Annotated in this window: 56 protein-coding genes (1 of these 56 running past the window's edge); 33 read left to right on the top strand and 23 right to left on the bottom strand. The window is 48.4% G+C overall.

Annotated features, from left to right (window positions below; translation table 11 throughout):
- Positions 1–1,182, top strand: the 3' portion of a protein-coding gene (locus tag BFP76_RS02385; RefSeq protein ID WP_099591586.1) for a SulP family inorganic anion transporter. It extends 582 nt beyond the left edge of the window; 1,182 of the gene's 1,764 nt are visible here — the last part of the coding sequence; its start codon lies off the left edge, out of view; the stop codon is at positions 1,180–1,182.
- On the opposite strand, the gene truA is transcribed toward BFP76_RS02385, so the two are convergent.
- Positions 1,179–1,946, bottom strand: a complete 768-nt coding sequence (gene truA / locus BFP76_RS02380) for a tRNA pseudouridine(38-40) synthase TruA (protein WP_099591585.1) — start codon at positions 1,944–1,946, stop codon at positions 1,179–1,181. The genes BFP76_RS02385 and truA overlap by 4 nt on opposite strands.
- Before the next feature lie 98 nt (positions 1,947–2,044).
- Here truA and BFP76_RS02375 point away from each other — a divergent pair, with 98 nt between their 5' ends.
- From BFP76_RS02375 to BFP76_RS02345, 7 genes are all read left to right on the top strand, one after another.
- A complete protein-coding gene (locus BFP76_RS02375; protein WP_240513965.1) occupies positions 2,045–3,466 on the top strand; it encodes a YcjX family GTP-binding protein in 1,422 nt (473 codons plus the stop codon).
- Complete coding sequence (locus BFP76_RS02370; RefSeq protein WP_099591584.1) at positions 3,463–4,503, top strand: YcjF family protein; 1,041 nt, start codon at positions 3,463–3,465, stop codon at positions 4,501–4,503. The genes BFP76_RS02375 and BFP76_RS02370 overlap by 4 nt, the downstream gene beginning before the upstream one ends.
- A complete protein-coding gene (locus BFP76_RS02365; protein ID WP_099591583.1) occupies positions 4,500–5,789 on the top strand; it encodes an SDR family oxidoreductase in 1,290 nt (429 codons plus the stop codon). The genes BFP76_RS02370 and BFP76_RS02365 overlap by 4 nt, the downstream gene beginning before the upstream one ends.
- A complete protein-coding gene (locus tag BFP76_RS02360) occupies positions 5,789–6,268 on the top strand; it encodes a DUF2269 family protein (RefSeq protein ID WP_099591582.1) in 480 nt (159 codons plus the stop codon). The genes BFP76_RS02365 and BFP76_RS02360 overlap by 1 nt, the downstream gene beginning before the upstream one ends.
- A gap of 202 nt (positions 6,269–6,470) precedes the next feature.
- Positions 6,471–9,374 carry an isoleucine--tRNA ligase gene (ileS, locus tag BFP76_RS02355; protein ID WP_099591581.1) on the top strand — a complete coding sequence of 968 codons (2,904 nt, stop codon included), beginning with the start codon at positions 6,471–6,473 and terminating at the stop codon, positions 9,372–9,374.
- A gap of 100 nt (positions 9,375–9,474) precedes the next feature.
- Positions 9,475–9,930: a methylated-DNA--[protein]-cysteine S-methyltransferase gene (locus BFP76_RS02350; protein WP_099591580.1), complete on the top strand. Its 456-nt coding sequence runs from the start codon at positions 9,475–9,477 to the stop codon at positions 9,928–9,930.
- 90 nt (positions 9,931–10,020) lie between these two features.
- A complete protein-coding gene (locus BFP76_RS02345) occupies positions 10,021–10,857 on the top strand; it encodes a DMT family transporter (protein WP_099591579.1) in 837 nt (278 codons plus the stop codon).
- Here the strand turns inward: BFP76_RS02345 and BFP76_RS02340 are convergent.
- The 4 genes from BFP76_RS02340 to fsa are packed head-to-tail and all read right to left on the bottom strand — an operon-like array spanning position 10,844 to position 13,875.
- Complete coding sequence (locus BFP76_RS02340) at positions 10,844–11,539, bottom strand: CDP-alcohol phosphatidyltransferase family protein (RefSeq protein ID WP_099591578.1); 696 nt, start codon at positions 11,537–11,539, stop codon at positions 10,844–10,846. The genes BFP76_RS02345 and BFP76_RS02340 overlap by 14 nt on opposite strands.
- A 38-nt stretch (positions 11,540–11,577) precedes the next feature.
- On the bottom strand, positions 11,578–12,498 hold the full coding sequence (locus BFP76_RS02335; RefSeq protein ID WP_099591577.1) for a tyrosine recombinase XerC: 921 nt from the start codon (positions 12,496–12,498) through the stop codon (positions 11,578–11,580).
- Positions 12,491–13,210 (bottom strand): DUF484 family protein, encoded by a 720-nt coding sequence (locus BFP76_RS02330; protein ID WP_099591576.1) that lies wholly within the window; start codon positions 13,208–13,210, stop codon positions 12,491–12,493. The genes BFP76_RS02335 and BFP76_RS02330 overlap by 8 nt, the downstream gene beginning before the upstream one ends.
- Positions 13,211–13,221: 11 nt before the next feature.
- The gene (gene fsa, locus BFP76_RS02325) at positions 13,222–13,875 is read right to left on the bottom strand and encodes a fructose-6-phosphate aldolase (protein ID WP_099591575.1); all 654 of its coding nucleotides are present in this window, start codon (positions 13,873–13,875) and stop codon (positions 13,222–13,224) included.
- 44 nt (positions 13,876–13,919) lie between these two features.
- Here fsa and BFP76_RS02320 point away from each other — a divergent pair, with 44 nt between their 5' ends.
- From BFP76_RS02320 to BFP76_RS02305, 4 genes are read left to right on the top strand one after another with little or no spacing between them, the layout of a single operon-like run.
- Positions 13,920–16,163 (top strand): primosomal protein N', encoded by a 2,244-nt coding sequence (locus BFP76_RS02320; RefSeq protein WP_099591574.1) that lies wholly within the window; start codon positions 13,920–13,922, stop codon positions 16,161–16,163.
- 55 nt (positions 16,164–16,218) lie between these two features.
- A complete protein-coding gene (gene hisC / locus BFP76_RS02315) occupies positions 16,219–17,310 on the top strand; it encodes a histidinol-phosphate transaminase (protein ID WP_099591573.1) in 1,092 nt (363 codons plus the stop codon).
- A complete protein-coding gene (locus BFP76_RS02310) occupies positions 17,307–18,230 on the top strand; it encodes a prephenate/arogenate dehydrogenase family protein (RefSeq protein ID WP_099591572.1) in 924 nt (307 codons plus the stop codon). Before hisC ends, BFP76_RS02310 begins: the two co-directional genes overlap by 4 nt.
- Positions 18,220–18,807: an extensin-like domain-containing protein gene (locus tag BFP76_RS02305; protein WP_240513963.1), complete on the top strand. Its 588-nt coding sequence runs from the start codon at positions 18,220–18,222 to the stop codon at positions 18,805–18,807. The genes BFP76_RS02310 and BFP76_RS02305 overlap by 11 nt, the downstream gene beginning before the upstream one ends.
- Here the strand turns inward: BFP76_RS02305 and BFP76_RS02300 are convergent.
- Positions 18,804–19,817, bottom strand: a complete 1,014-nt coding sequence (locus tag BFP76_RS02300) for a DUF2125 domain-containing protein (protein WP_099591570.1) — start codon at positions 19,815–19,817, stop codon at positions 18,804–18,806. The two genes, BFP76_RS02305 and BFP76_RS02300, sit on opposite strands and share 4 nt — an antisense overlap.
- A gap of 63 nt (positions 19,818–19,880) precedes the next feature.
- Here BFP76_RS02300 and BFP76_RS02295 point away from each other — a divergent pair, with 63 nt between their 5' ends.
- On the top strand, positions 19,881–20,417 hold the full coding sequence (locus BFP76_RS02295; protein WP_099591569.1) for a gamma-glutamylcyclotransferase: 537 nt from the start codon (positions 19,881–19,883) through the stop codon (positions 20,415–20,417).
- Here the strand turns inward: BFP76_RS02295 and BFP76_RS02290 are convergent.
- Together BFP76_RS02290 and BFP76_RS02285 are read right to left on the bottom strand one after the other, a co-directional pair.
- Positions 20,414–20,893 (bottom strand): NfeD family protein, encoded by a 480-nt coding sequence (locus BFP76_RS02290; RefSeq protein ID WP_099591568.1) that lies wholly within the window; start codon positions 20,891–20,893, stop codon positions 20,414–20,416. The genes BFP76_RS02295 and BFP76_RS02290 overlap by 4 nt on opposite strands.
- A 17-nt stretch (positions 20,894–20,910) precedes the next feature.
- The gene (locus BFP76_RS02285) at positions 20,911–21,849 is read right to left on the bottom strand and encodes an SPFH domain-containing protein (protein WP_099591567.1); all 939 of its coding nucleotides are present in this window, start codon (positions 21,847–21,849) and stop codon (positions 20,911–20,913) included.
- Positions 21,850–22,039: 190 nt separating this feature from the next.
- On the opposite strand from BFP76_RS02285, the gene BFP76_RS02280 reads away from it, so the two are divergent.
- Together BFP76_RS02280 and BFP76_RS02275 are read left to right on the top strand one after the other, a co-directional pair.
- Complete coding sequence (locus tag BFP76_RS02280; protein WP_338064489.1) at positions 22,040–23,149, top strand: biopolymer transporter ExbB; 1,110 nt, start codon at positions 22,040–22,042, stop codon at positions 23,147–23,149.
- Positions 23,150–23,154: 5 nt separating this feature from the next.
- A complete protein-coding gene (locus tag BFP76_RS02275) occupies positions 23,155–24,693 on the top strand; it encodes a peptidoglycan -binding protein (RefSeq protein WP_099591565.1) in 1,539 nt (512 codons plus the stop codon).
- Between the two features lie 3 nt (positions 24,694–24,696).
- Here the strand turns inward: BFP76_RS02275 and BFP76_RS02270 are convergent, their stop codons facing one another.
- The 5 genes from BFP76_RS02270 to gloB form a co-directional block, all read right to left on the bottom strand.
- The gene (locus tag BFP76_RS02270) at positions 24,697–25,929 is read right to left on the bottom strand and encodes an adenylate/guanylate cyclase domain-containing protein (protein WP_165775641.1); all 1,233 of its coding nucleotides are present in this window, start codon (positions 25,927–25,929) and stop codon (positions 24,697–24,699) included.
- Between the two features lie 111 nt (positions 25,930–26,040).
- The gene (locus BFP76_RS02265) at positions 26,041–27,276 is read right to left on the bottom strand and encodes an adenylate/guanylate cyclase domain-containing protein (protein ID WP_099591563.1); all 1,236 of its coding nucleotides are present in this window, start codon (positions 27,274–27,276) and stop codon (positions 26,041–26,043) included.
- 183 nt (positions 27,277–27,459) lie between these two features.
- A complete protein-coding gene (clpA, locus tag BFP76_RS02260) occupies positions 27,460–29,781 on the bottom strand; it encodes an ATP-dependent Clp protease ATP-binding subunit ClpA (RefSeq protein WP_099591562.1) in 2,322 nt (773 codons plus the stop codon).
- A 168-nt stretch (positions 29,782–29,949) separates the two neighbouring features.
- Positions 29,950–30,723 carry a hypothetical protein gene (locus tag BFP76_RS02255; protein WP_099591561.1) on the bottom strand — a complete coding sequence of 258 codons (774 nt, stop codon included), beginning with the start codon at positions 30,721–30,723 and terminating at the stop codon, positions 29,950–29,952.
- Positions 30,723–31,490 (bottom strand): hydroxyacylglutathione hydrolase, encoded by a 768-nt coding sequence (gloB, locus tag BFP76_RS02250; RefSeq protein ID WP_099591560.1) that lies wholly within the window; start codon positions 31,488–31,490, stop codon positions 30,723–30,725. The genes BFP76_RS02255 and gloB overlap by 1 nt, the downstream gene beginning before the upstream one ends.
- A 63-nt stretch (positions 31,491–31,553) precedes the next feature.
- Between gloB and BFP76_RS02245 the strand changes: the two genes are divergently transcribed.
- The 8 genes from BFP76_RS02245 to BFP76_RS02210 all read left to right on the top strand — a co-directional run bounded on the left by BFP76_RS02245 (position 31,554) and on the right by BFP76_RS02210 (position 40,058).
- Positions 31,554–32,327: a methyltransferase domain-containing protein gene (locus BFP76_RS02245; RefSeq protein ID WP_099591559.1), complete on the top strand. Its 774-nt coding sequence runs from the start codon at positions 31,554–31,556 to the stop codon at positions 32,325–32,327.
- A gap of 72 nt (positions 32,328–32,399) precedes the next feature.
- Positions 32,400–34,427 (top strand): acyltransferase family protein, encoded by a 2,028-nt coding sequence (locus BFP76_RS02240; protein WP_099591558.1) that lies wholly within the window; start codon positions 32,400–32,402, stop codon positions 34,425–34,427.
- 259 nt (positions 34,428–34,686) lie between these two features.
- Complete coding sequence (locus BFP76_RS02235) at positions 34,687–35,247, top strand: F0F1 ATP synthase subunit delta (RefSeq protein WP_099591557.1); 561 nt, start codon at positions 34,687–34,689, stop codon at positions 35,245–35,247.
- A complete protein-coding gene (gene atpA / locus BFP76_RS02230; RefSeq protein ID WP_099591556.1) occupies positions 35,247–36,785 on the top strand; it encodes a F0F1 ATP synthase subunit alpha in 1,539 nt (512 codons plus the stop codon). The genes BFP76_RS02235 and atpA overlap by 1 nt, the downstream gene beginning before the upstream one ends.
- 31 nt (positions 36,786–36,816) lie before the next feature.
- The gene (locus BFP76_RS02225; RefSeq protein WP_099591555.1) at positions 36,817–37,689 is read left to right on the top strand and encodes a F0F1 ATP synthase subunit gamma; all 873 of its coding nucleotides are present in this window, start codon (positions 36,817–36,819) and stop codon (positions 37,687–37,689) included.
- A gap of 18 nt (positions 37,690–37,707) precedes the next feature.
- Entirely contained in the window at positions 37,708–39,147 is a 1,440-nt protein-coding gene (gene atpD / locus BFP76_RS02220) for a F0F1 ATP synthase subunit beta (RefSeq protein WP_099591554.1), read from the top strand.
- A 103-nt stretch (positions 39,148–39,250) separates the two neighbouring features.
- Entirely contained in the window at positions 39,251–39,640 is a 390-nt protein-coding gene (locus BFP76_RS02215; RefSeq protein WP_099591553.1) for a F0F1 ATP synthase subunit epsilon, read from the top strand.
- A gap of 70 nt (positions 39,641–39,710) precedes the next feature.
- Entirely contained in the window at positions 39,711–40,058 is a 348-nt protein-coding gene (locus tag BFP76_RS02210; RefSeq protein WP_099591552.1) for an H-type lectin domain-containing protein, read from the top strand.
- Here the strand turns inward: BFP76_RS02210 and BFP76_RS02205 are convergent.
- Positions 40,055–41,071, bottom strand: coding sequence for a ribose-phosphate pyrophosphokinase (locus tag BFP76_RS02205; RefSeq protein ID WP_099591551.1), 1,017 nt, complete (start codon positions 41,069–41,071; stop codon positions 40,055–40,057). The two genes, BFP76_RS02210 and BFP76_RS02205, sit on opposite strands and share 4 nt — an antisense overlap.
- Positions 41,072–41,206: 135 nt before the next feature.
- Between BFP76_RS02205 and BFP76_RS02200 the strand changes: the two genes are divergently transcribed.
- On the top strand, positions 41,207–41,800 hold the full coding sequence (locus BFP76_RS02200; RefSeq protein ID WP_099591550.1) for a 2-hydroxychromene-2-carboxylate isomerase: 594 nt from the start codon (positions 41,207–41,209) through the stop codon (positions 41,798–41,800).
- A 6-nt stretch (positions 41,801–41,806) separates the two neighbouring features.
- Here the strand turns inward: BFP76_RS02200 and BFP76_RS02195 are convergent, their stop codons facing one another.
- Positions 41,807–42,859 carry a threonine aldolase family protein gene (locus BFP76_RS02195; protein ID WP_099591549.1) on the bottom strand — a complete coding sequence of 351 codons (1,053 nt, stop codon included), beginning with the start codon at positions 42,857–42,859 and terminating at the stop codon, positions 41,807–41,809.
- Positions 42,859–43,329 (bottom strand): YcgN family cysteine cluster protein, encoded by a 471-nt coding sequence (locus BFP76_RS02190; protein WP_099591548.1) that lies wholly within the window; start codon positions 43,327–43,329, stop codon positions 42,859–42,861. The genes BFP76_RS02195 and BFP76_RS02190 overlap by 1 nt, the downstream gene beginning before the upstream one ends.
- Positions 43,330–43,371: 42 nt before the next feature.
- Between BFP76_RS02190 and BFP76_RS02185 the strand changes: the two genes are divergently transcribed.
- Complete coding sequence (locus BFP76_RS02185) at positions 43,372–44,058, top strand: DUF2161 domain-containing phosphodiesterase (RefSeq protein WP_099591547.1); 687 nt, start codon at positions 43,372–43,374, stop codon at positions 44,056–44,058.
- Here BFP76_RS02185 and BFP76_RS02180 read toward each other — a convergent pair.
- Positions 44,052–45,002, bottom strand: a complete 951-nt coding sequence (locus tag BFP76_RS02180; RefSeq protein ID WP_099591546.1) for a bifunctional riboflavin kinase/FAD synthetase — start codon at positions 45,000–45,002, stop codon at positions 44,052–44,054. The genes BFP76_RS02185 and BFP76_RS02180 overlap by 7 nt on opposite strands.
- A gap of 42 nt (positions 45,003–45,044) precedes the next feature.
- Positions 45,045–45,929, bottom strand: coding sequence for a TIGR01459 family HAD-type hydrolase (locus BFP76_RS02175; protein WP_099591545.1), 885 nt, complete (start codon positions 45,927–45,929; stop codon positions 45,045–45,047).
- Positions 45,930–46,104: 175 nt separating this feature from the next.
- On the opposite strand from BFP76_RS02175, the gene BFP76_RS02170 reads away from it, so the two are divergent.
- The 6 genes from BFP76_RS02170 (at position 46,105) to BFP76_RS14610 (ending at position 50,135) form a co-directional block, all read left to right on the top strand.
- Positions 46,105–46,389: a co-chaperone GroES gene (locus tag BFP76_RS02170; RefSeq protein WP_099591544.1), complete on the top strand. Its 285-nt coding sequence runs from the start codon at positions 46,105–46,107 to the stop codon at positions 46,387–46,389.
- Between the two features lie 39 nt (positions 46,390–46,428).
- On the top strand, positions 46,429–48,075 hold the full coding sequence (groL, locus tag BFP76_RS02165) for a chaperonin GroEL (protein WP_099591543.1): 1,647 nt from the start codon (positions 46,429–46,431) through the stop codon (positions 48,073–48,075).
- Positions 48,076–48,215: 140 nt separating this feature from the next.
- A complete protein-coding gene (locus BFP76_RS14760; RefSeq protein WP_276307898.1) occupies positions 48,216–48,341 on the top strand; it encodes a hypothetical protein in 126 nt (41 codons plus the stop codon).
- 24 nt (positions 48,342–48,365) lie between these two features.
- Positions 48,366–49,196 (top strand): DMT family transporter, encoded by an 831-nt coding sequence (locus tag BFP76_RS02160; protein WP_114365318.1) that lies wholly within the window; start codon positions 48,366–48,368, stop codon positions 49,194–49,196.
- Between the two features lie 32 nt (positions 49,197–49,228).
- A complete protein-coding gene (locus tag BFP76_RS02155) occupies positions 49,229–49,936 on the top strand; it encodes an esterase/lipase family protein (RefSeq protein WP_099591542.1) in 708 nt (235 codons plus the stop codon).
- Positions 49,937–49,979: 43 nt separating this feature from the next.
- Complete coding sequence (locus tag BFP76_RS14610; protein ID WP_165775639.1) at positions 49,980–50,135, top strand: hypothetical protein; 156 nt, start codon at positions 49,980–49,982, stop codon at positions 50,133–50,135.
- Positions 50,136–50,149: 14 nt separating this feature from the next.
- Here BFP76_RS14610 and BFP76_RS02150 read toward each other — a convergent pair whose 3' ends face one another.
- The 3 genes from BFP76_RS02150 to BFP76_RS02140 are packed head-to-tail and all read right to left on the bottom strand — an operon-like array spanning position 50,150 to position 51,958.
- Positions 50,150–51,223 (bottom strand): 5-(carboxyamino)imidazole ribonucleotide synthase, encoded by a 1,074-nt coding sequence (locus BFP76_RS02150; protein ID WP_099591903.1) that lies wholly within the window; start codon positions 51,221–51,223, stop codon positions 50,150–50,152.
- Entirely contained in the window at positions 51,216–51,704 is a 489-nt protein-coding gene (gene purE, locus BFP76_RS02145) for a 5-(carboxyamino)imidazole ribonucleotide mutase (protein ID WP_099591541.1), read from the bottom strand. The genes BFP76_RS02150 and purE overlap by 8 nt, the downstream gene beginning before the upstream one ends.
- Positions 51,705–51,757: 53 nt before the next feature.
- Positions 51,758–51,958: a YdcH family protein gene (locus BFP76_RS02140; RefSeq protein ID WP_189640221.1), complete on the bottom strand. Its 201-nt coding sequence runs from the start codon at positions 51,956–51,958 to the stop codon at positions 51,758–51,760.
- A gap of 185 nt (positions 51,959–52,143) precedes the next feature.
- Here BFP76_RS02140 and BFP76_RS02135 point away from each other — a divergent pair, with 185 nt between their 5' ends.
- Positions 52,144–52,560, top strand: a complete 417-nt coding sequence (locus BFP76_RS02135) for an Hsp20 family protein (RefSeq protein WP_099591539.1) — start codon at positions 52,144–52,146, stop codon at positions 52,558–52,560.
- Positions 52,561–52,570: 10 nt separating this feature from the next.
- Positions 52,571–52,795: a DUF1150 family protein gene (locus tag BFP76_RS02130; RefSeq protein ID WP_165775638.1), complete on the top strand. Its 225-nt coding sequence runs from the start codon at positions 52,571–52,573 to the stop codon at positions 52,793–52,795.
- A gap of 13 nt (positions 52,796–52,808) precedes the next feature.
- On the opposite strand, the gene BFP76_RS02125 is transcribed toward BFP76_RS02130, so the two are convergent.
- Positions 52,809–53,273, bottom strand: coding sequence for a hypothetical protein (locus BFP76_RS02125; RefSeq protein ID WP_099591537.1), 465 nt, complete (start codon positions 53,271–53,273; stop codon positions 52,809–52,811).
- Positions 53,274–53,376: 103 nt separating this feature from the next.
- Positions 53,377–57,654, bottom strand: coding sequence for a Hint domain-containing protein (locus tag BFP76_RS02120; RefSeq protein WP_205661354.1), 4,278 nt, complete (start codon positions 57,652–57,654; stop codon positions 53,377–53,379).
- Positions 57,655–57,671 lie beyond the last annotated feature (17 nt).

Below are 57,671 nucleotides of genomic sequence, written 5' to 3'. Positions count from 1 at the left end.
ATCTTGTCCCAAAAAATCGCGCCTAAACTACCGGGTTTTTTGATTGCATTATTGGCGGGATCATTTGCAGCCTATGCACTGGATGCAGCGGCGCATGGCGTTCATATGATTGGGGCGCTGCCTGCGATTGTACCAAGCCTGAACCCACCCACCAGCGTCATTGGAGAAATTGGTGTTTTGGCACCAGGTGCGGCCGCGATTGCATTGGTTGGCTTGCTTGAAGCGATTTCAATTGGTCGCGCATTTGCGGTGCGGCGCAAAGAAAATTTTGATGCCAACCAAGAAATGATTGGTCAGGGCATGTCCAATTTTATTGGCGGATTTTTTCAATGTTACGCGGGATCGGGTTCATTCACCCGAAGTGGGGTTAATGCAACTGCTGGCGCGATGACGCCGTTGTCGGGCGTGTTTGCCAGCGTGTTTTTGTTACTTATCTTATTGTTCACCGCCCAATTGGTTGCGTTTATTCCAACCCCAGCGATGGCGGGTTTGATCCTGTTTGTGGCGTGGAAATTGATTGACGTGCATGAAATCAAACACATTATCGAAACCAAAAGCGCGGAAACAGTGATCTTGTTACTCACACTTGGTGCGGGATTGTTGATTGAACTGGATTTTGCGATCTACGTTGGTGTGATCGCGTCATTGGCAGTATTTGTCTATGAATCAGCGCGTCCCGATTTAACAATCACGGCACCGATGGTTGCGGCAAATGGTGATCGCAAATTTCGCGATGCCGTGAAAAATGATTTGGAACAATGCCCACAATTGGTCAGCCTAAGCATTGATGGCCCGCTTTATTTTGGTTCTGTGGAACATGTTGAAAAACGTTTGAAACGTATTCGCCGTCGCAATCCGCGCCAGATCAATATGGTGCTGTACCTCAAGGGGGGTGCCAAGGTGGATTTGGCCGGTGCAGATTTGTTGATCAGCATCATTCGTGAAATCAAATCTGTGGGTGGATCATTTCGCATCGTTGCCAATGTGCAAACCTTGATTGACAGTTTGGAACGCTTGCATGTGATTGATGAATTGGGTGCAAAAAATCTGTTCCATTCCAAGGGCGAGGCCGTAGCTGACGCTATGCGTGATTTTAATTTGCGGGTTTGCAAGGCTTGTATTCGCGATGTGTTTCGCGAATGCGATCGTCTGCGCGATACGGAATTGGAAACAGATCGTTAACCAAAGGGTGGCGTGGGGTATCCTACTTCTGCCAGATACAATCCCTGTGGTGGGCTAACAGGGCCACAGGCCGCGCGATCCGCGGCATTAAGAGCGGATTTCACATCGTCAGGGTGCCACGATCCAGCGCCCACGCGTTCCAATGTTCCGACAAAGCTGCGCACTTGATTATGCAAAAAGCTGCGCGCACGAACATGAAAGCGATATTCAATTGCACCATCAAGCTGGATTTCTTGGATATCCAATTGATCTAACGTTTTAACGGGGCTTTGCGCTTGGCACATCACCGATCGAAACGTTGTAAAATCATGTTGCCCGATCAAATGATTTGCACCCTTTTGCATCGCATCCGCATCAAGTGGGTTATTCACTTGCCATACCAATCCAGCATCAAACACCGTGGGTGCGCGACGTGCAACGATGCGAAACAGATAGCGCCGTTCAATCGCGCTAAACCGTGCGTGAAATTCGTCGTCAACCGCTGCACAATTTGTAATCGCAATTGGATTTGGTTTTAGGTGGTAATTCAATGCCTCTGACAAACGAAACGCATCCCACTTTTTTGTCAGGTCAACATGTGCCACCTGACCAGATGCATGAACACCCGCATCGGTGCGCCCCGCGCCATAAATTGGGCCGCAATCGGGTTCCAATTTTTGCAAGGCTTCCTCAATAACTTGTTGCACACCTAAATGTTGTTTCTGGCGTTGCCAGCCAACAAACGGTGCACCGTGGTATTCAATTTTCAAGGCATATCTGGGCATGCCCCCGCGATACAATGCAATTGCGCGAATGCCAATACCCCTATGAAAAAGCGATCATGAACACTAGATATAAATCAAGATACAAAGGAACCTGAATTTTGGTCATTGGAAATATCGTTGATAATATTACGCGCATGGCGGAAACGGCGGCGGATGGGGTGAATGAAACGCTTTTCGAACCGGTTATTCGTCTTGGCGTAACCGGTTTGTCGCGATCAGGGAAAACAGTGTTTATCACATCACTGGTTGCCAATTTGTTGGATCGCGGGCGGATGCCACAATTTGGTGCCGCTGCGCAGGGAAAAATTATCGCCGCATTTTTGCAACCTCAACCTGATGATACGATCCCACGTTTTGATTATGAAACGCATTTGGCGGCGATGACGGGTAAAAACCCACACTGGCCCAAATCCACACGTTCGATTAGTCAATTGCGTCTGTCTTTGCGCGTGCAACCATCGGGAATAATTTCAGGTCTTCGCAGCCCACGCACAGTGCATATCGATATTGTTGATTACCCCGGTGAATGGCTGCTTGATTTGCCGCTTCTTGATCAAGATTTTGCGCAATGGTCGGCACAGGCCATCGCACTGGCCAACATGGGAAAACGCGCTGAACTTGCCGCGAATTGGTTTGCGCAAATGAAAGATGTTGATGTGGATGCGCGGCTTGACGAAACCGTGGCGCAAAAACTGGCCAAGAGTTTTACAAGCTATTTGATAACAAGTCGCGAAGCAGGATTTTCAGCATGTGCACCAGGACGTTTTTTGATGCCAGGTGATTTGCAGGGATCACCGGTTTTAACATTCGCTCCATTGCCAATTGGAACGGGAAAACGCGGGTCACTTTATCGCGAATTTGCGCGTCGTTTTGAGGCATATAAAACCAAAATCATACGCCCCTTTTTCAAAGATCACTTTGCCCGCATCGATCGCCAAGTTGTGTTGGTGGATGCATTGGGCGCAATCCATTCAGGGCCGCAGGCGGTGAATGATTTGCGCAATGCAATGGTGGATATCCTGTCATGTTATCGTCTAGGGCAAAATGGATTGTTTGCGCCATTGTTTGGCAAAAAGGTCGAGAAAATTCTGTTTGCCGCGACCAAGGCCGATCACTTGCATCACAAACAACATAACGCGCTGAGCAATATCATGCAGGCATTGTTGCGCGATGCCAAAGATCGCGCAGAGATTAAATCGGTGAACACCGCTGCAATGGCAATTGCCAGTTTGCGCACAACGGTTGAAGAAACCATTCAACATGATGGCGAAACACTGGATTGTGTGCGTGGCACATTATTAGACACCGGAAAACAAGCGGTGATGTATCCCGGTGAATTGCCCGAAGATCCAATGGACATTGTTTCTATTGCAAAACAAGGTGCCACCGATTGGCTGGATAATGACTATGCAATTATGCGATTTGCACCTGCGGATATAACGTTAAAAGCGGGCGATGGACCACCCCATATTCGTCTGGATAAGGCAGCGGAATTTTTAGTCGGGGATCGTTTGATATGAGTAAGAAACAACCGATTGTCATCGAATTGGATGATGCCCCTAAGAAATCAAAGCGTGCCACGCCTAAAACAAAAGCGGTGACACGCGATGCCCCAATGTCCCCCGCCGACGCCCCCGCCATCATTGATGCACCGATAAGCGGGGATGCGATGCAAGCAGTTACGCAAATCGCGACAAGTCGACCATCACGATTGTTGCGTTTTTTCGGCTGGGCGGCGTTTACTTTGCTTGGTTTGGTTATATCGATTGCATTTTGGGATTTCACATCCAATTTAATGGCGCGCAATATTTGGCTTGGACGTATTGCGTTAGGGTTGATCGCGGCCATGATTTTGGCCTGTGTTTTGGTTGTTTTGCGTGAATTAGGCGCAATGGCACGTTTACGTAAAATCGATGATTTGCGGGAGAAAAGCGAACAAATATATGCACAAGGCGATCTTGCGGCCGCGAAAAAACACAGTGAAAAAATCGTGACGCTTTTGAAAGGGCGCGATGAAATTCGCTGGGCGCTGGTGGAATATCGCGAACATTCAGATGATCAATTCGACACCGCATCACAAATGCATTTTGCTGAAAATACATTGTTGCTTCCGTTGGATCAACTTGCACAAAAAGAAATCGAATCCGCCGCTCGTCAAGTGGCAACAGCAACCGCAATGATACCTCTTGCACTGGCGGATGTTGTTATCGCGCTCACTGCAAATGTGCGTATGATCCGACGTATCGCGCAAGTTTATGGGGGCCGAACCGGTACATTTGGCGCATGGCGTTTGATGAAGGCGGTTGCCACACATTTGGTTGCAACAGGTGCTGTTGCGATTGGGGATGATATGATAGGCTCTATCGCAGGTGGTGGTGTTTTGTCCAAGCTGTCACGCCGATTTGGCGAGGGTGTTGTGAATGGTGCGCTGACCGCCCGCGTTGGCATCGCCGCGATGGAAGTTTGCCGCCCAATGCCATTTGTTGCGCTCAAACGTCCAACTGTTACGGCATTGATGAAAAATGCGCTGACAGGGTTTTTTGGTGCCACACGATGACAAAGGTACTGGTTCTTGGAGCGTATGGATTGATTGGTGCAGAAGTGTTTCGTGCGATTGTTAGTGCAGGGTATCAGGCTATCGGTTTTGGAAGGAATGAATTCAGTGCAAATCGTGTTTTGCCATATGCTCAATGGCGTTTTGGTGATTTGCAAGAATTGTTGACAGCGGATGATTGGCAAACATATCTCCAAGATATAACGCATGTAGTGAATTGCGCGGGTGCATTGCAGGACGGAGCGAGCACCGATTTAGATTTAATTCATGCGAAATCAATCACGGCTTTGGCCGATGTCTGTGCAAAAATGGACATTGGATTAATACAAATTTCAGCTGTTGGAGCAAATTTGGATGCAACAACGGAATTTATGCGTAGCAAGGCGCGCGGCGACATAGCTATTCAACAATCAGCGACACGATACTGGATTATACGCCCTGGGTTGGTAATCGCTAAGTCGGCTTTTGGTGGCACGCAACTGATCCGTATGTTAGCGAGCGTTCCTTGGGTTCAGCCAATGGCATTGGCTGATAGCCGAATTCAAATAACAAATGTACGCGATATATCGCAATTTGTTATTCACGTGTTGGAAGAAAAAGTTCAAGCCAATCAGGTAGTCGATCTGGTAGCGCATGAAAAGCTTACTTTGGCAGATATTGTAGTGCAACATCGTGCTTGGCTTGGATTGAAGCCAGCAATTTTAACGATGAACCTTCCTAGCCGCGCCATATCTTGGGTTGCGAAAGGTGCAGATACATTAAGCCGATTGGGGTGGCGATCACCGCTGCGTAGCACTGCAATTCAAGTTTTATCACAAGGGATCATTGCAACGCCGCACAATATTCAAGGGGTTCAATCAAGATCACTTCGCGAAACTTTGGGTGAAATCCCTGCATATAGCGAAGATAGGCTTGCTGCACGAATGGCAATATTAATGCCAGTCGCAGTTGCGATCTTGAGCATTTTTTGGCTTATTTCTGGTGTCATAGGAATGCTGCGCTTAGAGCAAGCAGCGATCGTTTTAACGGATATTGGTTGGACAGGTTGGTTCGCGCGTGCGAGCGTTATCTTTTGGGCGATATTTGATATTGCGCTTGGGGCGGGAATATTGATTCGACGGTTTGCAAAATTAGCATGTGTTGGAATGGTTTGCTTGTCTTTGTTTTACCTCGTGGCAACAACGATTTTCGTACCTCATTTGTGGTTAGATCCCCTTGGCCCAATGATCAAAGTTCTCCCAAGTATTGTTTTGGCGATGATTGTTCGCGTTATGTTGGAGGAACGCTAATGGACTATGCGATGATCCTGCGCTTCATCCATGTATTGGGTGCGATAACTTTGATGGGAACTGGTGCAGGAATTGCCTTCTTCATGTTGATGGCACACCGCACGCATGATGCAAAACTTATAGCACATACAGCGGCAATCGTTGTGATTGCAGATACAATTTTCACAGCAACGGCTGCAATTGTACAACCCATAAGCGGTTACTTACTTGCCAAAGAAACCGGATGGTTTCTCAACGAAGGTTGGCTGTTGTTGTCGATTTTTTTATATATATTCGTGGGGATTTTTTGGCTTCCGGTGGTTTGGATTCAAATTCAATTGCGAAATTTCGCAAGAGAATCTGTTTATAAAAATATTGGATTAACGCATGAATATTATCGGCTGTTTCGGTTGTGGTTTATTGCTGGATTCCCTGCATTTGGTGCGATGTTGGTTATCATTTGGTTGATGCTTGTACGCCCGGACCTACAGCTTTTTTGATGAATAACAGTCATCTCAATTCGATGATGTGACGGCTTTACCTCTGGTTGGTTGCATTCTATAAGCCAAGGCATGGAACGATTATTCGCGATTATTATACGAATTATTTGCCCGGCGCTCTGAACTCAGAACCGCCGGGATAAGGCGTATGGAATACCGCGCCGCACTTTCCCTTACAGAATTCTCCAAGACTGGAAATGATATGTGCGCTGACACACCTGAATACAAAGATACATTAAACCTGCCGGTAACCGATTTTCCGATGCGTGCGGGGTTGCCAAAACGCGAACCAGAATGGTTGCAACGTTGGGAAGATATCGGAATCTATGATCGCTTGCGTGAAAAAACGGGTCGCGAAAGTTTTGTTTTGCACGATGGTCCGCCTTACGCGAACGGGCATCTGCATATCGGTCACGCGCTGAATAAAATCCTCAAAGACTTTATCGTGCGCAGCCAGCAAATGCTGGGCAAAGATAGCCGTTATGTCCCAGGTTGGGATTGTCATGGTTTGCCGATTGAATGGAAAATCGAGGAACAATACCGCAAAAAAGGCAAAAACAAAGATGACGTGCCCGTTGTGGAATTGCGCCAAGAATGCCGCAAATTTGCCGAAGGTTGGATCGATATTCAACGTGATGAATTCAAACGCTTGGGCATCACGGGCAAATGGGACAACCCATACCTGACAATGAATTATCATGCAGAGGCCGTGATCGCGGATGAATTCATGAAATTTGTGATGAACGGTGCATTGTATCAAGGTTCAAAACCTGTGATGTGGTCGCCTGTGGAAAAAACCGCACTGGCCGAGGCCGAGATTGAATATCACGATCACAAATCGCACACGATCTGGGTGCCGTTTAAAATCACATCGCCCGTTGCCGATGATTTGTCAGCGGCGCGTGTGGTGATCTGGACAACCACACCGTGGACGATCCCGTCAAACAAAGCGATCTGTTTCAATGAAGGTTTGAAATATGCGCTTTATGAAGTGAGCGAAGCTCATGACGGTAATTGGGCCGCAATCGGCGAGCGTTACATCATGGAACACACGCTTGCGCTTGCAGCGTTTGGTGCGGCCAATGTCGAAGAAAGCGGGTTTAAATATATCCGCGATGTGAGTTCGGATGAACTGGCATCAATGACCTGTGCGCATCCGTTGGCGGGTGCTGATGGGGGTGACGGGTATTGGGATTACGAGGTGCCAATGTTGCACGGTGATCACGTCACCAACGAGGCGGGTACAGGTTTCGTACACACCGCGCCCAGCCACGGTGCAGACGATTACGAAGTATTCATGAAACGCAACTGGTTGGATCGCATGACCCACAATGTTGGCGAAGCATCCGAATTCTTGCCACATGTGCCATTCTTTGCTGGACTCGAAGTGTTTGATCGCAAGGGCAAAGAGGGTAAGGCCAATAACGCCGTAATCGCAAAGCTGGTCGAGGTTGGCGGCATCATCGCACGTGGGCGTGTCACACACAGCTACCCCCATTCGTGGCGTTCCAAAGCGCCGATCATTTTTCGAAACACGCCCCAATGGTTCACTGCAATCGACAAAGAAATTGGTGGCAATGACACGTTTGGAAAAACGATCCGCGAACGCGCATTGACCGAAATTGACAACGTGAAATGGACACCACAAACGGGGCGCAACCGTTTGTATTCCATGATCGAGGCACGCCCCGATTGGGTGATGTCGCGCCAACGCGCATGGGGTGTTCCGCTGACCTGTTTCACCAAGAAAGACGCATTGCCAACTGATCCTGATTTCGTTTTGCGCGATGATGCGGTGAACGCACGTATCGTTGCTGCGTTTGAGGATGAAAGTGCGGATTGCTGGTTTGCGGATGGTGCAAAGGAACGTTTCCTTGGCAATGATTACAATCCAGATGATTGGGATCAGGTATTCGATGTTTTGGATGTATGGTTTGACAGTGGCTCGACCCATGCGTTCGTTATGCGTGATCGCGATGATGGGCCAGAGGATGGCATTGCGGATCTCTATCTTGAAGGTACAGATCAACACCGCGGTTGGTTCCATTCGTCCATGTTGCAATCATGTGGTACCAATGGTCGTGCACCTTATAAGGCCGTGTTAACGCATGGATTCACGCTGGATGAAAAGGGCATGAAAATGTCTAAATCCGTTGGCAATACCATCGCACCAGAACAAGTAATCAAACAATATGGTGCGGATATTTTGCGTCTGTGGGTGGCACAGGCCGATTACACCGCCGATTTGCGCATCGGGCCAGAAATCCTCAAAGGTGTTGCAGACAGCTATCGCCGTTTACGCAACTCAATGCGCTTTATCTTGGGGAACCTGAACGGTTTCACTGATGCGGAAAAGGTTGAACCATCCGATATGCCAGAGCTGGAACAATGGGTTCTGCATCGCCTTGCTGAATTGGATGATGTGGTGCGCGATGGTTATGCCGCCTATGATTTCCAAGGCGTGTTCCAACAGTTATTTCAGTTCTGCACCGTTGATTTGTCATCTGTATATTTCGATGTACGCAAGGATGTTTTGTATTGCGATGGTGATGACAGTATCGCACGCCGATCGGCGCGTACGGTTCTGGATATCCTGTTCCACCGTTTGACAAAATGGTTAGCACCAATGTTGTGTTTCACAATGGAAGATGTCTGGCTGGAACGTATGGATGGCGATGGCGCATCTGTGCATCTAGAAGATTTCGTTGATACGCCAAAGTCATGGTTGAATCCTGATCTGGATGCAAAATGGTCAGCAATTCGTCGTGTGCGCCGTGTTGTCACCGGTGCAATCGAAGTTGAGCGCACAGCCAAAAATATTGGCGCCAGCCTTGAGGCGGCACCAACCGTTTATGTGGCCGATGCCACAGTGCGCGGATATTTGGAAAACATCGATTTTGCTGATGTGTGCATTACATCCGGTATCACGATCAGCGGCGATACCCCACCAAATGGTGCGTTCACATTGGACGAAGTCGAAGGCGTTGCCGTTGTTTTTGCAAAAGCATCGGGTGATAAATGTGGGCGGTGTTGGAAAACACTACCAGATGTTGGCACGCACAAACATGCGAGCACCTGTGCACGTTGTAACGATGCTTTAGGCTGATAATAATATCTTTGGGCGCAACACCAGCGCCCAAAGAATATCATAGACAACATAAGGCGCATTCGCGCAGTATCATTTCAGTGATTTAAAGAGGCTGTGAATGAATTGTGGTGTCACAAAAACCCCTGTTGGTTTTGTATCAGTCGTTGAACAAGACGGTGCAATTACCCAACTGAATTGGGGTGGCGAAAACAGCGGGGTTCGCACCACATTGATCAAATCCGCATTGTTTCAATTGGAACAGTTTTTCAACAATGAACGCGATGATTTTGATCTGCCATTAAACCCAGAAGGAAGCATGTTTCAACAATTGGTCTTTCGCCAAATGTTAAAGATCCCCAAGGGTGGAACCGTGACATATGGCGATATCGCAACCGCACTTGATGCACCCGCACAGGCAATCGGACAGGCATGTGGCGCGAACCCGATCCCAATAATCATCCCGTGCCATCGTGTGTTAGGCGCCAATAGCCTGGGTGGGTATTCGGGAAATGGGGGCGTGGAAACAAAGGTGAAATTGCTCCACTTTGAAGGTGCAGCAGGATTATTGATTTAGTTTTCAATTGATTTCACCAACTCTTGCGAAACAACTTTCATTCCTAAAATTCCAAACTATTGTCATGCGACGAACTGTAAAGGGAATGTTGTGAGCATTAGTGTATTTTTGGCCGTGATTTTTGCCGCATTCCTGCATGCTGCATGGAACGGTGCCGTCAAATTCGGCGCGGATAAATTACAAGGCATGGTGTTGCTGTCGATTGCGCATGGACTGATTGGGCTTGCTATGATTTGGCAATTTTCACCACCGGCAAAGGCAGCTTGGGGATTGCTGGCAATATCGGTGCTGTTTCATCTGATTTACAAATTCTGCCTTACCGCGGCGTATGAGCGCGGGGATCTATCGCGGGTTTATCCCATTGCGCGTGGGCTTGCACCAATGATCGTTTTGGTCATCGGCTTTTTCATTTTACCAGATGACATTCAACCAATTCAGTTCGTAGGCGTATTGTTGGTGGGCTGCGGTATTTTGTTGTTGGCACGCGGTGTGTTCACCATGGGTGAATCACGTGCATTGCTACCGTTCGCGCTGGGTTCCGCAATTGGTACAGCGGGGTATTCGTTGTCTGATGGAATGGGTGCGCGATTGTCGGGGGATGTGTCTGGTTACGTTGGTTGGCTGTTCTTTTTTGATGCGATTATATTCACGGTTTGGGGTATTTGGCGGCGTGGTTTGGGGGTGATCCCAAGTAATCCAAAAACGCTGGGTTTGGGGCTTGCGGCGGGTGCGATGTCTGTTGGGGCGTATTGGATTGCGGTTTGGGCGATGACGGTTGCACCCATCGCATTGGTCACTGGATTGCGCGAAACTTCCGTGATGTTTGCAATACTGATAGGTTTCTTGGTGATGGGCGAAAAGATCGACAAGGGCAAGATGATTGCGGCCCTTGTCATTATGTTGGGTGTGATCGTTACGCGGATTTAGCAGGGATTATTTGTTGAACAATCCCAACCAACAACAAATATATGCTGGTGATAACCAATACCCCGGTCACAATCGGGCCGGCATGGAAATTTTCCCATGCGGCGATGCCTGCCATCACTGTCCACAATCCGGCAATTGGCAAACTGAGCTTGCGCCAACGTTCGGTGCGCACAGGGTGGATAAATTTTAATGGTGTGAATTGGCTCGCTGCCAAAATGACCGTTAGAACCAAAATGATTTGCCATGGTGGTTCTGTCGCAAACATCACCAACACGAACATGTTCCAGCATCCTGGAAAACCGGCAAAGCTATTGTCTTTTGTCTTCATGCGTGTATCGGCAAAATAAAGTGCGGAAGTAAAGGCAATGACAATGATGCAAACCCAACCTGACCAGCCGTTTAACAAACCTTTTTCGAACAATGCGAATGCTGGGATAAATACATATGTGAGATAATCAATAATCAGATCCAACAAAACGCCGTCATATTCGGATGCGTTCTTTTTCACATCGTATTTACGCGCAAGTGGGCCGTCGATACCGTCAACGATAAATGCCACCACGAGCCAAAGGAACATCAAATCCCATTTTAGATTGACGGCGGCCAATATCGCAAGCATTGCGAACACGGCACCAGATGCGGTTAAATAATGTACGCAGAGCGCTTTGATACGTAATGTCATATATCTGTCTTATCTGATTGGTTTGGATTTACAACCAATTAGGCGCCTTTTGGGTGGCTCTTGCGATAAACTTCCATAAGGCGCGCTTGATCAACGGATGTATATGCTTGCGTGGTTGAAAGCGATGCATGACCCAGCAATTCCTGAATGGCGCGCAGATCTCCACCTGCCTCTAACAGATGTGTAGCGAATGAATGGCGAAGCGCGTGTGGTGTGGCACTTGCAGGCAATCCAAGCTGCATTCGAGCCTGTTCCACAACCTTTTGGATCAGGCGTGGGTTTAATGGCCCACCGCGTTTACCAAGGAATAGCGCATCGTTTGGGTTTTGGGCATGAGGGCACATGTTAACATATGTTTGCACGGCGTTACGTGCGACAGGTAACACAGGCACAACACGTTCCTTGCCACCCTTACCGCGGATTTTAAGAACATCAGGCAATGGCGCATCTTTGAATTGTAAACTCAATGCCTCTGATATGCGCAAGCCACAGCCGTATAACAACGTAACAACGGCCACATCACGTGCGCCAATCCATCCGTCCATCGATTGAATTTCAACGGTGTCGATCAGTTGTTTTGCAGCAGTACGTTCCACAGGGCGGGGGAGTGGTTTTTTAAATTTTGGTGCACGCGTGGCAAGTACGGCGGTAACATTCATACCAGTGGTTTCGCTCAACCAGCCATAAAAACTTTTAACCGCGGACAGGGCACGCGCCATGGAACGGGGCGATAAATCACGCTGGCGTTCGAATGATAACCATGCACGCATATCGCGTGTGTTCACATCCGCTAACATCGCTTGTGATGTTTGCGCGCCTTTGTAATTCGTCAGAAATCCCAAAAAGGAAGAAACGTCATTGCGATAGGCGTGTATGGTTTTTTCGGCTGTTCCGCGCAATGCGGTCATGCTGGTTAACCAGCGTTCCATCAAATCATACGCGCCAGATCGTTCATTCATGCGCAAGCCAGCGTTGAATGATCCGCTCAAACACTCCGCCAAAAAACACCAATAAATCAGTGCCCATCGCAGGTGAAAATTGATCGGTATCACGGGATGATAATGCCAACAGGCCAACACGATTTCCCGTGCCCAAATCCAATTTTAACAATGCTTCGGATCGAATGTGATCGGCATGTTCATCATGAATTTTGGTAATACCACGTTTGATTTGGCGCAATGTGATCAGACGTGGTTCAACCTCGCGCCCCAGCGTGATGTAATGATCTACCTCGCCTTCGCGCAGGAAAACAACACCTTTGCCAAATTCTTCGCGAAGCGCTGGAATATCGCGTTCGGTGACATGCGCAGTTTCCATGCAAAGCTTGGCCATGGTCACATTCAACACATCCGCCAGACCACCATCCAAAAAATCCAAAAATTCAGCAAAGCTGTTTGGTTCCAGTGCGGCCAGCACTGCACGATGCAAATGGTTTGTGGATGCGATATTATCGTAAGCTGCGGAAAGGATGGTTTTGTGATGCCCTTCCAATTGATCAAGACGCTCTTCCAAGCGTTGAACAACAGCGGTTTTGAGATCAACAATATTATCACCCTTGGCCGCATCATCGGCCGAAACGAGCGCGCGCATGACCTCTCGGTCATTTAGGATCGCATTGGGATCACGCAGAATGGTTTCGCGAAGATCGGAAATTGATACCTCAGAAGTCATGCGCAAAGCCCTTATAGGATGTTTTGACCAGTTTTTGCCCAGTCTTTCATGAACGCTTCCAAACCGTTATCTGTCAGTGGGTGTGATGCCAACTTTTTAATAACAGATGGTGGCGCAGTCATGACATCTGCGCCAATGCGTGCACATTCGCTTACGTGGTTCACGGTGCGAATAGATGCGGCCAAAATTTCAGTTTTGAAATTGTAGTTGTCGTAGATTGTGCGAATGTCCGCGATCAAATCCAAACCATCCAGATTGATATCATCAAGACGACCAATGAATGGCGAAATAAATGTGGCGCCTGCCTTGGCGGCGATCAATGCTTGGTTGGCAGAAAAACACAAGGTCACGTTGACCATGTTGCCCTCTGAAGACAACGTTTTACAGGCCTTTAGCCCATCCCATGTCAATGGAACCTTAACCGCGATATTATCTGCGATTTTGGCCAATTTACGACCTTCGGCAATCATTTCATCGGCGGTTGTTGCAACAACCTCGGCGCTTACTGGGCCATCAACCAAATCGCAGATTTCTTTGGTGACTTCCAAAATGTCGCGACCAGATTTCAAGATCAAAGATGGGTTCGTTGTGACACCATCCACGATCCCTAGTTCGTTCAATTCAGCAATCTCTTCAACAACTGCTGTATCTGCAAAAAATTTCATAGTATTTCCTCGTGGTTATGTGGTTTGATGTCCACTCGACGCGAATGTTATATGATGAAACCCCGTTAGGAAATACCAGATTGAACGAAACAGGCCAAACACGTGATTTCTATGCCCAAGGAGAGCTGGTCGCGGTGTTAACGGCGCAACCACTTGATCGGTTTTTGGATTACAAAGCACCAGAGGGTGGCGTCATGCAGGGCGCATACGTCGAAGTGCCGCTTGGCCCGCGCAAGGTGCTGGGTGTTGTTTGGGGCACGGGCGAGGGCAAATTTGACCCCGCAAAAATTCGCAAGATTTCAAATGTTCTGGAAGTGGCACCTATGCGCGAGGAAATGCAAGTTTTCTTGCAAAAGGTGGCGGATTACACGCTCACCCCGATGACGGCGATGTTGCGTCTTGCCACGCGTGCGCCGGGTTTGACAAATCCACCCAGCATGCAACGGGTCGTTGCACTCGGTTCCGGCGAACCTGATCGCCTGACACCCGCACGCGAGAAGGTTTTGGCCGTTCTAGAAGATCAAGAAGGCCAACATTTCATGCCAGGTGAATTGGCACAAATGGCGGGCGTGACACCATCGGTGATCAAGGGCTTGGTGAAACAAGGTGTCATCGTTGAATTGGAAACGCCACGCGATGTGCCATATGCAAAGCTTGATCCATCTTTGCCCAGCAAAACGTTGACGCCATCACAGGCAACAGCGGCAAGTCAATTACAAGCACATTTGCAAACAAGTGAATACCAAACCACACTGTTAAAAGGCGTCACCGGATCAGGCAAAACCGAAGTCTATCTAGAAGCAGTTGCAGAATGTTTACGCCAAGGGCGACAAGCCTTGGTATTGCTGCCCGAAATTGCGTTGACCGTTGAATTTTTGGATCGATTTGAAACGCGGTTCGGCCGGCGCCCCGCCGAATGGCATTCGGGTGTGACCATGACAGAACGCCGTCGCTGTTGGCGTATGGTTGGGCAGGGCGATGCGCAGGTGGTCGTTGGCGCACGATCATCGCTGTATCTTCCGTTTCAAAATCTCGGCCTGATCATTGTCGATGAAGAACACGACACATCCTATAAACAAGAGGATGGCGTGTTTTATTCCGCGCGTGACATGGCAGTGATGCGCGCATCAATTTGTGGTGCATCCGTGGTGTTGGCATCTGCAACACCATCATTGGAAACATGGGTTAATGCGAAGGCTGGAAAATATACGCGCATTGATCTGGAAAAACGTTTTGGTGCGGCAGAATTGCCCGATATGTGCGCGATTGATCTGCGCGAGGATGCATTGGAAACTGGGCGCTGGATTTCATCAACGCTTGTGGAACAGGTCAAATCGCGACTTGAACTTGGTGAACAATCTTTGTTGTTTTTGAACCGTCGTGGATATGCCCCACTGACCGTGTGTCGTGCATGTGGCGAACAGGTGGGGTGTGACCATTGTGATGCGCGCATGGTGGAACATCGTTTTCACGCCCATCTGATGTGCCATCAATGTGGGGAAACAAAACCAATCCCAGATAAATGCCCATCTTGTGGTGTCGATGGGCGCATGGCCGCCGTGGGCCCAGGTGTAGAACGCCTAGCAGAAGAGGCCGCCGATCGTTTTCCCGATGCGCGTATTTCTGTTTTGTCATCCGATATGTCATTATCAGCGCGTGCATTAAAATCGCGGATTGCCGAAATTGCCAATGGCGACGCTGATATCATCATCGGCACGCAATTGGTGGCCAAGGGGCACAACTTTCCACTACTTACCTGTGTTGGCGTGATCGATTGTGATTTGGGACTACAAGGTGGTGATCTACGCGCTGCGGAACGTACATTCCAATTGATCCGGCAAGTCGCAGGTCGCGCAGGACGTGCCGAGAAAAAAGGTGTGGCCTACTTGCAAACTCATCAACCAGAACACCCTGTGATCAAGGCGATTATCGCTGGTGAGGAAGATCAGTTTTGGCAAGCCGAAGCATTATCACGCGAACAGGCAGGCGTACCGCCATATGGGCGCATGGCAGGAATTGTGATTACGGGGCCTGAATTGTCCGTGGTATCAAACGTCGCGCAACAATTGGTGCGCACATCAAACGGGTTGCGCCAAATCGGGGCAGAGGTTTATGGACCAGCCCCAGCACCAATTGCACGGGTACGTGGCAAACACCGTATTCGCTTGTTGGTCAAGGCACCAAAGGGCGTGATGTTGCAACCCGCATTGGCCGCGTGGCGCAATGCCGTTCGCCTGCCCAATAATGTTCGTATGAATATCGATATTGATCCGCAGAGCTTTTACTAACTGGCAAAAGCATCAGCACCGCGTTAAAAGGCATGACAATCAAGTGGATATTACTATGACTTCGAAAATTATACCGCGCCCGGGCATCATGGATATTGAACTGTATGTCGGTGGCAAGGGGCATCTTGATGGCGTTGAAAACGTGGTTAAGCTTAGCTCAAACGAAAACCCATTGGGGCCAAGCCCCAAGGCGATTGCTGCGTATCGCGAAGAGTCAAAATATCTTAATATCTATCCCTCATCCGATCATTCGAATTTGCGTGATGCGATTGCGCATGTGCACGGGCTGGATGCAAAGCGTATTATTTGCGGCAATGGTTCAGATGAAATCATCACATTCTTAACCCAAGCGTTTGCGGGGGAGGGCGACGAGGTGGTATTCACCGAACATGGTTTTTTGATGTACAAGGTTTGCACATTGGCGGCGGGGGCCACACCTGTTGTCGTGTCAGAAACCAACCGCACCACCGATGTTGATGCGATCTTGGCTGCGTGCAATGAAAACACCAAATTGGTGTTTATTGCCAATCCGAATAATCCCACGGGCACAATGATTGATGCGGCAGAGGTTGAACGTCTGGCCGATGGTTTGCCATCGCAAACTTTGCTTGTTCTGGATGGCGCATATGCAGAATTTGTTGATGGGTTTGATGGTGGTGCATCGTTGATTGATCAACGCGACAATATCATCATGACCCGCACATTTTCCAAAATTTACGGGCTTGGCGGGTTGCGTTTGGGTTGGGCATATGCCCCACAAAATATCATTGATATTTTGGGACGACTGCGTGGTCCGTTCAACGTGAATTCTGCGGCGCTGACCGCGGGGTTAGCAGCGATGAACGATCAGGAATATGTTAATAACTGTCGCACAGAAAATGCCAAATGGCGTGATTGGTTGGCGGATGAACTTGCAAATGCAGGTATGTCGTCTGATGTATCATTTGCAAACTTTATCCTCGTGCGTTTTGCTGATGAAGCCGAGGCCGACAGTGCAAACGAAGCATTACAACAAAACGGTTTGTTGGTGCGTGCGGTCAAAGGTTATAACCTGCCGGATTGTTTGCGTATTACCATCGGCAAAGGCGTTGATTGCAAACGCGTGGCAAGCGTTTTGATTGCCTTTAAACAAGGGCGATCAAAATGACAGTGATTTACGAAAAAGTTGCACTTATCGGTTTAGGTTTGATAGCGTCATCCATGGGGCATGCGATGAAACGCGCAGGCGTTGCGGGCGAAGTCATCGGATACGCCCGTTCCAAAGAAACCCGCGATATCGCATTGGAAATTGGATTTTGTGATCGTGTAGAAGACAGCGCCGCAAAGGCGGTGGTTGACGCTGATTTGGTTGTATTATGCGTACCTGTCGGTGCGATGGCGGATGTGGCAATCGAAATCGCACCAAACCTGAAATCAGGTGCAACAATATCCGATGTCGGATCGGTTAAAGAATCTGTGATCAACGCTGTCGCCCCAAATTTACCAGAAGATGTGTCATTTATTCCAGCGCACCCGTTGGCGGGGACCGAACAATCGGGGCCGCGATCTGGATTTGCTGAATTATTTGATAACCGTTGGTGCATTTTGACACCAAACGGCATGCCGCATGTGAAAGAGGTTTCAGATTTAAAATCATTTTGGCGCGCGCTTGGTGCAAATGTGGAAACGATGGATCCAGCGCATCATGATTTGGTACTTGCTGTCACATCACATGTGCCACATTTGATTGCATATACAATGGTTGGCGTCGCCGATGATTTAGGGCGCGTTACCGACGAAGAAGTTGTAAATTATTCCGCTGCTGGGTTTCGCGATTTCACACGGATCGCGGCATCTGATCCGACAATGTGGCGCGATGTATTTTTGAATAACAAAGAGGCCACATTAGAAATTTTGGGCCGCTTCACCGAAGAGCTGTTTGATTTACAACGCGCCATTCGCCGCGGTGATGGTGAACAATTGCACGACTATTTTACCCGAACACGTGCAATACGTCGCGGTATTCTGGATGCGGGTCAAGATATGGATGTGCCAAACTTTGGACGGAACATGCCCCATGATGATTGATCGAATAACAATCGCTGTAATTGCAAGTTTCGTTGCATTTCCAACAATTGCACAAGATGCAAAAATCTGTGGCGATCGCAAAATACGCGGTGAAATTGCGGCCCCCATCATGTCAAAAAATAGCGGCTGTGGAATCGTCAGCCCCGTGCGTGTGACAAGCGTTGATGATGTAGCACTTTCAACACCAGCACTGATTGATTGCACAACAGCAAAGGCGTTGAAAGCTTGGGTTAAAAAATCAGCAAAACCTGCGTTTAAACGCAAAGGTAAACTGGCCCAATTACAGGTGGTTGCCAGCTATTCATGTCGAACTCGCAACAATAAACCAGGTGCGAAAATGTCCGAACATTCATTGGGTCATGCCATCGATATCGCTGGTTTCACCCTAAAAAACGGTGAACACGTTTCGGTTTTGAATGATTGGGGCAAAGGCAAATATCGCAAGCCGTTGAAAAGGGTTCATGCGAATGCCTGTGGAATTTTTGGTACGGTACTTGGCCCCAATTCAGACGTGTATCATCGCGATCATTTTCATTTTGATACTGCACGTTATCGCAGCGGGCCGTATTGCCGTTAATTTTGCACCCGAGGTGAGCGAATTTGTGGCGCAGGCCCAACGGGGATGGGGCCGATACTTGTGATGCGATTGGCAAATGACAGCGGAACATCCAGCGTATTTTGATTGCCCGAAAGCATGGCGATAAGCCCCATACCGGTTTCCAATTTACGCGCCAAACCAGCATCAATTGCACCATTTTCTTGGGCCAATTTGATCATATCTTTCCAGTTTTTCGCACGTACTGTAAGCTTACCCGTCGGATAGCCCTGATTATCGAGCGTAACTGATCCTTTGGCCTGAACCTCCAGACCGCCCCAAATCGCGTTGGCTTCATTGATATCCAGCTTGGTTAGTTCTGGTAAGTTTCCCTCAACACTTAACCGATCCCATTGCGCATCGTAATGCGCTGTTGTGCTGATGCTGAAGGTTTCAAAGGTTGCTGGTAACACGCCCGATTTATCAAACTGTGCTTTGATTTCGCTGGCGGGTGTAAAACCAAGTGCATCGAATGCGATGTCATATGAAAATTCGGAGGCATCTGTGCGCCGCGTCGCCAAGATCGCCGATTGAATTTGGCTATCCCAGCCCTGATTGCTGTTCAGTTTTACATTGTCCAAACTTGCGGTGAATCGATCCAACGCCAATGCAGTATTTGCACGAAATACCAAGCTTGCGCTGATTTCATCGCTATTCACTGTGATATTTTGGTTTGGTGTTGAAACGGTTTGCGTTTGCGGCCACTGAGCGATGATGTGATTTGGCTTATAGCTGAGCATCAAAAATTGCATTTGGGGTGCTGACCACGCCCAACCTGAATTGGGGTCCGCAATATTTAGATCCGAAATAATTGTATCAAACCGATTTGGAAAACCACGTACATTCACATTGCTGGTATCTGCAACCCAGCCTGCATTTTGTTGTTGTCCTAGCCAATTTTTCACTGATCTTTCTTGGGCGCTAGACCCGATAAACCAATAGGCCGCCCAACCCAAAGCAGCGACGAGTATAGCAATGACAAGGATACGCATATTTGTTATTTCCTAAATTCTTTGGCGTCTCTATAACGCGTGTTCAAACGGGAACCAAGACTGATGAATACGAATGATCTTTGGGTGTTTGGCTACGGGTCTTTGATATGGAACCCTGGTTTCAAGGTCGCCACTCAAAAAATCGCAACACTTGATGGATATATGCGTAGCTTTTGTATGCGATCCATTCATCATCGCGGGACGCAAGATCATAATGGTTTGGTATTGGCGCTTGATGAACAAGATGGTGCGCATTGTCAGGGTGTTGCGTTCAATGTCGCCCGAGAACATGCCGATCAAACCATTACCTATCTGCGTGAACGAGAATTGATTTCATCTGCTTATGTTGAAAAAATTCTGCCGATAAAATTTCAAGAGGGCGGCGAGGTTTTGGCACTTACATATGTGATTGATCCTCATCACGTGCAATATTGCCATTTGGAATTGGAAGAACAGGCGCAAATGATTTCAACGGCTGTTGGGGGGCGCGGCCCGAATACAGAGTATTTATATAATACGACTGATTGTTTGAATGCTCTGGGTCTGCATGACCCAGAGCTTGATTGGTTAACCCAACGGGTGAAGCAACTGGCGGGTTAATCTACTGCTTCGACATCCAATACCATGCCGTTGGCTTGTGTGACACGTGCCGAATTTCCAACTTTGCTGGTTTGCCCATCGGCCCATTTTGCGCGCCAGCGCATGCCTTCTAATTCGATCACACCTTCGCCGTTGGCAAATTCCAATACCTTACCAACACGTCCGATAAAACGAGCGCCGCGTTGATTCAGTGTTGCATCACCTTCGCCGCCGCCATCACCGTATTTCAGGAATAACAAGCGTCCGATATAGGTTAGTGCGATGGATATCGCGGAAAAGGTAATCACCTGAACACCCGCAGATAACGTTGGGCTGGCCGCCGTCAATGCGGCCATGCACAGTGCTGCCAAAGCAGGCCAGATTAAGAAAAATGAGAAAGTCGCCATTTCCAAAGCTGCCAAGCCAAAGGCCAAGGCAACCCACCACCAAGGTGACATTCCTTCAAGGAATCCGAAACTTTGAGAAAACATTTCCATGTAAATCTGTCCTTTCTTTATTTATTCAGCTTGAGTGGACCATCATCACCCGATACAGCCTTGGCGATGTCGGCGATGCCGCCAATGCTACCCAATAGGTTCGCAGCCTCTAGCGGGATCATAACCGTTTTCGAGCTTGGGCCTGCCGCGATATCACGTAACGCTTCTGTATATTTTTGCGCCACAAAATAGTTCACGGCCTGAATGTCACCTTTGGCAATCGCCTCTGAAACCATTGCGGTTGCTTTTGCTTCGGCCTCGGCTGCGCGTTCGCGTGCTTCGGCGTCAAGGAATGCTGCTTCGCGGCGGCCTTCTGCCTCGCGCACTTGCGCTTCTTTTTCACCTTCGGCTTTTAGAATTGCAGATTGTTTGTGACCTTCAGCGGTCAAAATATCCGCACGCTTACCACGTTCCGCCTTCATTTGGCGTGCCATCGCTTCGTTAATGTCTGGTGGGGGAGCCAAATCTTTGATTTCAACGCGCGTTACCTTGATACCCCAAGGTGTTGCTGCTTCGTCAATCACGCTGAGCAATTTGGAATTGATGAAATCACGGTTTGATAGGCTTTCGTCCAGATCCATATTACCAATCACCGCACGAATGTTGGTCATGGTCAAATTGGACAGGGCACGTTGTAAATCGCGCACCTCGTATGCGGCACTTGCAGCGTCAATCACTTGGTAAAATGTAACCGCATCGGTCATAACCATTGCGTTGTCTTTGGTGATAACCTCTTGGCTATCAATATCCAAAACAGTTTCCATCATATTGATTTTTGCACCGACTTTGTCGATGAATGGGATCAAGAAAGCCAAGCCAGGTGTAAGTGTTCGCGTGTAACGACCGAAACGTTCAACGGTCCATTGCTCGCCTTGTGATACGACTTTGACTGACAAATATACCAATATGATTGCGAAAACGAGGATCGCAATTGTTGAGGGACCGAAAAATTCCATAGCTATTCCTTTTGTTAATTGTTTCTACCTATGTGGGTATTTTTAGTGTGATTTACAACTGAATTCACCATGAATGGGGCGTGAATATGTCCAAAACTTACTGTTTGGAATGAATCGAACTTCGCGTTAGGCTACACACGATAAAACGAGCGAAAAGTTAAAAATGACAAGTTTAGACAGGCAAATACATGTGCGATTCACGCAACCCGTGAACCAAATCATCACAATGATGATTTTGGTTGGGTTGGTTTCCGTTGGCACTTATTTCGCATATCCCGCAGTTTCACCAATTTTCTTGGCGTCCCCATATTTAAATGGCGTTATTATCTTGGTGTTTCTTGCAGGCTTGATTTCGTGCTTTTGGCAGGTATTCACATTGATAAAATCGGTTAACTGGATCGAAGGTTTTGCATTTGATCGTCCGGGCCATGATTTTGTGAAGGCGCCAAATATTCTGGCATCATTGGCGGCGATGTTATCCGAACGTGCTGCGCGGTTTGCGTTAACGTCAACGTCCACACGTTCAATCTTGGATTCTGTCGCCACGCGATTGGATGAAGGGCGTGAAATAACCCGATATATCATTAACTTACTGATTTTTCTTGGGCTTTTGGGCACGTTTTACGGGCTTGCCACGACCATTCCTGCGGTGGTGGACACGATCCGATCGCTCGCCCCGCAAGAGGGCGATTCAGCGATGGGTGTGTTTGACAATCTGATGACGGGGCTTGAGGCGCAGTTGGGTGGAATGGGCACCGCGTTTGGATCATCGCTTTTGGGTTTGGCAGGTTCATTGATTGTTGGATTGCTTGATCTGTTTTCTGGGCGCGGTCAAAATCGATTTTATGGTGAACTAGAAGAATGGCTTTCGTCCATCACCAAACTTGGCTCTACCAGTGATGGTGGCGACGCAATCATGTCCGCGGGCCTGTTTGAAAGTGCCAGTATTCAAATGGAAGGGTTGCAAGTAATTTTGGCACAAACGGCCGGTCGTATGGATCAGATGGCAAATGCCGTTGAACAGATGATCGAACATGCCAACCTTGCCCAATCAAACAATGCGCAATCATTATCGGAAATTGCCCGTGGACAATCGCAAATCGTTGATGCAATCGCGCGAATGCAAGCCGAAGGTGATGGCATTTTAGACGCCGAAACGCGAATGCGATTGCGCAGCATGGACGGTCAATTATCCCGTATGCTCGAGGAAATGGCCGCAGGGCGTGCCCAAGGTTTATCCGAATTGCGAAGCGACCTGAGCCTTTTGAATAAAAACATTGCACAGTTGGGTAAACGATAACCGCTATGGCCCTGTCCCGACGCACAGCAAATCGATTTAACGCCAATATCTGGCCAGGCTTTGTCGATGCCATGACCGCATTATTGTTGGTTTTAACATTTGTTTTGTCGATTTTTATGATCGTTCAATTTGTGCTGCGCGAAACAATCACAGGGCAGGGCGAAGAATTGGATAGCCTGAATGCCCAGATTGCTGGGCTCGCCACGGCATTGGGATTGGAAGAGCAAAAATCATTGCGCCTACAAGGCAGCGTAAATGCGTTTCAAAATTCGCTTCGTAGCGCTGAGGATACCATTGATAATCTAGAAGGTCAGGTTGCAAGTTTTGAACAACAGGTGGCAGGATTGCTTGCCCAGAAAAGCCAATTGGAATTGGATAATCAACAACTGGCTGCACAAAACGCCACAGAAATCAGCGAAAAGGAAGCGGTTCAATTGGCGCTTGCGCAGGCACGCAGTGAATTGGACAAATCCGCAGAAGAGGCGCGTTTAGCAGCCGCCAAGCGCGACGCAATGGAAGCGTTGATAGCTGATTTAAACGAGAAATCCGAAAATCAAGCAACCGCCTTGTCAGAGGCAGAGAAAGACAAATTGACCGAAATGGCCGCCGCTGAAGCATTGCGCAAACGATTGAGCGAAAGTGATGCAGAGTTAAGTGCGATGACGCTTGCACTTGAAGCAAAACGCAAAGAGGCAGAGGAATCCTTAACCTTGCTTGCCGCAGCCAAAGCCGCACAAGAAGAGTTGGAAAACGCAGCTGGCCAAACATTAAGCGAAAAACAAAAACAAGCTGCATTGTTGGCGCAGGCGAACAGCTTGCTTGCCACACAAAAAGAGATCAATGCAGAAGGGCAAAGAGAGCTGGCATTGCTTAATCAACAAACGCTTGAATTGCGCCAACAGTTGAACCAACTGCAAGCCTTGCTTGATGATGCACAGGCCAAAGATATCGAAGCGCAGGTGCAAATCCAAACACTTGGTAGCAATCTGAATGCCGCATTAGCGCGCACCGCAGCGGAACAGAAAAAACTGGCAGCATTGGAAAAGAAAGAGCGCGAACGTCTGGAAGCCGAAGCCAAAGATTTGGAAAAATTTAGATCAGAGTTTTTTGGCCGCGTGCGTGATTTGTTAGAAGGCCAAGAAGGCGTGCGCATGGTCGGTGATCGATTTGTTTTCTCATCAGAAGTGTTGTTCGATGTCGGATCTGCCGATTTGGGCGCTGGTGGTCAGCAAGAATTGCAAAAAGTGGCAGGTATCTTGAGCGAAATCGCCGATGAAATTCCAAGCGAAATCGATTGGATTTTGCGCGTTGATGGACATACAGATGTCATCCCGATTTCGGGCAACGGGCAATTCAAAGACAATTGGGAGCTTAGCCAAGCACGCGCACTTTCAGTTGTGAAATACTTGATCAACCCGTTAGGGATTCCCGCTAATCGATTAGCGGCAAATGGATTTGGGGAATTTCAACCCATAGATCCAGCGAGAAATGCAAATGCGTATGCATTAAACCGACGGATTGAATTGAAATTCACAGAAAAGTAACGACTATTTGCGACCGATCAGATACCACACGTCGATCTTGCCCTTGCCTTTGATTTCAACCTGTCCACGCAATTCAAATGTGAATGCATGTTCAAGAAGCTCTTTGGTGGATGTGGTGACCTGAATACGGTTGATATGGCCATTGGTTTCCAAACGGGCCGCCAAATTCACAGTGTCGCCCCAAACATCGTAAAATGGCTTTTTGGTTCCAATCACACCTGCAACCACGGGACCCGAATGAATACCGATGCGCAACTGAACCTTTTTCCCGAAATTTTCTGGCATGCTTTTGGCAATATCGAGCATTTCCAGCGCCATATCAGCGACGCGTTCACAATGATCATCCTGCGCAGATGGCATACCGCCGGCGACCATGAATGCATCACCAAGGGTTTTGATTTTTTCCAATCCATGTTTGGTCGCAAGCGCGTCAAATTTGGTGAAAAGTTCGTTTAAAAACGCAACTACCTTTTCCGGGGGTTGGTTTGATGCGCGCTCAGTAAATCCGACAATATCCGCAAACAAGATTGTTGCTTGTTCATGCCCATCCGCAATGGTTTTTTCGGGCTCGCGTTTCAATTGTGCCGCGATGGATGTTGGCATCATATTGGCAAGCAATTGTTCGGAATATTGGTATTCTTTTTCAAGCAATGCTTCTGCGGTGTGCGCTTGATAAAAGGCATAACTGACCAAACAAAACTGCAACATAAGAACTGAAACAATATTGACAAAGGCCAGAATGGATTGGTGAATTTGTGGTAATTCCAACCAATGTGCTGATTGCGGCCAGAAAAATTCGGCAGATAGGAAAATGGATGTTTGTACGATAATTGAAAAAATCGAAATTGGATTGGCGCTAACGTTGTAGATAAGGATCGCACCTGTAGCGCCGCCCAAGAAGAAATAGTGAATGCCAGAGTCAGAGCCAAAAATGTAAACCAACGTCATCCCATAGATTAACCAAATCGACAGGTTATAAACACTTCCGACATAGGGGTTAAGTTTGTGAAAAAACGGTGTAAACAGAAACAGACCTGCAACCGAAAACATCATCAATACGGGAATAATATATTCGACCGGATCAAACAGAAAGAAAATGACCGCGTATAGAACCGACAGTACGGCGATCACTGTGATGAGCACATTTGTGACAATCAACCGTCTGCGTGTACCGATATCATACCCTTCGGTACCGATTTCAAACCATTTGAAAAAACGAGCCTTAAGCTTTTCCAAGATATTTCCCCTTAACTTTGCCATACATTAGGTAAAGAAACAGTTCTTACAAGAGGGAAAAGGTCGTAATTCAATCAAGGGTTGGGTTGGCTGTTATAATATTGGGCATAATTAAGATATCCGATCTAGGATATACCAAATTTCAACCTTTCCCTTTCCCTTTAACGCTATGCGCCCGCGTTTTTGAAACTGAAAATCACCTGTCAGGAGTTGCTTGGTAGAATCAGAAATTTGGATATGATTTGGCTTGGCATTTGTTTCCAGGCGCGCGGCAAGGTTCACCGTATCCCCCCAAACATCGTAGAATGGTTTTTGCGTGCCGATTACACCGGCCACCACGGGCCCAGAATGAATGCCGCACTGCAATGTAATATCCACATCTGCTTGTTGAGCGTATTTTGCGATGACCTTGCGCATTTCTAGCGCTACAAGAGCAACGTTTTCAGCGTGTTTTTTTGTTGGCTCAGGAAAGCCAGCCGCCGCCATAAAGATTGATCCATCGGTTTTGATTTTTTCCAAACCATGTTCCTGCGCCAAATGATCAAATTCGGAAAATATGCGTGTCAAAAGCTCGACGGATTCTTTGGGGCTTTTGGTTTCGTAAACTTGTTCAAAACCCGCAATTTTAGCAAAAATTATTGTCGCATCGTTGTGCCGTTTCGCAATTGTTTTGCACGGATCACTTTTCAACGTATTTGAAATCAATCGCGGCATCATATTTTCCAACAAACGATCAGAATACTCACATTCTTTGGTAAGCGACGTTTCCGCCGTCTTTGAAAGATAAACCGCATAGCTGATCAAACAATAATGAAATAGCAGCAAAAACAATATGTTAAGCACAAACATCGTGTATTCAAAATTCTGTGGCAACGCATATGCATCACGTGGTGGGATGCGATACACCTCGGCGTAGAAAAAGATCATCATTTGTGAGAAAAACGAAAAAACAGATACGCCGTTCCGGCTTAGATTAAAGATAAGGATCGCACCCGCTGCGCCACCAAGAAAGAAATAGTGAATGCCGGAATCCGATCCAAATATATGTACCAGAATACCGCCATAGATCAGCCAGACGCTCAGATTATACAAATCGCCATAGTATCGCCCCTGATTGTGCAACATTGGTGTGCGCAAGAACAACGCACCCATAACAATCATGAAAATGATGGGGAGCTTGAACGTATTGATATCATAAATGGCAAAGAAAATTGCGTAAAAGATTGAGAGCGCAGAAACGAACGTAATCAACACATTTATTACGATCAATCTGCGGCGTGTATGTACCGCATAACCTTCGGTCCCCAGCTCAAGCCATCGAAACAGCCTAAGTTTCAGCCAGTCCATTTTTGCACCCCATTACGTAACGTCAGATTACGCTTTTCTCGGAATTGCACAAGCCATCAAAAATGGAAAGCCGACAAAGCGCATTGGATGGGCTGGAAGGAAATGTAAAAGGGAATATCAGCAATGAAAAACCCGCGAAAAGGATATGATCGCGGGTTCACATTTTAGAAAATTTTGGCTGCCTTAATCCGCGGTGAGCAGTGGCGGCTTTTTATTTGATATTTTGGGTGCCTCTGGCGCAACCAATTTTAAATCCAATTTGCCATTTTTCAATCCAACTTTGACCAAGCCGCCTTTGGCAAGTTTGCCAAACAGCAATTCTTCGGCCAGCGGTTTTTTGAGGTTCTCTTGGATGACCCGCGCCAATGGACGTGCGCCCATGCGATCATCGTACCCTTTGTCTGCCAGCCATTCCGCAGCGGCGGTGGTTAATTCAAACGTTACATTGCGATCCATCAATTGCGCTTCGAGTTGCAGCACAAACTTATCAACCACTTTCAAAATCACGTCTTTGGACAATGCACCAAAGCTGATAACCGCATCTAACCGGTTGCGGAATTCTGGTGTGAATGTCCGCTCAATTGCAGCAGTGTCCTCGCCTTCGCGACGATCACGGGTGAAACCGATAGCCTCTTTCGCTTGTTCAGATGCGCCCGCGTTGGACGTCATAATGATAATGACATTGCGAAAATCCGTAGTTCGCCCGTTGTGATCGGTTAATTTGCCGTGATCCATAACTTGCAACAGGATGTTGTAAACGTCTGGATGCGCTTTTTCCATTTCATCCAGCAGCAACACACAATGTGGGTTTTGATCGACACCGTCGGTGAGCATGCCACCCTGATCAAATCCAACGTATCCAGGAGGCGCCCCGATCAGGCGGCTCACCGCGTGTTTTTCCATGTATTCGGACATATCAAACCGCAGCAATTCAACACCAAGCGTATCAGCAAGCTGTTTTGCCACTTCGGTTTTACCAACGCCTGTTGGACCTGCGAACAAATAATTCCCAATTGGTTTTTCAGGTTCACGCAAACCCGCACGCGCCAATTTGATGGCAGAGGATAATGCCTCGATCGCGGTATCTTGGCCAAATACAACGCGTTTCAATGATGCCTCTAGATCGCGTAACAATGTTACATCGTCTTTGGATACATTTTTCGCAGGGATACGCGCAATTTTTGCAACCACATTTTCAATTTCCGTGGTTCCGATTGTTTTACGTCGCTTGCTTGCAGGCAAAAGACGTTGCGCGGCACCCGCTTCGTCGATCACATCAATCGCTTTGTCGGGCAACTTACGATCATGAATGTAACGCGCAGACAGTTCCACAGACGTTTTTAAGGCATCCATTGTGTATTTCACATCGTGATGGTCTTCAAAATGAGGTTTCAAACCTTTGAGGATTTTAATCGCATCTTCCACGCTGGGTTCTACCACATCAATCTTTTGGAAACGACGTGACAACGCGCGATCCTTTTCAAAATGTTGACGGAATTCCTTGTAAGTTGTCGATCCCATGCAGCGTAACTTGCCACCCTGCAAAGCGGGTTTTAACAAGTTGGATGCGTCCATTGCGCCACCACTTGTTGCACCTGCGCCAATCACCGTGTGAATTTCGTCGATGAACAGCACTGCATCAGGGTGTTCTTCCAGTTCGGTCATAACCGCCTTGAGCCGTTCTTCGAAATCACCACGGTAACGTGTGCCGGCCAACAATGCGCCCATATCCAAAGAATAGATTGTGGTTTCTGACAATACTTCTGTGGTTTCACCCGCAACGATGCGCACGGCCAGCCCTTCGGCGATGGCAGTTTTACCAACACCAGGATCGCCAACCAACAATGGATTGTTTTTGCGACGACGGCACAAAACCTGAATACAGCGTTCCACCTCGTGATCACGCCCGATGAGTGGATCAATTTCGCCAGCTTGTGCGCGGACATTCAGATTTTCACAATATTTATCAAGCGCTGATTCAGCTTTTTCACCTTCGGTCACGCCTGCGTCCATATCATCGAACTCTTCTGCACCTGTCAGCGGGCGCGGTTCGGAATATGTGCCATCCTTGGCAACACCATGTGAAATGAAGTTGACCGCATCATATCGGGTCATATCCTGTTCTTGCAGGAAATATGCCGCATGGCTTTCGCGTTCGGCGAAAATAGCAACAATCACATTTGCGCCTGTCACCTCTTGGCGACCAGAGCTTTGCACATGAATAGCGGCGCGTTGAATTACGCGTTGAAAACTGGTGGTTGGTGTTGCCTCTAGCCCTTCGGCATCATTCACAAGTGAATCCAATTCAGTATCTAAAAATAGGATCAATTTTTTGCGCAATCCTTCCAGATCAACACCACAGGCACGCATCACGCGCGCGGCTTCGTCTTCGTCGATCAACGCGAGCAACAGATGCTCGAGCGTGGCCAATTCATGTTTGCGTTGATTTGCGTAACCCAAAGATGTGTGGATTGCGATTTCTAGACTGCTCGAAAATGAAGGCATGGACTGCACCTTTCTGTTTGGGTCGTCTGTTTAACCAGTGGGTCAAAAAATGTCAGAGCACCCATTGAACTATAGTTTTGCGCATTTTCACCGAGCTTCAAGTGCAAAAATGTACTTTCTCGTCACAAAATTGCAAAAACCAATCACAAAAAAGTAAATTTGTGATGGTTATCGCTTTTTTGGAGACAAAAGAACTTTGGGCCGTGATTTCTCGGCCTGCTTGAAAAGTGAAAAGGTCTGGTTCACATAATTGACCGCCGCCGAGATATGTTCAAGGTATTCTTTTAAAGCGGGAGTTTCCTCTGCCTCGATCATGGATACGGGGCGTTCTTGGGGGGTCGTTTCAAATTGTACGCAAAACCACGGATCGCCACGCTTTAATACCAGATCCTGTTGCACATCGTGCCATTCAAAAGCCCACATCAATGGGCGGGGCCAAACGTGGATTGGAAACCGCCCACCAAAAATCGTGCCGGGCAGGGGGGATTTGCGATAATGCATAAACGCATCAAGTTGCGTCATATATGTTGGTTCATCAGCGATGAATAAATACGGAAGCGATACTTGTATTGTGGGGCGATCCTTGTAACGCCATTCCTTTTCTGCAGTCACCGACAGATGTTTGCTCAGAAACTTGGGGCGAACAGGGCTGGCGTCACTGGCCATGTTGCGCAGCCCCACTTTGCCATCTTTATCGCGGGTCAGTCGCAGATGCATATCAAACGGCACGCGGATCAGAAAATAGCGGCTTTCCATATTGATGATCGCAGGGCAACGTGACGCGGATTTTGCGTGTTGTTTATTCATTTCGGGCGATCGCACCCGTTCTGGTGGATAAAATACCACACCAGATGTTGGATTGGTTAGCATCCAGCCCACCTGCATCGTCCCAGCACGTGCGGGCGTTTGTTCTGTGTCTTTGAACCAATCCGCTAAAGCCATTAAAAATTATCCTTTCGCGTGCGAATTTCGCCAAACACTTCGGCGTCGCTGGCATCAGCCATGCCTAGCAATTCTTTCACCTCTGGCAGGTCAGCACGCAGAAACGGATTTGTTGCCAATTCCAATTCAATACTGGCAGGAACGGTGAAACCGCCCGCCGCACGTGTCGCGTCAATATCTGCTGCGCGTTTTTGTAAGGCTTGGTTATCGGGTTCAATGGTTAGTGCGAATTTGGCATTGCTGGCGGTATATTCATGGCCAGAATACACCAGCGTTTCAGGGCGCATTTCCATGAATTTTTGCAACGATTTCCACATCATTGGTTGCGTACCTTCAAATATGCGTCCGCATCCCAATGCCATCAAACTATCTGCGCTAAATACGATATCCGCGTTTGGAAAATGAAATGCAATATGTCCAACGGTATGGCCTGAAACATCAATCACTTCTCCGATTTCACTTCCGACAGCAAATGAATCATCCTCGTTAAAAGCCACGTCCAATTTTGGCAGGCGGTGTTCATCGGCCTTGGCCCCTAAAACCACCGCCCCAGTTTTTTCACGAAGCTCATCCACACCTTGGATATGATCGGAATGGTGATGCGTGACCAATATCATATGAAGCGGCCAATCGCGTTCCTTGAGCGCGGCCAGAATTGGCGCGGCTTCTGGCACATCAACGACGGCCACCTGACCCGTTTCGCGGCAATGCAACAAATATGCATAATTATCGGCAAGGCAAGGGATTGTGACAATATCAAGTGGCATGGTATTTCCGAAAAATATGTATAGGTTGAATTTCAAACTAAACGAAATTTTCAAGGCGATGCAATGCATTTAGATGTGGTTGATCTGCGCGGGTTTTATTACCGCACCAAATTAGGGCGCATTGTTCAACGAGCGTTGCGTGTGCAATTGATCAAACATTGGGGTGATACCAAGGGGCAAACCGTGGTTGGATTTGGCTTTGCCGCGCCACTATTACGTCCGTTCATTGCAAATTCTCGCCGTGTGATGTGTTTGATGCCCGGCCAGCAAGGCGTCATGCCTTGGCCAGAAGGAGAGCCGAACCATTCCGTTTTGGTTGAAGAAACCGCATGGCCGATTGCCACGGGCAAGGTGGATAAGTTGGTTGTGTTGCACGGGTTGGAAACCTGTGACAACGCTGGGGAACTACTGGATGAAATTTGGCGCGTATTAGGGCCAGGTGGACAGGTGATGTTTATTGTTCCAAATCGATCGGGCCTGTGGGCGCGATCGGACAAGACACCTTTTGGATTTGGACGACCCTATAGCGTGACGCAATTGGATAATCAGCTGCGCCAACATAATTTCGTCCCTGAACGCCATTTTTCAGCACTGTTTTTTACACCAAGCGAAAAACCGTTTTGGTTGCGCATGGCACGTTTCTGGGAAGGGTTCGGATTGCGCAGTATCGTGCCGCTGGTTGCGGGGGTCGTCATGGTCGAAGCAACAAAACAAGTTTATGCCCGCCCAAAATCAGGGTTGGGCGAGGCCGTGCGCAAACCACTAGAAGCACTGGAAGGGATTGCGAAGCCTGCAAACAAGCCCGCATCGGGCAAATTATCCATCGACGAATATTAGGTAAACAGTTATTGGAAACGATTATTATTCAAACAGTAATTTGTTTGAAAAAGTCGAGTAAAGGTTGGCTAAATGGCGAAGTTAGAATATCGCAACGACATTGATGGATTGCGTGCGATCGCAGTAATGAGCGTCATCTTTTACCACATTGGGTTCCATCACATCCAAGCTGGCTACGCAGGTGTAGATGTTTTTTTCACGATTTCGGGGTTCTTAATTGGTGGGATATTATTAAGAGAAAAACAAACAGGGAATTTTTCGTACCGAGCGTTTTATGCACGTCGCGCACGCCGCATTCTACCTGCACTGTTTGCTGTTATTATTACTTCATTTGGGATTGGATGGTTTTTTTCCATGCCAAATGAATTGCGGTACTTCGGCGGTGCGGCATTGTCTGCAATATTGTCGGTGTCAAATATTTGGTATTTCAACGTTCTAGATTACTTTAACCCAGCGGCGACTGAGGACCCACTAATTCATACGTGGAGTTTGGGAATTGAAGAACAGTTTTATTTGATATTTCCGCTGCTGCTAAGTTTGATCTGGGCGTTTGCTCGGAAATTTCTATTACCAGTTTTGGTGTTGCTTGCCTTTGTTAGTTTTGTGGTCATGATCGTAACCAATGAAGACCAACCCGATGCGGCGTTTTATTTAATTCACACGCGCGCTTGGGAATTATTGGTTGGTGTCATTTTGGCATGTATTGCCGCCCGTGATAGCCGTTGGCAAACAAACAGTGTTGTTTCGTCATACTTAGCCACATTTGGTTTGATTGTTTTGGTCGCCAGCCTCATTTGGACGCCACAGCACGTCGTGTGGCCAAGCGTTTGGACAATTCCACCCATTTTTGGTACGGCACTGTTGCTTTTCTTCGGGGGTGGGAAATCGATTGCCAACAAAGTGTTAACTTTTCCGCCAATGATATTGATCGGATTAATCAGCTATTCTGCATATTTGTGGCATCAACCTGTCCTTGCCTATTTCGCAACCATGGGGCGGCAACCACAATCTATTTGGGCCATGCTCTTGCTTACAGCAGTGATATTAGGTCTTGCGTGGTTAAGTTGGCGTTGGATTGAAACACCGTTTCGCAAAGGTGGATTGAACACACGCAAGGTTTCGACTTTGCTTATTGGGCAAGCTGCGATAATTTTGCTTTTTAGCGTTGCTGGACATGTCACCAAAGGATTTCCATCACGGCTCCCGCAAGCGGCGCTTGAAATATTGGATGAAAAGGGGCTGCTCAGCCCGACATACGAAAAATGCCTTCCATCGCGTCCGGAATCTTGGACACGTGACTTGGCCTCGCAGACATGCATCCACGGGGATCACAATTTTCCAAGAGTCGCATTATTAGGCGATAGTCATGCAGGGACTCTTGCGAACGCGCTGGGCGAAGCGTTGCAATCAAGTGGCCTGAGCATACAAGAATTTACTTTATCAGGATGTACTTCGATCCCAAATGTGCAATCAAACGCTCAAAAACGCGCACTAGCATGCAGCGATTATGCGCATAGGGTGCGCGATTTTATCGCCAAATCGAACGACTATGATGTCGTAGTCATACATGCTGTTTGGGAATACTATTTTGTTAACAAAGAGGTCGTGGCACCTAACGGACACTTTCACAAAAACGAACAGTTCTTGTTCCCAATATCTGGTCAACCCGATATGTCCGACGAGCAACGACAAATTGCGATTGTTCAAGAGTTATCACAATTAATATCCGACCTGAAACAAGCAGGTAAACATGTTGTTTTGGTACAGCCAACGCCCAGCCCGTGGTTTGATATCCCCAGATTTGCTGCGCGTAGTTTATGGAATTCAGGCAAAGAAATAGATGAATTGGGATATCCAGTTTCCAATTTTAAAGATTTGATCGATCCGACAAATGACATGTTGATCAAAGCAGCAAGTGGTAAGGCAACGCTGGTAAATCCGATGGAACAACTGTGCGCAAACGATGGCGAGTGTTTGGTTATAAAAGATGGGCGTCCGTTATATGCTGATCATAATCATCTGTCAGTTTACGGGGTGTCTGAAATCATACCGGGACTTGTGCGCGCCATTGTTGATCAGAAATCAGCGCAAGCGAACTAGAAGAATATTCATATTCGTGGTGAACAGATTCAAATCAAAGAGCAAGAATCCTGAAAATCCTTCGATTCTGCGTAGATTTTTTTACAATTTGGTGCGCAGATTGTCGCAACTTGTTCTTAACCGACTGAATTTCCACAAAAATCAGTTATTCAACGGAATAGTTAAGCGTATTGCGCAACGCACATTGGTTTGTTATCACCCGCGCAGTTGATATGGGTCATGCAAATGGCTCCACCTAGGCATAATCGGAAGGGAACACGTGTCCGAAACAGCTTCTACATCTTCGGGGGTGGCCGCGCGCTATGCGACGGCACTATTCGAATTGGCAAGAGACGCCAAAAAACTGCCCGCTGTTGAAAAAGACTTGGATAGCTTGTCTGCTGCATTAACAGAGAGTGCAGATCTGACAGACTTGATCAATTCGCCGATCTATTCGCGCGAAGATCAGGCACAGGCTATCGCAGCGCTGGCAAAGAAAATGAAATTATCACCATTGGTGGGTAATACGTTGGCCTTGATGGCACAAAAACGTCGCCTGTTTGTGGTTCCTGCATTGGTTAAGGCTGTAAAAGCAATGATCGCAGACGAAAAAGGCGAAGTTACAGCTGATGTAACATCCGCCAAGGCGCTGACCAAGGCGCAATCAGACAAACTTGCCAAGACGCTAAAAGCGACTGTTGGTAAGGATGTAAATATCAATGCAACCGTCGATGAAAGCCTTATCGGTGGGTTGATCGTTAAAGTGGGTTCGAAAATGATTGATAGCTCGATCAAGTCGAAACTCTCCAATCTTCAAAATGTAATGAAAGAGGTCGGATAATGGGTATCCAAGCTGCAGAAATCTCTGCGATCCTCAAGGACCAGATCAAGAATTTTGGTCAAGAGGCTGAAGTCGCAGAAGTAGGCCGCGTTCTGTCCGTAGGTGACGGTATCGCGCGTGTATACGGTTTGGACAATGTCCAAGCTGGTGAAATGGTTGAATTCCCAGGTGGTATCCGCGGGATGGCCTTGAACCTTGAATCTGACAACGTTGGTGTTGTTATTTTCGGTTCTGACCGTGACATTAAAGAAGGCGACACAGTTAAGCGTACAAACGCGATTGTGGACGTTCCAGTTGGCCCAGAATTGTTGGGTCGCGTTGTAGACGGTTTGGGTAACCCAATCGACGGCAAGGGTCCGATCAAAACGAAAAAGCGTTCAACCGCTGACGTTAAGGCGCCTGGCATTATCCCACGTAAATCTGTTCACGAACCAATGGCGACTGGTATCAAATCTGTTGATGCTTTGATCCCAATTGGCCGTGGTCAGCGCGAATTGATCATTGGTGACCGTCAAACAGGTAAAACTGCTGTGGCGTTGGACACAATCTTGAACCAAAAAGCATATAACGATGCTGCTGGCAAAGATGACACCAAGAAATTGTTCTGTATCTATGTTGCGATTGGTCAAAAACGATCAACCGTTGCGCAGTTGGTGAAAAAATTGGAAGAGTCTGGCGCGATTGAATATTCAATCGTTGTTGCGGCGACTGCGTCCGATCCGGCACCGATGCAATTCTTGGCGCCATATGCGGCGACATCTATGGGCGAATATTTCCGTGACAACGGAATGCACGGCTTGATGATCTATGATGACTTGACGAAACAAGCGGTTGCTTATCGTCAGATGTCATTGTTGCTTCGTCGTCCACCAGGACGTGAAGCGTACCCAGGTGACGTTTTCTATCTTCACTCTCGCTTGCTTGAGCGTTCAGCGAAATTGGGCGATGCGGCTGGTAACGGTTCATTGACAGCTTTGCCGATCATTGAAACTCAAGGTGGTGACGTTTCTGCGTTTATTCCAACCAACGTGATCTCAATTACTGATGGTCAGATCTTCTTGGAAACCGATTTGTTCAACCAAGGTATCCGCCCTGCGGTGAACACTGGTTTGTCCGTTTCTCGTGTGGGTTCATCTGCGCAAACAAACGCGATGAAATCTGTTGCGGGTTCGATCAAATTGGAATTGGCTTCTTATCGTGAGATGGCTGCCTTTGCACAGTTTGGTTCCGATCTTGATGCGTCAACTCAACAGTTGTTGAACCGCGGTGCGCGTTTGACAGAATTGTTGAAACAGCCACAGTATTCACCACTGACAACAGCTGAACAGGTTGTTGTGATTTATGCAGGTACCAAAGGATATTTGGACAAAATCGCAGTGAGCGACGTTGGTCGTTTCGAAGCGGACTTGTTGAGCAATGTGCGCAACAACCACGCCGATCTGTTGGAATGGATCACAAAAGAAGATCCAAAAGTCAAAGGCGAAGCCGAAGACCGGATCAAAGCCGTTGTGGAGTCTTTTGCAAAAGACTTCGCGTAACTGTAGGCCTTTTTAGAACAAGGAGTTTGGCATGCCAAACCTCAAGGACCTAAAAAATCGGATCGAGAGTGTTAAGTCCACTCGTAAGATCACCAAGGCCATGCAGATGGTTGCCGCGGCAAAATTGCGTCGCGCACAAGAGGCGGCCGAAGCTGGCCGCCCTTATGCAGAGCGCATGAATGCCGTGATGGCCAATTTGTCAGCTGCGGCAGCGGGGTCAGACTCTGCGCCGAAACTGTTGGCTGGCTCTGGTGATGACAAAGTACATCTTTTGGTGGTTGCAACCGCTGAACGTGGACTTTGTGGTGGTTTCAACTCATCCATCGTGAAATTGGCGCGCGCCAAGGCAGAAGAACTTATTTCTGTTGGTAAAACCGTGAAAATTTTGACCGTCGGCAAAAAAGGCCGCGAGCAAATGAAACGCGATTTCAGCGATTTAATGATCGACCATGTTGATCTGTCAGAAGTGAAAAAAGTGGGCTATGTAAATGCACACACAATCGCAACTGATATCGTAAACCGTTTTAATGCGGGTGAATTCGATGTGGCGACGATTTTCTTTAACAAGTTTGTATCAGTGATCAACCAAGTGCCAACAGCACAACAATTGATCCCTGCTTCATTCGACGCTGATGAAAACGCTGAAACACCGTTTTACGAATATGAACCAAGCGAAGAAGAAATTCTTACCGATCTGTTGCCACGTGCGTTGAGCACACAAGTTTTCACAGCATTGCTGGAAAATGGCGCATCAGAACAGGGTGCACGTATGTCCGCAATGGACAACGCAACGCGCAACGCTGGTGAAATGATCGACAAGCTGACAATCGTGTACAACCGTTCACGCCAAGCAGCGATTACAAACGAATTGATCGAGATTATCTCGGGCGCGGAAGCGCTGTAAAGAACTGGAGAAACCAAAATGGCTAAAGCGAAAGCAAAGGGCGCAACTGGTAAGATCACACAGGTGATCGGTGCGGTTGTGGACGTGCAGTTCGACGGCAATCTGCCCGAAATTCTGAACGCACTTACAACAGACAACAACGGCGTCGAACTGACATTGGAAGTTGCACAGCACTTGGGCGAAAACACTGTTCGTACAATTGCGATGGACTCAACCGAAGGTTTGGTTCGTGGACAAGATGTTGTTGACACTGCTGACCAAATCAAAGTGCCAACAGGTACAGGCACATTGGGCCGCATCATGAACGTAACAGGGCAACCTGTTGATGAACTGGGTCCTGTTAAAACAAAAACATCACGCCCAATTCACGGCGAAGCGCCAACATTTGACGAACAGTCAACAGAAACTGAAATCTTGGTAACAGGAATTAAAGTTGTTGATTTGCTAGCCCCTTACACAAAGGGTGGTAAAATTGGTCTGTTCGGTGGTGCTGGTGTTGGTAAAACCGTTTTGATCATGGAATTGATCAACAACATCGCGAAAGTGCACTCTGGTCTGTCCGTGTTTGCGGGTGTGGGCGAGCGTACACGTGAAGGTAACGACCTTTACCACGAAATGATTGAATCTGGTGTTATCGTTCCTGATAACATGGAAGAATCCAAAATTGCGCTGGTTTACGGCCAAATGAACGAGCCTCCCGGGGCACGTATGCGTATTGCTTTGACAGGTTTGACACTGGCCGAGCAGTTCCGCGATGAATCTGGTTCAGACGTTTTGTTCTTTGTTGATAACATCTTCCGCTTTACACAAGCGGGCGCCGAGGTTTCCGCGCTTTTGGGTCGTATCCCATCTGCTGTGGGTTACCAGCCAACATTGGCAACAGACATGGGTGCGATGCAGGAACGTATTGCGTCAACAAAATCTGGTTCTATTACATCCGTGCAAGCGGTTTACGTACCTGCGGATGACCTTACTGACCCTGCTCCTGCGACATCATTTGCGCACTTGGATGCGACAACCGTTCTGGATCGTGCGATTTCAGAAAAAGGTATCTATCCTGCGGTTGACCCACTGGGTTCAACATCGCGTTTGCTTGACCCATTGATCATCGGTGAAGAGCATTACAAAGTTGCGACAGACGTCCAACAAATCTTGCAGCGTTACAAGTCATTGCAAGACATCATCGCGATTTTGGGTATGGACGAATTGTCAGAAGAAGACAAATTGGCCGTGGCACGTGCGCGTAAAATCGAACGTTTCTTGTCTCAGCCGTTTGACGTGGCCAAAGTGTTCACAGGTTCTGACGGTGTTCAGGTTCAACTGGAAGACACAATCGCATCATTCAAAGCGGTTGTTGCTGGTGAATATGACCACTTCCCAGAAGCTGCGTTTTACATGGTTGGTGGTATCCAAGACGTTATCGCCAAGGCCGAAAAATTGGCTGCTGACGCTGCCTAATGAATTTTGCACCCGGTTTTCATCAATCGGGTGTAACATCTTAATTTCTGGTGATTGGTTTGGGGGAACCCGAACAAATCGCAAAACAACAGGAGCCTGATAAATGGCGACTATTCAATTTGACCTTGTGTCACCAGAGCGCAAATTGGCGTCACTTGACGCGAACGAGATTCAAATTCCGGGCGCCGATGGCGATTTCACTGCGATGGCTGATCATGCACCATTCCTGACAACGCTGCGCCCTGGCGTGTTGCGCGTAAAGGCTGGCAATGACGTGACAGAATATGTTGTGACTGGTGGTTTTGTTGAAATCTCTGGTACTGCAGCGTCCGTTTTGGCCGAAAATGCAATGCCAAAAGGCGAAGTAACACGTGAAATCATCGACGGTTTGGTTGCAGAGGCTGCCGCCGCAGCTGAAACAGCGCCAAGCGAAGAAATCGACATGGCGAATAAACGCGTGGCAGATACAAAAGCACTGCTTGATATCATTTGATATTCACAAAGTAATGATAAAAGGGCTCCTTTGTGGGCCCTTTTTTTGTCTCTGATCAAGGGTAATAAATATGAAAAAACTAAATTCAGCGATTGTCGGAATTGATCAAGGTGTCGCCGATTTGTTTTCGGATTTCGAAGACGAAGGCCCCATGTGGTCGGGCGAAGGTACGCGCGAACGTTTCGTAAAAGTTCAGTTTTCAAATGCGTTCAAAACAATTCCCGCGGTTCACGCCAGCCTTAAAATGATCGATATTAAGCACGACCACAATTACCGCATGGATTTACAAGTCGGTAGTATCACCGAAACGGGATTTGTTTTGTTGATCCGCACCTGGGCAGATACCAAAATCGCGCGCGCCTCTGCCACATGGATGGCGATTGGCGAAATGCGCGACGAGGCTGATTGGGACGTTTAACCGTTTTGGTAGTACCGATCGTAAATCGGACCAAGCGTACCTTCTTCGAACAGTGACGACACAGATGTACCGTTCGCGATGTTCAGGATCGCCTGGGATAACATCGGCGCGAGCGGGACAACGCGGATTTTTTCGCAATTGCGTGCTTCTGGAGTTAGCTCGATGGAATCGGTGATGACCAGATGTTTCATGCTGGAATTTGTGATGCGTTCAATCGCAGGGCCAGATAAAACGCCGTGGGTGATATAGGAATGTACTTCGCTGGCACCTGCCTCTAACAATGTATCGGCGGCCTTGCACAATGTGCCTGCGGTATCGCATATGTCATCGACAATGATACATTTTCGTCCTGTCACATCACCGATTACTGTCATTTCAGAAACTTCACCCGGTGCGTTGCGGCGTTTGTCAACAATCGCCAATTGCGCACCGATACGTTTGGCCAATTCACGTGCACGTGCCACACCGCCAACATCAGGCGAAATCACAGTAACATCGGACAGATCACCAAAGTGGTGCTGAACATCCAGCGCAAAAACGGGTGCGGCATAAAGATTATCCACGGGAATATCGAAAAAGCCCTGAATTTGTGCCGCGTGCAAATCAAGCGTCAAAACACGTTCGATGCCGGCGCGCGCAATCAAGTTCGCCACCAATTTTGCGGAAATGGGTGTACGCGCCTTGGTGCGGCGATCTTGGCGTGCGTATCCAAAATAGGGGATCACGGCGGTGATACGTGCGGCCGATGAACGGCGCAACGCGTCGGCCATAATAAGCAATTCCATCAAGTTATCATTCGCTGGATTAGACGTGGATTGGATCAAAAACATGTCTTCGCCGCGCACGTTTTCGTATACTTCAACAAAAATCTCACCGTCGTTAAATCGTTCAACGCGGGTATCCACCAATGACACTGGTTTGCCGTCTTGCAATGGCATTCGTCTGGCAATTTCGTTCGCCAGCTTTTTGTTTGAATTCCCCGCGATCAGTTTCGGATCAATAAGGCTCGCCATGTTCGTTTCCCCAAGGTTTTTTAGCAGCAAGATGACACATTTGTGACGTCGCCTGTCGCATATCATTCAAACTAGGTTTTGCCTAGTTCAAAGGTGCTTGTTACGGTGCGACGAATGCAAAAAACGGAGTCCAGCATGGCGCATATCGATTATTTCACATTTACCTTGTCACCTTTTGCCTATTTAGCAGGCGATGGCTTGGAAAAAATTGCAGAAAAACACGGTGCAACCATTACCTATAAACCGATGGCATTGATGAGCGTTTTTGAACAAACTGGTGGCACACCGCCCGCACAGCGTCATGAAAGCCGTAAAAATTATCGCATGCAAGAATTCGTGCGTGTGTCGAAAAAGCTGGATATGAAAATGAATTTTCAACCGGCGCATTGGCCGACAAACCCAGCGCCATCATGTTATGCAATTATCGCCGCCCAAGAAGCAGGTGGTGGCGATGTTGGCGGACTGGTACAAAGCTTATTGCGCGCCTGCTGGGCCGAAGAAAAAGACATCAGCCAAGACGACGTTGTGCGTGCCTGTCTATCTGCAAATGGTTTTGACGAAGGATTGGCCGATAGTGGCATGTTAACGGGCGCCACAATTTTTGAATCCAACACAGAAGAGGCCGTTCAACGCGGTGTATTTGGCGCACCAACATATTTGGTGGATGATCAAGTGTTTTGGGGACAAGATCGCTTAAGCTATCTGGATGATTATTTGGCGGGGAAATAACCTCGATTAACCTTTGATGTGATGAATTAACTGATCAATGTCATCTTTTGTGGTCGCCCAATTGCACACCAATCGGGCGGCCAATTTTTCATCGTCATCCCCATCCAGTGAATGATCCGACGGCCAGAAATAATAATAGGCACCCGCATTTTGCGCCCGGCGATGTCCCGCGCGATCCCATGATGCGAAAATCATATTGGCCTCTGTCGGGTGAACAAATGATGTGCCATCAATATTGGCGATCTCTTGCGCCAAATACGCACTCATATCGTTGGCTTGTGTCGCCAGTTTTAACCACAAGTCATTGGTCAGATACGCATCCATCTGTGCAGATAAATAGCGGTGTTTAGAAAACAAATGCCCACCGCGTTTGCGGCGAAGTTCAAATTCCCACGCAAGATCGGGGTTGAACAACACGACGGCCTCAACCCCGATACAGCCGTTTTTTGTCCCGCCAAAGCTCAGCACATCAATTCCAGATTTCCATGTCATTTCGGCGGGGGTACAGCCCAGTGAAACCAGCGCATTGGCAAATCGGGCCCCATCCATATGCACGGGAATCCCTGCGGATTTGGCAATTTTGGTCAATGCACGGATATGATCCAGCGTGTAAACCGTGCCTGTTTCAGTGGTATTGGTAATCGACAGTGGCCCTTTTTGCACGTTGTGAACCCCAGCGCGTGCGGTGTAATTGATTGCAGATTCCAATGCGGCGGGATCCATGCGCCCATCGACACCATTCACCAAACCCAATTTGGCGCCATTGGTATAAAATTCAGGTGCGCCACATTCGTCTTCTTCGATATGGGCCACGCGGTGGCAATATATCGTTTGCCATGGTTGGGTAAGGGTGGCCAATCCAAGCGCATTCGCCGCCGTTCCCGTGGCAACCAAATAAACCTTTGCCTCTGGGGCTTCGAACATTGTTCGAATTTTTTGAGTGACGCTTTCCATCAAATCATCATTGCCATACGCGCTGGCATAACCTGTGTTTGCAGCGGCGATTGCGTCAATGATTTGTGGTGCGGCAGGGCCACCATTGTCGGATGCAAAAAACATTATTGAAACCCTTCTATCACGTGATCTTCCAGATCATCCTCGTCGACATCAAATTCTGAAACGAGCTTGCCCGCCACACTGATATTTGCATCTATAACGCTTTGTTGTGTTCCAGTGATCAACGGGTGCCAGTCTGGCAAAGTGTCACCTTCGTTTAGTAAACGATAGGCACAGGTGCTTGGCATCCAATAACCATTGCGATCAATGTTTTCAGGGGTCAGCACGACACAGCCAGAAACCATTTGTTTACGCAATGCGTAATTCCCGCAACGGCAGGTATCCACATCGAATAACCGACAGGCGACATCGGTGTAATGCAATTCGCCAGTGTCGTCGTCTTCCAGCTTGATCACACAGCATTTACCGCAACCGTCGCATAATGCTTCCCATTCGGGTTTGGTTAAATCCGCAAGGTCAAAGCGTTCCCAAAATTTTGGGCGCAAGTCTGGTGTTGTTTTCGCGTTGCTCATCGGTTCTACTTGGCGCGAAAATTGACGAATTGAAAGCAAAAGATGAAAGAAACCGCGCTTTATTCTCCGATCAAAGAGTTTTTGGAGGATCAGGGTTACACAGTAAAGGCAGAGGTCAAGGGGTGTGATATCGTAGCGATACGCGATGATGAACCACCCGTTATTGTCGAACTGAAACTGTCGCTTTCACTGGCATTATTGTTGCAAGGGGTGGATCGCCAAGGGATTAGTGACACCGTTTATGTTGCCTGTCCCGTCGGCAAAGGTGCGCGATGGTTATCTGCGGTGAAGGATGCAACCAAGCTGTGCCGCCGTTTGGGGCTTGGGTTAATTTCGGTGCGCCTTACTGATGGGTTTGTTCAAATTCATACGGATCCCGCACCATATCGCCCGCGAAAATTCAAAAAACGCACATCGGCGTTGTTAAAGGAATTTCATGCGCGTATCGGCGATCAAAATACGGGCGGGCAGGTGGGGCGCAAAATTATGACTGCCTATCGCCAAGATGCCTTGCGCGTTGCGCAATTTTTGGGAAATGCGGGCCCATCACGACCAAAAGATATGCGCAATGCATTGAACGCACCCAAGGTGCCGTCAATATTGCAGGCAAACTATTACGGTTGGTTTTTTCGCGTTGAACGCGGGGTGTATGATTTAACTGATGCGGGGCAGGCGGCATTGGTTGAATATGCAGCAGCGATTGAAAAATTTAACACAAAGGCTCAGTGATCTGCATACATGGTGTGCAATGTATCGCGTGCTTGTGCGCAATCTTCATCCATTTGTTTGATCAATGCATCCAGATCATCAAATTTCAATTCTGGACGCTGATAATCAACCAAAGCGACCGAAAGGCTAGAGCCATATATATCGGCGGAAAAATCGAAAATGAAAACTTCTAGATTGGCTTTGTATACGCCAAATGTTGGGCGCTCACCAATGGACGCCGCGCCATAATATCGCCCCTTGCTTGGTCCATCCAAAATATCGACAACGGTGGCATAAACCCCATATTTTGGCGGGTGAAGCCCATCAATGGACAGATTGGCGGTAGGAAAGCCAAGCTCGCGCCCACGCTGTTCGCCGTGAATGACTTCGCTTTCAATACGATGCCAATGGCCCAGCATTTTTGCGGCATCTTCGGGGCGACCATCGGTCAATGCTTCGCGGATTGCAGTGGATGAAAAGACTTCGTCCTGATCTGATAACAACTCGGCAATGGTCACGCCAAAGCCGTATTTTTCACCAAACGCCACCAAATCCTGTGCATTGCCCGAACGATCCTTGCCAAAGCAAAAATCAGCACCAACCACCACATGGGCGAGGCCAAGGCCATCCTTGATGACATCACGTGCGAATTCTTCCGCGGTGAGGGCGGATAAAACCGTGTTGAACGCAAGTTGATACAATATATCAACGCCGATTTTTGAAAGTTGACTGGCCTTTGCCTCGGCGCTCATCAAACGAAATGGTGGTGCGTCTGGTGCAAAAAATTCACGTGGGTGGGGTTCGAATGTTAAAACCCCCAACGGACAGCCATCTTTTTGTGCGATGTCACGTGCGATATCAACCACAGCCTGATGCCCCAAATGCACACCGTCAAAATTGCCAATGGCAACGGCGGCACCTTTGTTTTCGGGCTCAACGAAAGTGTAGTCTTGGATGATACGCATTTATTCTGTCCTATTTGTGCATTGATTTGCACATGACCCGCGCTAGCGCAAGTATCCAATGCTATAGGTTGGGGATAACTGCGCATCTGTCAGAAATTTTTCCAGCTTTTGCGCATCGGGTTGATCTGTGGTGGCAGTATCGGATGCAGCCAGCCCACCGGTTATAAACAGGCTATCCATGTCTTCGCCCAAGGCACCACGAATGTCGGTGTTGATCCCATCGCCGATACACAAAATACGTTTAGGGTCGATAATCCGTCCGGTGATATCCGTTAACCGTTGTTGGGCAAGCGCATAAATCGGCGGGTGTGGTTTGCCAAAATAATGTGATTCACCACCCATTTCGGTATAAAGCTGTGCCAATGCGCCCGCGCAATAAATCCGATCCTCGCCACGATCAACGATGATATCAGGGTTTGCGCAAAGCAATGCCAACCCACGGTTCTTGGCGTTTAGCAATATCGCGCGATAATCATCGGGCGTTTCGGTTTCATCGTGAAACAGGCCTGTACAAACAATGCCTTCGGCATCTTCAAGAGGGACGCGAACAACATCGCTGCCTTGATAAAAATCTTCGACATCAACACCGGTAAAAAAACCTTCATCTCGTGCAGGGCCGATATGATATACCCTTTGCCCAAATGCACCCGACATCATCGCGGCGCGTGCGGCATCCCCGCTTGCAACAACAGCGTGATATAAATCAGGTGCGACACCCATTTCATCAAGCTGTGTCACCACAGATGAACCAAGACGCGGTGAATTGGTTAACAAGATTACGGTTTTACCCGCATCACGAAATTCCTCTAACGCCTTTACGGCGGCGGGAAAGGGCGTTATCCCGTTGTGCAAACAGCCCCAAAGATCGCAGAACACTGCATCATATTGGTCTGAAACATCGGAAAGTTTTTCGATAATTTGGATCATGGGGGCTGAGTTAGCAGGTCATTTCTAAAATGGCTATGCCTGTTGAGAAAAATCATTTTAAACGACACTTGACTCGGGTGCGAATATCCCTAAGTTTCCCGCTGTTATCACTCAACGGTGGCGAGTGCTAACATTCGAGAGGAGCCACCCGAATTCATTCTAAGGAGCAATCCGAATGGCATTTACACCTTTGCACGACCGTGTTCTGGTTCGTCGTCTTGAAGGCGAAGAAAAAACCGCTGGCGGTCTGATCATCCCAGAATCAGCAAAAGAAAAACCTGCTGAAGGCGAAATCATTGCAGTTGGCGAAGGCCTGCGCAAAGAAAACGGTGATTTGATCCCGATGGCTGTAAAAGTTGGCGACAAAGTATTGTTCGGCAAATGGAACGGCACAGAAGTGACCCTCAACGGCGAAGAGCTGTTGATGATGAAAGAATCCGACATTTTCGGCATTCTTTAATCCCGTTAAATTATCACACGAATTTAGGAGCATTTAATAATGCCAGCAAAAGACGTAAAATTTGGCACAGATGCACGTAATCTGATGCTTGAAGGTGTTAACATTCTGGCCGACGCCGTGAAAGTGACACTTGGCCCGAAAGGCCGCAATGTAATCTTGGACAAATCTTTTGGTGCGCCACGCATCACCAAAGATGGTGTTTCAGTTGCAAAAGAAATCGAACTGGAAGGTAAATTCCAGAACATGGGCGCGCAAATGGTCAAGGAAGTTGCTTCCAAAACCAATGACACAGCTGGTGACGGTACAACAACCGCAACAGTTTTGGCCCAAGCCATCGTCAAAGAAGGCCTGAAATCAGTTGCTGCGGGCATGAACCCAATGGATCTGAAACGCGGTATCGACACTGCGGTTGCAAAAGTTGTTGAATCAATCAAATCTGTTGCACGCGAAGTGAAAGATAGCTCCGAAGTTGCACAGGTTGGTACAATCTCTGCAAACGGCGAAGCATCAATTGGTAACCAAATCGCAGACGCGATGCAAAAGGTTGGCAACGAAGGCGTTATCACTGTTGAAGAAAACAAAGGTCTGGAAACAGAAACAGACGTTGTTGAAGGTATGCAGTTTGACCGCGGTTACCTGTCACCATATTTCGTAACAAACCCAGACAAAATGACAGCAGAGCTAGAAGATTGCTTGGTTCTGTTGCACGAGAAAAAATTGTCTTCATTGCAGCCAATGGTTCCGTTGTTGGAAACAGTTATCCAATCTGGCAAACCATTGTTGATCATCGCCGAAGACGTTGAAGGCGAAGCGCTTGCAACCTTGGTAGTGAACAAATTGCGTGGCGGTTTGAAAATCGCAGCGGTTAAAGCACCTGGTTTTGGCGATCGTCGCAAGGCAATGTTGCAAGACATCGCAGTATTGACAGGTGGTCAAGTGATCTCCGAAGATTTGGGCATGAAGCTTGAATCCGTAACAATGGACATGCTGGGCACTGCGAAGAAAATCGCAATCACCAAAGACGAAACAACAATCGTTGATGGTGCTGGTTCCAAAGCGGAAATCGAAGCACGTGTTGCACAAATCAAGCAACAAATCGAAGAAACAACATCTGACTACGACCGTGAAAAACTACAAGAGCGTCTGGCCAAATTGGCTGGTGGTGTTGCTGTGATCCGCGTTGGTGGTGCAACAGAAGTTGAAGTTAAAGAACGCAAAGACCGCGTTGATGATGCGTTGAACGCGACACGCGCAGCTGTTCAAGAAGGCATCGTTGTTGGTGGTGGTGTTGCACTTGTTCAAGCTGCAAAAGTACTTGAAAAGCTAACAGGTGATAACTCTGACCAAGAAGCAGGCATCGCAATCGTTCGCCGCGCTTTGGAAGCACCACTTCGTCAAATCGCTGAAAACGCAGGTGTTGACGGTGCAGTAGTTGCCGGCAAAATCCGCGAAAGCGCAGACGCGTCATTTGGCTTTAACGCTCAAACCGAAGAATATGGCGACATGTTCAAATTCGGCGTGATCGATCCCGCCAAAGTAACACGTACTGCACTGGAAGACGCTGCATCAATCGCTGGCCTGTTGATCACAACAGAAGCAATGGTCGCAGAAAAACCAGCAAAAGACGCACCTGCTGGCGGCATGCCAGACATGGGTGGCATGGGCGGCATGGGCGGCATGATGTAGAAGTCGGCTTTGGCGCTGGCTTTAGCGCCAAAACGATCTGCATCGTCGGCTTTGGCCCTATCGGGGTTAAAACGATTTACAACTGTCGGCTTTTGCCAACTTACTAATTACAAAGGGTCGCCGTTTGGCGGCCCTTTTTTATGGCATATACGTATCCTGAAAATGCGCAACGCGTCGTTGTTCCCGACAAAGTGATTTCCGCATTGGAAAAACAAGGGTATATCGCAATTGAGAATAACAAAGTTACCTATCCCAGAAGCAAGTAGCCTTGCTTGAACCACAGGCAAGCCATGCGCATTTTTTTCCTAATTTCCATTACCATGATTGCTTTTGCCGCGAATTCTGTTTTGAATCGATTGGCACTTGTGGAACCACAGATTGGTCCGTTTAGCTTTGCTTTGATCCGCCTAATTGCGGGTGCTGGAATTTTGTGGGGAATTTTGGCGCTGCGCGGACAGGTTGGGCGCCATAGCTTTCGCCCCAATATTCTTTCGGTGTTCGGGTTGGCGCTCTATGCGCTTGGTTTTTCTTTTGCCTATGTGACGCTTGATGCGGGACTGGGGGCGTTGTTGCTATTTGGCGGTGTGCAGCTCACCATGTTTATCGGCGCTGCGATTTTGGGCAAAACCCCGATGCCGTTGCAATGGCTGGGTGCCTTTATCGGTTTTATCGGTTTGGCCTATTTGTTGAACCCGTCCAATAGTGTGATTGATCCGCTTGGCGCGTTTTTCATGTTGCTTGCGGCGTTTGGATGGGGTGTTTACACGCTGGTTGGTCAACGGGCGGGAAATGCACATCTGGCTGCTGCGCAAAGCTTTCTGTTTACAATTCCTATCGCTCTTGTGGTTTGGATGTTTAGCGCTGGTGAATTGATCACACCCTATGGGGTTTTTTTGGCGATCCTGTCAGGTGCGATTTTTTCAGGGCTTGGTTATCTGTTGTGGTTTTCGGTGTTGCCTCAAATTACAACAATTACTGCAGCGGTTGCACAGCTGAGCGTGCCAATCATTGCGATGCTGGGCGGCATGGTGTTTTTATCCGAGCCGTTCACAATTCAATTTGCCGTAGCGTCAGTATTGGTTTTGGGCGGTATTGCGCTTTCGATTTGGGCAGGGCGCTAGTATTTCAAAGTATCCGATACTAGATTATCGCCATGAAACGTCATCTATTTGCAATTGCGATCACTTTAGCGCCCATCAGCGCCGCCGCTGATTGTGTGGTTTTGATGCATGGCTTGGCGCGCAGCTCCAATTCGTTTTTGGCGATGGAAACCGCACTTGATGGCATCGGATATGATGTGGTGAACGTGGATTACCCTTCAACCAAGGCCAAGATCGAAGCCTTGACCAGATTTACCATGCCAAAGGCGATCAAAGCTTGCGGTGACGCCCCGAAAATCCATTTTGTGACCCATTCGATGGGGGGCATCATGGTGCGTTATTATTTGGAAAACACCAAAAACCGCCCCAAAAACCTTGGGCGCGTGGTGATGTTGTCGCCACCAAACAAAGGCAGTGCAGTGGTTGATGAATTGGGCAGTTTACCCGGTTTTGAATTTTGGAATGGGGTTGCTGGTAACCAGCTTGGAACCGGTAAAAACAGCATTCCAAATCAGCTTGGCCCTGTGAATTTTGAACTGGGTATTATCGCAGGCGATCAGAGCATTTCGCCGATCTTTTCCGCGATTATTGATGGTAAAGATGACGGTAAGGTTTCCGTCGAAAGCACCAAGGTTGAAGGGATGAAAGACCACATCGTTTTACCCGTCACCCATACATTCATGATGAATAGCCCCGCGGTATTTCGACAGGTAGCGGTGTTCCTGCGCACAGGTGCATTTAAACACGACGTTGAAAAATAGCGGTTTTTGTGTTACCCTTTGTACACCAACAAAGAGGAATGCTATGAAAACGTTTCTGTTTATCGTCGTTGCAACCTTTACTGCACTACCCGCAATTGCCGAAGGGTGCCGTGATCACGGACAACAATCGTCACAATGTGGTCTTGGGCAAACCTATGATGGTGCGCTTGGAAAATGCGTCCCATTGGTAAGCTCGTAAAATACGATAACGACTTAAGATTTTGGACTGATTTTATTGACGTGGCCCATCTTGCGCCCCGCCTTGGGTTCAGACTTGCCATAAAGGTGCAATCCAACGGATGCATCTTTAGACAATTCCGCAACATTCAAAACCTCATCCCCAATCAGGTTGGTCATCACCACGTTTGAATGGCGTTGCCCATCGCCCAATGGCCAGCCGGCAACCGCACGGATATGCTGTTCGAATTGATCAATGGCACAGCCATTTTGTGTCCAGTGACCCGAATTATGCACACGTGGGGCAATTTCGTTCACCAACAATCCCTGTGGGGTGACAAACAATTCCACACCCATCACGCCAACATATTCTAATGCATTCAGGATTTTACCGGTCAGGATCACCGCATCCATACGTTGGGAAACATTCAATTTCGCAGGCAGGGTGGTGGTATGCAAAATACCATCGCGATGGACATTTTCACCGGGATCATAACAGACAACTTCGCCAGATTGGGAACGTGCACCGATCACGGACACTTCGTGGCTGAAATCAACAAAACCTTCCAGAACACAGGGTGTGTTGCCCAATTCCGCCCAAGCCGTTGCGGCCTGATCTACGGATTTTAAACGCGATTGACCTTTGCCATCATATCCAAAACGGCGCGTTTTTAAAATGGAAGGCACCCCAACCGTTTCAATCGCCGCGTTCAGATCATCTGGCGTTTCCACATTGGCAAATGGCGCCACGTCCAATCCAAGGTCGGTGAGGAATTGTTTTTCAACGATGCGATCCTGTGATGTGGCAAGCGCGTTTCGCGCAGGTAAAACTGGTCGGATTGTTTCCAAAATATCCAGCGCCGATGCGGGGATGTTTTCAAATTCAAACGTAATCACATCGACAGTATCGGCAAATCCGCGCAATGCAGCCTCATCCTCATACGATGCAGTTGTGACCTGATCCGCCACATGGCCTGCGGGTGGGTTGGCACCGGGTTCAAAAATATGGGTTTTAAACCCCAGCCGCGAGGCCGCCACGGACAACATACGCCCAAGCTGCCCACCACCCAAAATGCCAATTGTTGCGCCTTGCGTTAGTGGCTTAGTCATCTGTTGGTTCATCCGCAATTGAATTTGATAATGCCGCGCGCCAATCATCCAAACGGGTCGCCAGATCCGCATCACTATTGGCCAAGATTGCCGCGGCCATTAATCCTGCGTTGGCAGCACCCGCCGCACCAATTGCCATTGTGCCCACGGGAAAACCTTTGGGCATTTGCACGATAGAATAAAGGCTATCAACACCGCTTAACGCTTTGGTTTGAATGGGAACGCCCAAAACTGGCACACGGGTTTTTGACGCCATCATTCCTGGCAAATGTGCCGCCCCACCAGCGCCAGCAATAATGACCTGTAATCCACGTTCCGCCGCCGTTTTGCCATATGACCACAAACGATCAGGTGTGCGATGTGCCGAGACGATTTTCGTTTCATAGGCTACGCCCAATTCATCCAAAATATCCGCCGCCAATTTCATTGTTGGCCAATCAGATTGGCTGCCCATGATGATGCCAACTTTGATGGTGTTCATATTCATTGCCCTATCTGGCTGTGCAAAATCGGGATGTAGCCAATTTTACCCGCTTAGGCAATAATATCCGGCGTAATCTCGTCCTCAAGACGTGAAATTTCATCTTTGATCGCCAATTTTTGCCGTTTCAATCGTTGCAAGGTCAACATATCGGGATTTGCGGTTTCGTGAATGGCATCAATTGCCATATCCAAATCGCGGTGTTGTTGACGCATCGTTGCCAATTCTACCTGCAACACAGCGGTACGATCCATTTTTCGTTTTTTATCGTCCACAAGCATTCTCGCGATGAATGGGTTAAGCCTGCGCTATACCGCAATTGACACAGTTAAAACAAGAATTTCTCAAACTACTTGAGAAATTATTTGGTTTTCCCCATATTATACACTGGGTCGCCAATTGGGGCCTGAATTATTAGTCGCTTATACAAGGGCTTCGCATGAGCAAAATTTCATTCGCGTCACACCCGTTTTTGTTGGGGTTTGAACAGTTGGATCGTTTGGTGGAATTATCCGCAAAATCGGGGAACGAAGGTTACCCGCCGTATAATATCGAACAAAGTTCTGAAACATCTTATCGCATCACACTTGCGGTTGCAGGGTTTCGTGAACAGGATATGTCGATCACATTAGAAGACAGCCAACTGGTGATCCGTGGCCGCCAAGAAGACGATTCAGAGGGCCGCGTTTATCTGCATCGCGGTATCGCTGCGCGCCAATTTCAGCGTAGCTTTGTCTTGGCCGATGGGGTAGAGGTCGCGGGCGCATCCATGGAAAATGGATTGCTTCATGTCGATCTGCAACGCACGATTCCAAATACGGTTGTGCAAACCATCGAAATTAAACACAAAAAATAGGGCGAACCTGATGGACGATTTTGCAACTGAAACACTGGATGCAGGGCGGCTGGTTTATGTGCGCGCCATCAATCCCGATGAAATTCCACGTGAATTTTTCGAAGGGACACAAGAAAACGCACCAAAATATGCCATTCACGATGAAACAGGCGAATGTATTGCATTGGCCACGGATCGCGGTGCGGCATTTGCCGTTGCACGAACATATGAATTCACACCTGTGAGCGTGCACTAATCACGTATAGGCGCTAATATTCATACACTGGGTCACGCCAGAAAAAATATCCGATCAATACGCCCGCAAATATGAAAAAACCGCCAAATATTTTGGGGATGTAAACCATCCCTTGCGGGCGTTCAAAAACCGCAATGCTCGTAATTTGGCCCGTAAGTTGATTATATAATCCAGGCACAACATCACCTTTATTGTGAATAATTTGGCGTGTCGGCCATTCTGAATTTTCATAAAAAACCGGTTCGCCTTCGCTGTTTTTGGTTCCAAAGGTATAGATTATATCCGCGCTGTTATCTGTTGCGAGCCGCCCAATTTCCATCACATGCACGCGTTGTTCAATCGCGCCATCGCGAAAATTGCGCTGTTGCAACGAAAAAGCGTAACCCAAAGCATAGCTCAACAACCCAAACGTAATGAATGCCAAGGGAACGATTAATGTCGGGCCACTAAATCGTCGCGCAGATTTTAGTTTTTTCATTGGCCGCTTTCTTTGATTTCCTACATGCATGCATAATCATCAACAACGCATAAAAAAAGGCCGCGAAATTAATCGCGACCTTATAATTTTTATTAACCCAATCTTACTTTAGGAAATCTGGGTTTTCACCCAAGATTTGTGCCTCGTATGATTTCAGGCTGCTGCGTGCAGATGGGCCATAGTTTTCGGCGTCTGTGCGCAGCTCTGGGAACAATGCGAATATTTCTTCGCGGGCCTCTTCGGCCATTGAACCCATACCCAATTCACCAGGGTGGAAGCTTTCTGATACCGCGCCATTGGCGATCACCAGCTCGTGTTGATCGAACAGCATGTGGAAATATTCCACTTCACCGCCTTCTTGCGCGTAAATGCTATCACCGTTCACCAGATGTTTGGCCGCGGCCAATACTTCTGCTTCACCATAGAGCATTTCTGCCTTCCAACCTTCAATCAACATGCGGTGCTGTGGTGATACCATCAGATCGCGATCGTTGCCCATTGCACCCGCTTTGATCATGATCGGAGCAAAGTTTCCTGTGGCGGAAACTGTGCGTGATCCAATCCAGCGCAGCTCTTGAACACCGTTGTCACGGGTCATGACACGATCACCAGCAACCAAATCTTCGATTGCTTTCTCGCCTGTTTCTGTACGGATCATTGTGCCGCGTGCGAAACAGACCAGAACGTTCTCAATCTCAGAGAAGTTGACCGTAACATTGTCGCCTTCGTCATCCACGAATGTGAATGAACCCGCTTCATTGTCACCACCGGCATAATTGATATCACCAGGGGTCAACGTGCCATCCGCGAACAGATCACGCAGATCAAGAACATCACCGGAGCCAGTGCCCAGATCATTCAGGCCATTGTCGTTGGTCGTATCACCGTCCAGCCCATCGCCCGAACCTTCTTCACCTGTTTCACCGCCAACGATGGTGATTACATCGTCGCCAGGGGTGTTGTCGGTTTGGCTTGGATCAATGGTAAAGATGTCATCGCCAGCATTACCTGTTGCGCTGTCACCGCCGCCAACTGCGATTGTATCGTCATCGCCGCCTGCGTCGATGGTGTCTTCACCATCATCACCAGTGATTGTATCCGCACCGTCGCCGCCATTGATCACATCGTTGTCGTTGCCGCCGTCAATGTTATCATTGCCATCGCCACCGTCGATTGTGTCTTCGCCAGCGCCGCCGATCAGGCTGTCGTTGCCGGCACCACCGTCGATTGTGTCATTGTCGATGCCACCGTCGATTGTGTCGGAACCTGCGCCACCATCGATGCTATCTGCATCATCGCCGGTAAAGATCACATCGTTGCCGTCGCCGCCAAACACCGTGTCCAGATCATCATTTGGATTTGGATCGGTTGCGTCGGGCAGGTTGGATGCCTCTGGTCCTGTGGAATTGATGATGTCATCACCAGCGCCGCCTTCGATCAGGTCATTACCATGGCCACCGATGATATTGTCGTCACCGTCGCCACCAGCGATGCTATCGTCATCAATGCCACCATCAATGGTGTCATTGCCTGTGCCGCCATCGATTGTATCGGCATCATCACCGGTTGCGATGCTATCATCACCTGTGCCACCAAAGACAGTGTCCAGATCATCAGATGGGTCCGCGTCGACATCATCTGTGGCTGGGTTCAAGCTGTCGCCTGCATCGATTGTATCGTTGCCAGCACCACCGTCGATCAGGTCATTACCATGACCACCGATCACGCTGTCATCACCGTCGCCTGCATTCACGATATCATCGTCAATACCCGCATCGATCACATCGTTGCCTGTGCCACCATCAATGCTATCTGCATCATCACCCGTTGTGATTGTGTCGTTACCGGCACCACCAATAACAGTGTCCAGATCATCAGATGGGTCCGCATCAACATCGTCGGTTGCTGGGTTCAAGCTATCGCCTGCGTCGATGGTATCATCGCCCAGACCACCATCGATCACGTCATTGCCGTGGCCACCGATGATGCTGTCATCACCTGCGCCGCCTTCAACGCTGTCGTCATCAATGCCCGCATCGATCACATCATTGCCATCGCCACCATAAACCGTGTCAGCGTCGTCACCTGTTGTGATTGTGTCATTGCCGTCACCGCCAAAGACAGTGTCCAGATCATCAGATGGGTCCGCATCAACATCATCGGTCGCTGGGTTCAGGCTATCGCCTGCATCGATTGTATCGTCGCCCAAACCACCGTCGATTTCATCATTGCCGTCGCCACCAATGATGCTGTCATTGCCAGCACCACCGCTGATCGTGTCATCATCGATGCCACCGTCAATCGTGTCATTGCCTGCACCGCCATCAATGCTATCGGCGTCATCACCAGTAAAGATGCTGTCGTCGCCCAGACCACCGGTTACGGTATCCAGATCATCATTTGGATCCTCTCCAGGTGTGCCATCAGGAACACCAGGGCCAGAGCCATCCGTTGAATCGATCACGTCGTTACCCGCGCCACCGTCCAGCGTATCATTGCCGTCACCACCATAGATGGTGTCGTTTTCATCGCCAGCCAGCACGCTATCGTCGCCGTCACCCGCATTGACGATGTCTTCGTCGCCAGTTGGGCCTGTGCCATCGTTATTGTCGATTTGCTCGCCGTCAAATGGATCAACATAGGTGTTGTCGATCACATCATCGCCAGATGTACCCTGTACCGTGCCGTCGGGGGCCAGGATCAGGTTTTCAATCGCATCAAAGTTCACCGTGTAAACGTCGCCAGTGCCCGGATCAGTGATCGTTGCCACACCAGAGAAGCCGCCATTGGCATCATCATCATTTGACAAGACAACATCGGCAGAGGTCACACCAAAGCTGGACAGATCAAGCGTATCGCCGTCACCACCATTGGTTGGATCAACCCCATCTTCGTCGCCTTCGCCACCGAAGATATCGAATGTTGATCCATCAACCGCATCGCTTGTGTCCAAAATGAACACATCATCGCCGTCGCCACCAAAGGCCGTGTCGCCCGCGCCAACAACGATATCATCGTCATTGCCACCGCCGAACAAGACATCGGCACCTTCGCCGCCATCGATTGTATCGGAACCATCGCCACCGTCGATTGTGTCTTCGCCAGCGCCACCGATCAGGCTGTCGTTGCCAGCACCGCCATCGATGGTGTCATTGTCGATGCCACCGTCGATTGTGTCAGAGCCTGCACCGCCATCGATGCTATCTGCATCATCGCCGGTAAAGATCACATCGTTGCCGTCGCCGCCAAATACTGTGTCCAGATCATCGTTTGGATTTGGATCGGTTGCGTCGGGTAGGTTGGATGCCTCTGGTCCTGTGGAATTGATGATGTCATCACCAGCGCCGCCTTCGATCAGGTCATTACCATGGCCGCCGATGATATTGTCGTCACCGTCGCCACCAGCGATGCTATCGTCATCAATGCCACCATCAATGGTGTCATTACCTGTGCCGCCATCGATTGTATCGGCATCATCACCGGTTGCGATGCTATCATCACCTGTGCCACCAAAGACAGTGTCCAGATCATCAGATGGGTCCGCGTCGACATCATCTGTGGCTGGGTTCAAGCTGTCGCCTGCATCGATTGTATCGTTGCCAGCACCACCGTCGATCAGGTCATTACCATGGCCACCGATCACGCTGTCATCACCGTCGCCTGCATTCACGATATCGTCGTCAATACCCGCATCGATCACATCGTTGCCTGTGCCACCATCAATGCTATCTGCATCATCACCGGTTGTGATTGTGTCGTTACCGGCACCACCAATAACAGTGTCCAGATCATCGGATGGGTCCGCATCAACATCGTCGGTTGCTGGGTTCAAGCTGTCGCCTGCGTCGATTGTGTCATCGCCCAGACCGCCATCGATCACGTCATTGCCGTGGCCACCGATGATGCTGTCATCACCTGCGCCGCCTTCAACGCTGTCGTCATCAATGCCCGCATCGATCACATCATTGCCGTCGCCGCCATAAACCGTGTCAGCGTCGTCACCTGTTGTGATTGTGTCATTGCCGTCACCGCCAAAGACAGTGTCCAGATCATCAGATGGGTCCGCATCAACATCATCGGTCGCTGGGTTCAGGCTATCGCCTGCATCGATTGTATCGTCGCCCAAACCACCGTCGATTTCATCATTGCCGTCGCCACCAATGATGCTGTCATTGCCAGCACCACCGCTGATCGTGTCATCATCGATGCCACCATCAATCGTGTCATTGCCAGCACCACCATCAATGCTATCGGCGTCATCACCAGTAAAGATGCTGTCATCGCCCAGACCACCGGTTACAGTGTCCAGATCATCATTTGGATCCTCACCAGGTGTGCCATCAGGAACACCAGGGCCAGAGCCATCTGTTGAATCGATCACGTCGTTACCCGCGCCAC

Origin of the sequence: Paramylibacter kogurei (assembly GCF_002742285.1) — a bacterium.
Classification (GTDB): Bacteria; Pseudomonadota; Alphaproteobacteria; order Rhodobacterales; family Rhodobacteraceae; genus Amylibacter; species Amylibacter kogurei.
The sequence above is the reverse complement of the archived record's forward strand: the minus strand, read 5'-3'. Positions and strand labels throughout refer to the sequence as shown.

What these genes read in the sequence shown, in the direction of transcription:
- BFP76_RS02160 (WP_114365318.1), top strand. Translation starts at nt 48,366, where the DNA reads ATGCGCATTTTTTTCCTAATTTCCATTACCATGATTGCTTTTGCCGCG.
- BFP76_RS02170 (WP_099591544.1), top strand. Translation starts at nt 46,105, where the DNA reads ATGGCATTTACACCTTTGCACGACCGTGTTCTGGTTCGTCGTCTTGAA.
- fsa (WP_099591575.1), bottom strand. Translation starts at nt 13,875, where the DNA reads ATGAAATTTTTTGCAGATACAGCAGTTGTTGAAGAGATTGCTGAATTG.
- BFP76_RS02135 (WP_099591539.1), top strand. Translation starts at nt 52,144, where the DNA reads ATGAGCAAAATTTCATTCGCGTCACACCCGTTTTTGTTGGGGTTTGAA.
- BFP76_RS02210 (WP_099591552.1), top strand. Translation starts at nt 39,711, where the DNA reads ATGAAAAAACTAAATTCAGCGATTGTCGGAATTGATCAAGGTGTCGCC.
- atpD (WP_099591554.1), top strand. Translation starts at nt 37,708, where the DNA reads ATGGCTAAAGCGAAAGCAAAGGGCGCAACTGGTAAGATCACACAGGTG.
- BFP76_RS02130 (WP_165775638.1), top strand. Translation starts at nt 52,571, where the DNA reads ATGGACGATTTTGCAACTGAAACACTGGATGCAGGGCGGCTGGTTTAT.
- BFP76_RS02320 (WP_099591574.1), top strand. Translation starts at nt 13,920, where the DNA reads ATGTTATATGATGAAACCCCGTTAGGAAATACCAGATTGAACGAAACA.
- BFP76_RS02295 (WP_099591569.1), top strand. Translation starts at nt 19,881, where the DNA reads ATGAATACGAATGATCTTTGGGTGTTTGGCTACGGGTCTTTGATATGG.
- BFP76_RS02245 (WP_099591559.1), top strand. Translation starts at nt 31,554, where the DNA reads ATGCATTTAGATGTGGTTGATCTGCGCGGGTTTTATTACCGCACCAAA.
- BFP76_RS02310 (WP_099591572.1), top strand. Translation starts at nt 17,307, where the DNA reads ATGACAGTGATTTACGAAAAAGTTGCACTTATCGGTTTAGGTTTGATA.
- BFP76_RS02195 (WP_099591549.1), bottom strand. Translation starts at nt 42,859, where the DNA reads ATGTTTTTTGCATCCGACAATGGTGGCCCTGCCGCACCACAAATCATT.
- BFP76_RS02365 (WP_099591583.1), top strand. Translation starts at nt 4,500, where the DNA reads ATGACAAAGGTACTGGTTCTTGGAGCGTATGGATTGATTGGTGCAGAA.
- BFP76_RS02305 (WP_240513963.1), top strand. Translation starts at nt 18,220, where the DNA reads ATGATGATTGATCGAATAACAATCGCTGTAATTGCAAGTTTCGTTGCA.
- BFP76_RS02265 (WP_099591563.1), bottom strand. Translation starts at nt 27,276, where the DNA reads ATGGACTGGCTGAAACTTAGGCTGTTTCGATGGCTTGAGCTGGGGACC.
- ileS (WP_099591581.1), top strand. Translation starts at nt 6,471, where the DNA reads ATGTGCGCTGACACACCTGAATACAAAGATACATTAAACCTGCCGGTA.
- BFP76_RS02200 (WP_099591550.1), top strand. Translation starts at nt 41,207, where the DNA reads ATGGCGCATATCGATTATTTCACATTTACCTTGTCACCTTTTGCCTAT.
- purE (WP_099591541.1), bottom strand. Translation starts at nt 51,704, where the DNA reads ATGAACACCATCAAAGTTGGCATCATCATGGGCAGCCAATCTGATTGG.
- BFP76_RS02360 (WP_099591582.1), top strand. Translation starts at nt 5,789, where the DNA reads ATGGACTATGCGATGATCCTGCGCTTCATCCATGTATTGGGTGCGATA.
- BFP76_RS02370 (WP_099591584.1), top strand. Translation starts at nt 3,463, where the DNA reads ATGAGTAAGAAACAACCGATTGTCATCGAATTGGATGATGCCCCTAAG.
- atpA (WP_099591556.1), top strand. Translation starts at nt 35,247, where the DNA reads ATGGGTATCCAAGCTGCAGAAATCTCTGCGATCCTCAAGGACCAGATC.
- BFP76_RS02285 (WP_099591567.1), bottom strand. Translation starts at nt 21,849, where the DNA reads ATGGAATTTTTCGGTCCCTCAACAATTGCGATCCTCGTTTTCGCAATC.
- gloB (WP_099591560.1), bottom strand. Translation starts at nt 31,490, where the DNA reads ATGCCACTTGATATTGTCACAATCCCTTGCCTTGCCGATAATTATGCA.
- BFP76_RS02175 (WP_099591545.1), bottom strand. Translation starts at nt 45,929, where the DNA reads ATGATCCAAATTATCGAAAAACTTTCCGATGTTTCAGACCAATATGAT.
- BFP76_RS14760 (WP_276307898.1), top strand. Translation starts at nt 48,216, where the DNA reads ATGGCATATACGTATCCTGAAAATGCGCAACGCGTCGTTGTTCCCGAC.
- BFP76_RS02225 (WP_099591555.1), top strand. Translation starts at nt 36,817, where the DNA reads ATGCCAAACCTCAAGGACCTAAAAAATCGGATCGAGAGTGTTAAGTCC.
- BFP76_RS02300 (WP_099591570.1), bottom strand. Translation starts at nt 19,817, where the DNA reads ATGCGTATCCTTGTCATTGCTATACTCGTCGCTGCTTTGGGTTGGGCG.
- BFP76_RS02330 (WP_099591576.1), bottom strand. Translation starts at nt 13,210, where the DNA reads ATGACTTCTGAGGTATCAATTTCCGATCTTCGCGAAACCATTCTGCGT.
- BFP76_RS02215 (WP_099591553.1), top strand. Translation starts at nt 39,251, where the DNA reads ATGGCGACTATTCAATTTGACCTTGTGTCACCAGAGCGCAAATTGGCG.
- BFP76_RS02180 (WP_099591546.1), bottom strand. Translation starts at nt 45,002, where the DNA reads ATGCGTATCATCCAAGACTACACTTTCGTTGAGCCCGAAAACAAAGGT.
- BFP76_RS02240 (WP_099591558.1), top strand. Translation starts at nt 32,400, where the DNA reads ATGGCGAAGTTAGAATATCGCAACGACATTGATGGATTGCGTGCGATC.
- BFP76_RS02255 (WP_099591561.1), bottom strand. Translation starts at nt 30,723, where the DNA reads ATGGCTTTAGCGGATTGGTTCAAAGACACAGAACAAACGCCCGCACGT.
- BFP76_RS02140 (WP_189640221.1), bottom strand. Translation starts at nt 51,958, where the DNA reads ATGGATCGTACCGCTGTGTTGCAGGTAGAATTGGCAACGATGCGTCAA.
- BFP76_RS02185 (WP_099591547.1), top strand. Translation starts at nt 43,372, where the DNA reads ATGAAAGAAACCGCGCTTTATTCTCCGATCAAAGAGTTTTTGGAGGAT.
- groL (WP_099591543.1), top strand. Translation starts at nt 46,429, where the DNA reads ATGCCAGCAAAAGACGTAAAATTTGGCACAGATGCACGTAATCTGATG.
- BFP76_RS02290 (WP_099591568.1), bottom strand. Translation starts at nt 20,893, where the DNA reads ATGGAAATGTTTTCTCAAAGTTTCGGATTCCTTGAAGGAATGTCACCT.
- BFP76_RS02150 (WP_099591903.1), bottom strand. Translation starts at nt 51,223, where the DNA reads ATGACTAAGCCACTAACGCAAGGCGCAACAATTGGCATTTTGGGTGGT.
- BFP76_RS02335 (WP_099591577.1), bottom strand. Translation starts at nt 12,498, where the DNA reads ATGAATGAACGATCTGGCGCGTATGATTTGATGGAACGCTGGTTAACC.
- BFP76_RS02205 (WP_099591551.1), bottom strand. Translation starts at nt 41,071, where the DNA reads ATGGCGAGCCTTATTGATCCGAAACTGATCGCGGGGAATTCAAACAAA.
- truA (WP_099591585.1), bottom strand. Translation starts at nt 1,946, where the DNA reads ATGCCCAGATATGCCTTGAAAATTGAATACCACGGTGCACCGTTTGTT.
- BFP76_RS02275 (WP_099591565.1), top strand. Translation starts at nt 23,155, where the DNA reads ATGGCCCTGTCCCGACGCACAGCAAATCGATTTAACGCCAATATCTGG.
- BFP76_RS02155 (WP_099591542.1), top strand. Translation starts at nt 49,229, where the DNA reads ATGAAACGTCATCTATTTGCAATTGCGATCACTTTAGCGCCCATCAGC.
- BFP76_RS02340 (WP_099591578.1), bottom strand. Translation starts at nt 11,539, where the DNA reads ATGACATTACGTATCAAAGCGCTCTGCGTACATTATTTAACCGCATCT.
- BFP76_RS02350 (WP_099591580.1), top strand. Translation starts at nt 9,475, where the DNA reads ATGAATTGTGGTGTCACAAAAACCCCTGTTGGTTTTGTATCAGTCGTT.
- BFP76_RS02190 (WP_099591548.1), bottom strand. Translation starts at nt 43,329, where the DNA reads ATGAGCAACGCGAAAACAACACCAGACTTGCGCCCAAAATTTTGGGAA.
- clpA (WP_099591562.1), bottom strand. Translation starts at nt 29,781, where the DNA reads ATGCCTTCATTTTCGAGCAGTCTAGAAATCGCAATCCACACATCTTTG.
- BFP76_RS14610 (WP_165775639.1), top strand. Translation starts at nt 49,980, where the DNA reads ATGAAAACGTTTCTGTTTATCGTCGTTGCAACCTTTACTGCACTACCC.
- hisC (WP_099591573.1), top strand. Translation starts at nt 16,219, where the DNA reads ATGACTTCGAAAATTATACCGCGCCCGGGCATCATGGATATTGAACTG.
- BFP76_RS02125 (WP_099591537.1), bottom strand. Translation starts at nt 53,273, where the DNA reads ATGAAAAAACTAAAATCTGCGCGACGATTTAGTGGCCCGACATTAATC.